Source organism: Sneathiella chinensis (genome assembly GCF_012720115.1).
Classification (GTDB): Bacteria; Pseudomonadota; Alphaproteobacteria; order Sneathiellales; family Sneathiellaceae; genus Sneathiella; species Sneathiella chinensis.
In genome coordinates this window covers 1-56473 of sequence record NZ_VNWN01000010.1, presented here as the reverse complement: position 1 = coordinate 56473, position 56473 = coordinate 1, and the positions used below count along the sequence as shown (strand labels likewise).

56 protein-coding genes and 1 riboswitch (1 of these 57 cut by a window edge) are annotated in these 56473 nt (G+C 56.9%); of the genes, 38 read left to right on the top strand and 18 right to left on the bottom strand.

Annotation, left to right across the window (positions count from 1 at the left end; all coding sequences use genetic code 11):
• The 4 genes in view from FQB27_RS16270 to FQB27_RS16255 are tightly spaced (at most 51 nt apart) and all read left to right on the top strand, a layout consistent with a single transcriptional unit that may run on beyond the window.
• Positions 1-1162, top strand: partial view of an AMP-binding protein gene (locus FQB27_RS16270; RefSeq protein ID WP_169562135.1) — the 3' portion only. 407 nt of this gene lie to the left of the window's left edge; 1162 of the gene's 1569 nt are visible here — the last part of the coding sequence; the start codon falls outside the window, past its left edge; it ends in the stop codon at positions 1160-1162.
• A 51-nt stretch (positions 1163-1213) separates the two neighbouring features.
• Positions 1214-2221 (top strand): TRAP transporter substrate-binding protein, encoded by a 1008-nt coding sequence (locus tag FQB27_RS16265; RefSeq protein WP_169562134.1) that lies wholly within the window; start codon positions 1214-1216, stop codon positions 2219-2221.
• 18 nt (positions 2222-2239) lie between these two features.
• Complete coding sequence (locus tag FQB27_RS16260) at positions 2240-2743, top strand: TRAP transporter small permease (protein ID WP_169562133.1); 504 nt, start codon at positions 2240-2242, stop codon at positions 2741-2743.
• Positions 2740-4005 (top strand): TRAP transporter large permease, encoded by a 1266-nt coding sequence (locus tag FQB27_RS16255; RefSeq protein WP_169562132.1) that lies wholly within the window; start codon positions 2740-2742, stop codon positions 4003-4005. The genes FQB27_RS16260 and FQB27_RS16255 overlap by 4 nt, the downstream gene beginning before the upstream one ends.
• Positions 4006-4052: 47 nt before the next feature.
• On the opposite strand, the gene katG is transcribed toward FQB27_RS16255, so the two are convergent.
• Both katG and FQB27_RS16245 read right to left on the bottom strand, forming a co-directional pair.
• Complete coding sequence (katG, locus tag FQB27_RS16250) at positions 4053-6203, bottom strand: catalase/peroxidase HPI (RefSeq protein ID WP_169562131.1); 2151 nt, start codon at positions 6201-6203, stop codon at positions 4053-4055.
• 80 nt (positions 6204-6283) lie between these two features.
• Complete coding sequence (locus FQB27_RS16245; RefSeq protein WP_169562130.1) at positions 6284-6526, bottom strand: DUF2061 domain-containing protein; 243 nt, start codon at positions 6524-6526, stop codon at positions 6284-6286.
• Between the two features lie 125 nt (positions 6527-6651).
• Here FQB27_RS16245 and FQB27_RS16240 point away from each other — a divergent pair, with 125 nt between their 5' ends.
• Complete coding sequence (locus tag FQB27_RS16240; protein ID WP_169562129.1) at positions 6652-7545, top strand: hydrogen peroxide-inducible genes activator; 894 nt, start codon at positions 6652-6654, stop codon at positions 7543-7545.
• A gap of 36 nt (positions 7546-7581) precedes the next feature.
• On the opposite strand, the gene FQB27_RS16235 is transcribed toward FQB27_RS16240, so the two are convergent.
• On the bottom strand, positions 7582-8736 hold the full coding sequence (locus FQB27_RS16235; RefSeq protein ID WP_169562128.1) for an acyl-CoA dehydrogenase family protein: 1155 nt from the start codon (positions 8734-8736) through the stop codon (positions 7582-7584).
• An 84-nt stretch (positions 8737-8820) separates the two neighbouring features.
• On the bottom strand, positions 8821-9963 hold the full coding sequence (locus FQB27_RS16230; protein WP_169562127.1) for an acyl-CoA dehydrogenase family protein: 1143 nt from the start codon (positions 9961-9963) through the stop codon (positions 8821-8823).
• Positions 9964-10161: 198 nt separating this feature from the next.
• On the opposite strand from FQB27_RS16230, the gene FQB27_RS16225 reads away from it, so the two are divergent.
• The 3 genes from FQB27_RS16225 to FQB27_RS16215 all read left to right on the top strand — a co-directional run bounded on the left by FQB27_RS16225 (position 10162) and on the right by FQB27_RS16215 (position 13233).
• Positions 10162-10692 carry a TRAP transporter small permease gene (locus tag FQB27_RS16225; protein ID WP_169562126.1) on the top strand — a complete coding sequence of 177 codons (531 nt, stop codon included), beginning with the start codon at positions 10162-10164 and terminating at the stop codon, positions 10690-10692.
• Positions 10685-11992, top strand: coding sequence for a TRAP transporter large permease (locus FQB27_RS16220; RefSeq protein WP_169562125.1), 1308 nt, complete (start codon positions 10685-10687; stop codon positions 11990-11992). The genes FQB27_RS16225 and FQB27_RS16220 overlap by 8 nt, the downstream gene beginning before the upstream one ends.
• Before the next feature lie 185 nt (positions 11993-12177).
• Entirely contained in the window at positions 12178-13233 is a 1056-nt protein-coding gene (locus FQB27_RS16215) for a type 2 periplasmic-binding domain-containing protein (RefSeq protein WP_169562167.1), read from the top strand.
• 71 nt (positions 13234-13304) lie between these two features.
• On the opposite strand, the gene FQB27_RS16210 is transcribed toward FQB27_RS16215, so the two are convergent.
• Both FQB27_RS16210 and FQB27_RS16205 read right to left on the bottom strand, forming a co-directional pair.
• Entirely contained in the window at positions 13305-14093 is a 789-nt protein-coding gene (locus tag FQB27_RS16210) for an IclR family transcriptional regulator (RefSeq protein ID WP_169562124.1), read from the bottom strand.
• 192 nt (positions 14094-14285) lie between these two features.
• The gene (locus FQB27_RS16205; protein ID WP_169562123.1) at positions 14286-15008 is read right to left on the bottom strand and encodes a DeoR/GlpR family DNA-binding transcription regulator; all 723 of its coding nucleotides are present in this window, start codon (positions 15006-15008) and stop codon (positions 14286-14288) included.
• A gap of 73 nt (positions 15009-15081) precedes the next feature.
• On the opposite strand from FQB27_RS16205, the gene FQB27_RS16200 reads away from it, so the two are divergent.
• From FQB27_RS16200 to FQB27_RS16180, 5 genes are all read left to right on the top strand, one after another.
• Positions 15082-15714 (top strand): TIGR00725 family protein, encoded by a 633-nt coding sequence (locus FQB27_RS16200; RefSeq protein WP_206374758.1) that lies wholly within the window; start codon positions 15082-15084, stop codon positions 15712-15714.
• A gap of 53 nt (positions 15715-15767) precedes the next feature.
• Positions 15768-16859 (top strand): ABC transporter ATP-binding protein, encoded by a 1092-nt coding sequence (locus FQB27_RS16195; protein ID WP_169562122.1) that lies wholly within the window; start codon positions 15768-15770, stop codon positions 16857-16859.
• Positions 16856-17758, top strand: a complete 903-nt coding sequence (locus FQB27_RS16190) for a carbohydrate ABC transporter permease (protein ID WP_169562121.1) — start codon at positions 16856-16858, stop codon at positions 17756-17758. Before FQB27_RS16195 ends, FQB27_RS16190 begins: the two co-directional genes overlap by 4 nt.
• The gene (locus tag FQB27_RS16185) at positions 17755-18582 is read left to right on the top strand and encodes a carbohydrate ABC transporter permease (RefSeq protein WP_169562120.1); all 828 of its coding nucleotides are present in this window, start codon (positions 17755-17757) and stop codon (positions 18580-18582) included. Before FQB27_RS16190 ends, FQB27_RS16185 begins: the two co-directional genes overlap by 4 nt.
• A 67-nt stretch (positions 18583-18649) precedes the next feature.
• Positions 18650-19900 (top strand): extracellular solute-binding protein, encoded by a 1251-nt coding sequence (locus tag FQB27_RS16180; protein ID WP_169562119.1) that lies wholly within the window; start codon positions 18650-18652, stop codon positions 19898-19900.
• A 92-nt stretch (positions 19901-19992) separates the two neighbouring features.
• Here FQB27_RS16180 and FQB27_RS16175 read toward each other — a convergent pair whose 3' ends face one another.
• Complete coding sequence (locus FQB27_RS16175; RefSeq protein WP_169562118.1) at positions 19993-21219, bottom strand: MFS transporter; 1227 nt, start codon at positions 21217-21219, stop codon at positions 19993-19995.
• Positions 21220-21627: 408 nt separating this feature from the next.
• Between FQB27_RS16175 and dctP (FQB27_RS16170) the strand changes: the two genes are divergently transcribed.
• The 3 genes from dctP (FQB27_RS16170) to FQB27_RS16160 all read left to right on the top strand — a co-directional run bounded on the left by dctP (FQB27_RS16170) (position 21628) and on the right by FQB27_RS16160 (position 24547).
• Positions 21628-22644, top strand: coding sequence for a TRAP transporter substrate-binding protein DctP (dctP, locus tag FQB27_RS16170; protein WP_169562117.1), 1017 nt, complete (start codon positions 21628-21630; stop codon positions 22642-22644).
• Positions 22645-22719: 75 nt separating this feature from the next.
• Entirely contained in the window at positions 22720-23244 is a 525-nt protein-coding gene (locus tag FQB27_RS16165; RefSeq protein ID WP_169562116.1) for a TRAP transporter small permease subunit, read from the top strand.
• Positions 23237-24547: a TRAP transporter large permease gene (locus FQB27_RS16160; protein ID WP_169562115.1), complete on the top strand. Its 1311-nt coding sequence runs from the start codon at positions 23237-23239 to the stop codon at positions 24545-24547. Before FQB27_RS16165 ends, FQB27_RS16160 begins: the two co-directional genes overlap by 8 nt.
• Positions 24548-24601: 54 nt before the next feature.
• Here the strand turns inward: FQB27_RS16160 and FQB27_RS16155 are convergent, their stop codons facing one another.
• Entirely contained in the window at positions 24602-25369 is a 768-nt protein-coding gene (locus tag FQB27_RS16155; protein WP_169562114.1) for an IclR family transcriptional regulator, read from the bottom strand.
• A gap of 167 nt (positions 25370-25536) precedes the next feature.
• Here FQB27_RS16155 and FQB27_RS16150 point away from each other — a divergent pair, with 167 nt between their 5' ends.
• The 8 genes from FQB27_RS16150 (at position 25537) to FQB27_RS16115 (ending at position 35180) form a co-directional block, all read left to right on the top strand.
• The gene (locus FQB27_RS16150; protein ID WP_169562113.1) at positions 25537-27597 is read left to right on the top strand and encodes a hydantoinase/oxoprolinase family protein; all 2061 of its coding nucleotides are present in this window, start codon (positions 25537-25539) and stop codon (positions 27595-27597) included.
• A gap of 39 nt (positions 27598-27636) precedes the next feature.
• Positions 27637-29298: a hydantoinase B/oxoprolinase family protein gene (locus FQB27_RS16145; RefSeq protein WP_206374756.1), complete on the top strand. Its 1662-nt coding sequence runs from the start codon at positions 27637-27639 to the stop codon at positions 29296-29298.
• A gap of 22 nt (positions 29299-29320) precedes the next feature.
• Positions 29321-30661, top strand: coding sequence for an aspartate aminotransferase family protein (locus FQB27_RS16140; RefSeq protein WP_169562112.1), 1341 nt, complete (start codon positions 29321-29323; stop codon positions 30659-30661).
• Between the two features lie 13 nt (positions 30662-30674).
• The gene (locus FQB27_RS16135) at positions 30675-31382 is read left to right on the top strand and encodes a 3-oxoacid CoA-transferase subunit A (protein ID WP_169562164.1); all 708 of its coding nucleotides are present in this window, start codon (positions 30675-30677) and stop codon (positions 31380-31382) included.
• Positions 31379-32071 carry a 3-oxoacid CoA-transferase subunit B gene (locus FQB27_RS16130; protein WP_169562111.1) on the top strand — a complete coding sequence of 231 codons (693 nt, stop codon included), beginning with the start codon at positions 31379-31381 and terminating at the stop codon, positions 32069-32071. Before FQB27_RS16135 ends, FQB27_RS16130 begins: the two co-directional genes overlap by 4 nt.
• A gap of 47 nt (positions 32072-32118) precedes the next feature.
• A complete protein-coding gene (locus tag FQB27_RS16125) occupies positions 32119-33432 on the top strand; it encodes an aspartate aminotransferase family protein (protein ID WP_169562110.1) in 1314 nt (437 codons plus the stop codon).
• 247 nt (positions 33433-33679) lie between these two features.
• Positions 33680-34282: a DUF1326 domain-containing protein gene (locus tag FQB27_RS16120; RefSeq protein ID WP_169562109.1), complete on the top strand. Its 603-nt coding sequence runs from the start codon at positions 33680-33682 to the stop codon at positions 34280-34282.
• A gap of 64 nt (positions 34283-34346) precedes the next feature.
• Complete coding sequence (locus tag FQB27_RS16115; RefSeq protein WP_169562108.1) at positions 34347-35180, top strand: DUF2182 domain-containing protein; 834 nt, start codon at positions 34347-34349, stop codon at positions 35178-35180.
• Here the strand turns inward: FQB27_RS16115 and FQB27_RS16110 are convergent.
• The gene (locus FQB27_RS16110; RefSeq protein WP_169562107.1) at positions 35123-36541 is read right to left on the bottom strand and encodes an aminotransferase-like domain-containing protein; all 1419 of its coding nucleotides are present in this window, start codon (positions 36539-36541) and stop codon (positions 35123-35125) included. The genes FQB27_RS16115 and FQB27_RS16110 overlap by 58 nt on opposite strands.
• A gap of 126 nt (positions 36542-36667) precedes the next feature.
• Here FQB27_RS16110 and FQB27_RS16105 point away from each other — a divergent pair, with 126 nt between their 5' ends.
• The 8 genes from FQB27_RS16105 to FQB27_RS16070 are packed head-to-tail and all read left to right on the top strand — an operon-like array spanning position 36668 to position 43171.
• Positions 36668-37972 carry a hydroxymethylglutaryl-CoA reductase, degradative gene (locus tag FQB27_RS16105; protein WP_169562106.1) on the top strand — a complete coding sequence of 435 codons (1305 nt, stop codon included), beginning with the start codon at positions 36668-36670 and terminating at the stop codon, positions 37970-37972.
• A 39-nt stretch (positions 37973-38011) separates the two neighbouring features.
• Positions 38012-39058, top strand: coding sequence for a TRAP transporter substrate-binding protein DctP (gene dctP / locus FQB27_RS16100; RefSeq protein WP_169562105.1), 1047 nt, complete (start codon positions 38012-38014; stop codon positions 39056-39058).
• A gap of 59 nt (positions 39059-39117) precedes the next feature.
• Positions 39118-39609 (top strand): TRAP transporter small permease subunit, encoded by a 492-nt coding sequence (locus FQB27_RS16095; protein ID WP_169562104.1) that lies wholly within the window; start codon positions 39118-39120, stop codon positions 39607-39609.
• On the top strand, positions 39609-40925 hold the full coding sequence (locus FQB27_RS16090; RefSeq protein ID WP_169562103.1) for a TRAP transporter large permease: 1317 nt from the start codon (positions 39609-39611) through the stop codon (positions 40923-40925). Before FQB27_RS16095 ends, FQB27_RS16090 begins: the two co-directional genes overlap by 1 nt.
• 25 nt (positions 40926-40950) lie before the next feature.
• Positions 40951-41292 (top strand): hypothetical protein, encoded by a 342-nt coding sequence (locus FQB27_RS16085; RefSeq protein ID WP_169562102.1) that lies wholly within the window; start codon positions 40951-40953, stop codon positions 41290-41292.
• Positions 41289-41834, top strand: a complete 546-nt coding sequence (locus FQB27_RS16080) for a biotin transporter BioY (protein ID WP_169562101.1) — start codon at positions 41289-41291, stop codon at positions 41832-41834. The genes FQB27_RS16085 and FQB27_RS16080 overlap by 4 nt, the downstream gene beginning before the upstream one ends.
• Positions 41835-41888: 54 nt before the next feature.
• Positions 41889-42569, top strand: coding sequence for an energy-coupling factor ABC transporter ATP-binding protein (locus tag FQB27_RS16075; RefSeq protein ID WP_169562100.1), 681 nt, complete (start codon positions 41889-41891; stop codon positions 42567-42569).
• Entirely contained in the window at positions 42563-43171 is a 609-nt protein-coding gene (locus FQB27_RS16070) for an energy-coupling factor transporter transmembrane component T family protein (RefSeq protein ID WP_169562099.1), read from the top strand. The genes FQB27_RS16075 and FQB27_RS16070 overlap by 7 nt, the downstream gene beginning before the upstream one ends.
• A 33-nt stretch (positions 43172-43204) precedes the next feature.
• On the opposite strand, the gene cutA is transcribed toward FQB27_RS16070, so the two are convergent.
• A complete protein-coding gene (gene cutA, locus FQB27_RS16065) occupies positions 43205-43546 on the bottom strand; it encodes a divalent-cation tolerance protein CutA (protein ID WP_169562098.1) in 342 nt (113 codons plus the stop codon).
• Positions 43547-43715: 169 nt separating this feature from the next.
• On the bottom strand, positions 43716-44195 hold the full coding sequence (locus FQB27_RS16060) for a VOC family protein (protein ID WP_169562097.1): 480 nt from the start codon (positions 44193-44195) through the stop codon (positions 43716-43718).
• A gap of 218 nt (positions 44196-44413) precedes the next feature.
• On the opposite strand from FQB27_RS16060, the gene speD reads away from it, so the two are divergent.
• Both speD and speE read left to right on the top strand, forming a co-directional pair.
• Positions 44414-44839, top strand: coding sequence for an adenosylmethionine decarboxylase (gene speD, locus FQB27_RS16055; protein ID WP_169562096.1), 426 nt, complete (start codon positions 44414-44416; stop codon positions 44837-44839).
• Positions 44836-45687: a polyamine aminopropyltransferase gene (speE, locus tag FQB27_RS16050; protein WP_169562095.1), complete on the top strand. Its 852-nt coding sequence runs from the start codon at positions 44836-44838 to the stop codon at positions 45685-45687. Before speD ends, speE begins: the two co-directional genes overlap by 4 nt.
• A 15-nt stretch (positions 45688-45702) precedes the next feature.
• Here speE and FQB27_RS16045 read toward each other — a convergent pair whose 3' ends face one another.
• Complete coding sequence (locus tag FQB27_RS16045; RefSeq protein ID WP_169562094.1) at positions 45703-47178, bottom strand: L-serine ammonia-lyase; 1476 nt, start codon at positions 47176-47178, stop codon at positions 45703-45705.
• Between the two features lie 136 nt (positions 47179-47314).
• Positions 47315-47400: riboswitch (glycine riboswitch) on the bottom strand.
• Positions 47401-47485: 85 nt separating this feature from the next.
• The gene (locus tag FQB27_RS16040; RefSeq protein WP_277346095.1) at positions 47486-48619 is read right to left on the bottom strand and encodes an alanine racemase; all 1134 of its coding nucleotides are present in this window, start codon (positions 48617-48619) and stop codon (positions 47486-47488) included.
• Positions 48620-48733: 114 nt separating this feature from the next.
• Here FQB27_RS16040 and FQB27_RS16035 point away from each other — a divergent pair, with 114 nt between their 5' ends.
• Positions 48734-49912, top strand: coding sequence for a glycosyltransferase (locus FQB27_RS16035; RefSeq protein WP_169562093.1), 1179 nt, complete (start codon positions 48734-48736; stop codon positions 49910-49912).
• Between the two features lie 18 nt (positions 49913-49930).
• Here FQB27_RS16035 and FQB27_RS16030 read toward each other — a convergent pair whose 3' ends face one another.
• From FQB27_RS16030 to FQB27_RS16020, 3 genes are all read right to left on the bottom strand, one after another.
• On the bottom strand, positions 49931-50281 hold the full coding sequence (locus FQB27_RS16030; RefSeq protein WP_169562092.1) for a hypothetical protein: 351 nt from the start codon (positions 50279-50281) through the stop codon (positions 49931-49933).
• A gap of 871 nt (positions 50282-51152) precedes the next feature.
• Positions 51153-51344, bottom strand: coding sequence for a (2Fe-2S)-binding protein (locus FQB27_RS16025; protein WP_169562091.1), 192 nt, complete (start codon positions 51342-51344; stop codon positions 51153-51155).
• A 212-nt stretch (positions 51345-51556) separates the two neighbouring features.
• Positions 51557-52768, bottom strand: coding sequence for an acyl-CoA dehydrogenase family protein (locus tag FQB27_RS16020; RefSeq protein ID WP_169562090.1), 1212 nt, complete (start codon positions 52766-52768; stop codon positions 51557-51559).
• Between the two features lie 107 nt (positions 52769-52875).
• On the opposite strand from FQB27_RS16020, the gene FQB27_RS16015 reads away from it, so the two are divergent.
• The 3 genes from FQB27_RS16015 to FQB27_RS16005 all read left to right on the top strand — a co-directional run bounded on the left by FQB27_RS16015 (position 52876) and on the right by FQB27_RS16005 (position 55101).
• Complete coding sequence (locus FQB27_RS16015) at positions 52876-53787, top strand: LysR family transcriptional regulator (protein WP_169562089.1); 912 nt, start codon at positions 52876-52878, stop codon at positions 53785-53787.
• Between the two features lie 39 nt (positions 53788-53826).
• A complete protein-coding gene (gene rsmI, locus FQB27_RS16010; protein ID WP_169562088.1) occupies positions 53827-54561 on the top strand; it encodes a 16S rRNA (cytidine(1402)-2'-O)-methyltransferase in 735 nt (244 codons plus the stop codon).
• Between the two features lie 108 nt (positions 54562-54669).
• Positions 54670-55101, top strand: coding sequence for a CBS domain-containing protein (locus FQB27_RS16005; RefSeq protein WP_169562087.1), 432 nt, complete (start codon positions 54670-54672; stop codon positions 55099-55101).
• A 76-nt stretch (positions 55102-55177) separates the two neighbouring features.
• Here FQB27_RS16005 and FQB27_RS16000 read toward each other — a convergent pair whose 3' ends face one another.
• The gene (locus tag FQB27_RS16000; protein ID WP_169562086.1) at positions 55178-56086 is read right to left on the bottom strand and encodes a patatin-like phospholipase family protein; all 909 of its coding nucleotides are present in this window, start codon (positions 56084-56086) and stop codon (positions 55178-55180) included.
• A 37-nt stretch (positions 56087-56123) separates the two neighbouring features.
• Positions 56124-56473: hypothetical protein (locus FQB27_RS16600; RefSeq protein ID WP_206374750.1), on the bottom strand; the 350-nt coding region annotated here is incomplete at its 5' end.

Genomic DNA, 56473 nt, shown 5'->3' with positions numbered 1-56473 from the left:
ACGGGACAATCCGGTTGACTTTGTCCTTGCCCTAAACGGCGGGGATATTGGGCTGGATTTCAAGGCCCTGTGCAGTGCAAAAACGGCCCGCCAACTCAAGGTCGAGGCCAACCCTGAGGATGTGATTGCCATCTTTTTCACCGGCGGCACCACCGGGGAGCCCAAGGGTGTCATGCACACGTCGCGGTCCTTGGTCGCCAATGCCATGATTTCCAGTTGTGAGTGGGAATGGCCCGCCAAGATCGATATCCTGTTGGCGACCCCGGTCAGCCATGCGGCGGGGTATATGGTTCTGCCGGTTCTGCTGCGGGGCGGTACCGTTCATCTTCACGACGGGTTTTCGCCGGAGCGGTTCCTGAAGGCTGTTGCCGCAAAAGAGATTAATACAAGTTTCATGGTGCCAACCATGATTTATACGGTGCTCGACACCCCCGGGGTGGAAGAGGTTGATTTCTCTCACCTTGAAATGGTGGCCTATGGGGCGGCCCCGATCTCGATCCCTCGTTTGCATCAGGCGATCGATCTGTTCGGTCCGGTTCTGATGCAGGGTTATGGCCAGACCGAGGCCCCGAACAGTGTCATGACACTGTATCCTTCCTGTCACGAAGGGGAGCGGTTCCGCTCCTGCGGTATGCCACTGGCCGGTATCACAGTGAAAATTCTGGATGAGTCTCTGCAGGAAGTCCCAGCCGGAGAGGTTGGTGAGATCTGTATCCGGGGACCGCTGGTCATGGAAGGGTATCTGGATAATCCCGAAGAAACTGCCAGGGCCCTACAGGGCGGATGGCTGCATACCGGTGATGTGGGCTATCAGGACGAGGATGGCTTTGTCTATCTGATCGACCGTCTGAAGGACCTGATCATTTCCGGCGGGTTCAATGTGTATCCCAAGGAAATTGAGGACATTGTCGCGGGACATCCTGCGGTGGCAGATGTGGCGGTTGTCGGGGTGCCCGATGACAAGTGGGGCGAGGCCGTTGTGGCCGCCGTGGTGCTCTATGCCGGTCAAAGCGTGCCGGAACAGGTTCTGATTGATGCTGTCCGGGAAGATAAAGGCACGGTATATGCCCCCAAGAAGATTGTGTTCATGGAGGAGGGTCTTCCAAAAACGGCGCTTGGAAAACCCGATAAGAAGGAATTGCGGAGGCTGCTGTCCCAATAGGAAGGGGGCGGGGTTTATACGACCGAAAAAATGTCTAACATGGAGGAATAAATGAAGAAAATAGCAATGCTGTGCGGGTTCGCACTGTCTGCCTTTGCCGGGATGGGAACGGCTGCCGCAGTTGAGATGAAATACGCTGCTGCAGCGGCTGAAACGACACCGTGGGTTGCAGAAATGAAGGATCAGGCCCAGAGAATTGAGGAAAATTCCGGCGGGGCTATCAAGGTTCAGGTTTTCACGGGCGGCGCGCTGGGTGATGAGGTGAAGTTGGTGCAGTCCTTGCGCCGGGGTCGTTTGCAGGCCGCGTATGTTTCAACCGTACCACTTGCCAGCATCGTGCCGGAAATTGGTGTCATGGAAGCCCCCTTCCTCTGGGAGAGTAACGAGGAGCGGGACTTTGTCATGGATAACTATCTTTTCGATATCTACAGCGAATTGGCCGAGGACAAGGGCCTGAAGCTGCTGGCATGGTCGGAACTGGGGTCAACCTCCCTGTCCGGGGACAGGGTGATTGTGAAGCCGGAGGATGTGAAGGGCATGCGCCTGAGAATTCCGGAGGCTAAATCGTCGGTTCACTATATCAACTATCTGGGGGCGACACCCACCACCATTCCGGTTCTTGAAACGGCGTCTGCCTTGCAGACTGGCCTTGTGGATGGCGTCTTCACCACAACCATCGCCAACTTCTTCTTCGATTTCTACAAGAATGTTTCCCACATTTCCATGACCGAGGGGACCTATTACGCAACCATGCATCTGGTGTCCAAGAAATGGTTTGATGGCCTGTCAGAGGAACAGCAGGCGGCCGTGCTGAAAGATGCGCAGCGAACCACGGTTCCTGGACGGACCCGTCTTCGCGCCGTTACGCAAGGCCTGGCCAAGAAAATCGAAGAGGCCGGTGTGACGGTGACCTATCTGACACCGGAACAACGCAATGTCTGGCGTGACCATTTCAAGGCTTCCAATGACGAACTTCTGGACCTGTTGGGCGGAAAATCCCGCGAGGTGTTTGAGACCATCCTGAAGGCAAAGGCCGAGTTCAAAAGCTCGAAAAGCTAATAGAAGGCCTTGTTTGTCATGTTGAAGACGATGACAAAAGGCATCCACTCAACCCTGATCCGGGTTGAGTGGACTGCCGCCGGGTTCGGGCTGTTCTTTATTACGCTGGCGGTGATCGGGGATGTGGTCATGCGTGAAGCGGGGACAGGCGGTATTCAAGGCGCCGTCAGTATCGCCGTTCTTGTGATGATCATGACCGGCTTTTTGGGGGTTCCACTGGCCTTTGACGATAACCGTCATTTGCGCATTACGGTCTTTGATGGTCTCTGGCCGTGGGGGGCGGAACTTTTAAGGCGATTGTCCTGCCTGCTGTCCGCAGGCTTGCTGCTCTGCTTTGCCTGGTACGGAGGGTTGTTTGCCTTGGAGAGCTATGAGCTGGGAGAGCAAACAGTGATGTTCAGCCTTCCCCTTTGGCCCGCCTTTGCCGTGCTGCCTTACGCCTTCTTGTCCGCCGCTGTCAGGATGCTTTTGTATCTGTGCGTTCCTGATCTTCAGCGTAACCGGGAAAAGGATTTTGCATGACCCTCTTTCTGTTGTTTGTTCTGATCTTTCTGCTTTTTATCCTCCGGCAACCGGCGTTTGTCGTGCTCGGGGTGGCGGTCGGGTATGTCTACCTGTTCTATGGCAGCGGGGTTCTGGTGGATATCGCGCAGGATATGTTCACCGCGCTGGATCAGGATATCCTGCTGGCCGTGCCATTGTTCATCTGTGCCGGGTCCCTGATGGGGCAAGGTACCATTGCCGTTCGCCTGATTGATGTGGCGAAGCAACTGACCGGGTTTGTAAATGGTGGTCTCGGGGTTGCGGGAATTTTGTCCTGTGCCCTGTTCGCGGCCATATCCGGATCGTCGGTTGTGACATTGCTGGCCATTGGCTCGGTTCTTTATCCGGCGCTGGTTCGCGAAGGCTATCCCCGGAAAACGGCGCTGGGCATTCTGTCGTCCTCGGGAACGCTTGGGGTTATTGTGCCGCCCAGTATTCCGCTGATCCTGTATGGACTGGTCACGCAAACATCGGTATTGGACCTGTTCCTTGCCGGGGTTCTGCCCGCCCTCCTGATCACGGCGGCGATGGTGGTCTGGGTTCTATATAAATGCAGGAACATGCCCCGCACCCGGTGGAATACATCTGAACTGGTGCTAAGCCTGCGGCGCGGCACCTTTGCCATCCTGATGCCGGTCATCATTCTGGGGGGCATCTATTCAGGCATCTTTACCGCGACCGAAGCCGCCGGGATTGCTGTTCTTTATGCGCTTCTGGTGGAAGGGCTGGTTTACCGGGAACTGTCCTTTGCGCTGTTGCGATCGGTGGTCAAGGAAACGGTTGTCCTGATGGGGGTGGTTTTTCCGATCCTCGCCCTTGCGGTCAGCCTGAACCAGTTTCTGGCCTATGAGAATATCCCGCAAATGTTTGCGGCGGCCCTGATGGACTTTACCGAGACCAAGGCGACCTTCCTTGCGCTGGTGATTGTGATCCTGCTGATTACGGGCTGTGTCATGGATATGACTCCGGCCATTCTTTTGCTGGCTCCGCTGCTGACCCCGATTGCAATGACCATGGGGGTCGATCCCATCCATTTCGGGATCATTATGGTTGTCAGTCTGGAAATCGGTTATCTGACGCCGCCCATGGGGCTCAACCTGTTCGTTGCCAGTTCCTCGTTCAACGAGGATTTCTCGACGGTTGTGAAAGGGTCATTCCCGTTTGTCTGTGTCATGTTCCTGACGTTGGTTTTGATCACTTTCATTCCGGAAATTTCCCTGCTCCTCGTCTCAGGGGGATAGGGACAGGTGCCGTCCGGGCGGGACGGCACCTGTATTTTCATGCGGGATCAGGAAAGATCAAAGCGATCCGCTTCCATTACCTTGGTCCATGCCGCGACAAAATCGCTGACAAACTTCTCCTCTGCGTCATCCTGTGCATAGACTTCCGCATAGGCCCGCAGGATCGAGTTGGAGCCAAAGACCAGATCAACACGGGTGGCTGTCCACCGGGCCTGATCTGTTTTGCGGTCCCGGATTTCATAAAGGTTGTCACTGACCGGTTGCCAGCGATAGGCCATATCCGTCAGGTTGACGAAGAAATCGTTGGTCAGGCTTCCTTCCCGGTCCGTGAGGACGCCGTGGCGGCTGCCGCCATGGTTGGTTCCGAGAACCCGCATGCCGCCAACCAGTGCCGTCATTTCCGGCGCGGTCAGTCCCATTAGCTGGGTGCGATCCAGAAGAAGTTCTTCCGGGGTGACGGCATAGTCCTTCTTCAGCCAGTTCCGGTATCCGTCGGCAACGGGCTCAAGGGGGGCAAAGGACTCTGCGTCCGTTGCTTCCGCTGTGGCATCGCCCCGGCCCGGGGTGAAGGGAATGACGAGGTCATACCCGGCTTTCTTCGCGGCTTCCTCGACCCCGGTATTGCCTGCAAGAACGATCATGTCTGCCACACTGGCGCCAAACTCGGCGGCGATGGGGGACAGAACATCCAGAACGCGGGACAGCCGTGCGGGTTCGTTCCCGGCCCAGTCTTTCTGGGGTGCGAGACGAATACGCGCACCGTTTGCCCCGCCGCGCATGTCGGAACCCCGGAAGGTTCTGGCGCTGTCCCATGCGGTGGCGACCCTGTCGGCGATGGACAGACTGCTTTCCTGAATGCGTGCTTTTGCGGCCTGAATGTCATAACCGGTCGGGCCTGTCGGTACCGGGTCCTGCCAGATCAGGTCCTCTGCGGGGACGTCCGGGCCAATATAGCGGGCCTTTGGTCCCATATCGCGGTGGGTCAGCTTGAACCATGCCCGTGCGAACACATCGGAGAAATAATCCGGGTCCTTATAGAACCGCTCGGAAATGGCCCGGTAGATCGGGTCCTTGATCATGGCCATGTCGGCATCGGTCATGATGGGATTGCAGCGGATTGACGGGTCCTCCACATCCACGGGCTTGTCTTCCTCCCGGATATCGACAGGTTCCCACTGCCAGGCGCCTGCCGGGCTTTTCCGAAGTTCCCATTCATGGTTGAGCAGCATTTCAAAATAGCCGTTGTCCCAGCGGGTCGGATGCGTGGTCCACGCGCCTTCGATCCCGCTTGTGATGGTGTCACGGCCCTTGCCGCTGCCGGATGGATTGGCCCAGCCCAGCCCCTGATTTTCCGGCCCTGCGGTTTCTGGGTCGGGACCAAGTTTGCTGGCATCGCCGTTCCCGTGGGTTTTGCCAAGCGTGTGGCCCCCGGCTGTCAGGGCAACGGTTTCTTCGTCATTCATGGCCATGCGGGCGAAGGTCTCGCGAACTTCCTGCGCGGTCTTGATCGGGTCGGGCTTGCCGCCCACACCTTCCGGGTTGACGTAGATCAGGCCCATCTGAACGGCGGCCAGCGGATTTTCAAGGGATTGCGGGTTCGTATCATTCTCATACCGTCCGCGACCCAGCCACTCTTTTTCTGACCCCCAATAGATATCCTTTTCAGGGTGCCAGATATCCTCGCGGCCAAAGCCAAAACCGAAGGTCTTCAGGCCTGCGGCTTCATAGGCGACGGTGCCTGCCAGAATGATCAGGTCCGCCCATGACAGTTTGTTGCCATACTTTTTCTTGATCGGCCAAAGCAGGCGGCGCGCCTTGTCGAGACTGACATTGTCCGGCCATGAATTGAGCGGTGCAAAGCGCTGATTGCCCGTGCCGCCGCCGCCGCGTCCATCGGCGGTCCGGTAGGAGCCGGCGGAGTGCCATGCCATGCGGATCATCAACCCGTAATAGGTTCCCCAGTCGGCGGGCCACCAGTCCTGACTGTCAGTCATGAGTGCGTGAAGGTCCTTCTTCAGGCCCTCGAAATCTAGTGTTTCCAGCTCTTTCCGATAGTCGAAGTCGGGGCCGAGCGGATTGGTTTTCCGGTCATGCTGATGAAGAATGTCAAGATTGAGCGCGTTGGGCCACCAATCCATATTGGATGAACCGGTTGCCGTGACGGCGCCATGCATGACCGGGCATTTTCCTGTACTCATTTCTTGTCTCCTTGTTTTCTCTCTTGTCATCGGGTCCGTGCAGGCGTTGGCCTGTGGGCCCACTCCCTATTCAGGTGTTCTCAAGCCGCGCCGGAAAATACGCTGCCCCCTGTTGAAACAGATGGTTCAGGCTTTTCCAGTCGTCGACCCCTCGGGTTGTCCCAAAGATATTCGTGAACCGAATAAACGGCGGTTTGAACGATAGGTTCCAGCAATCCGATACCAATCGCCGCCATCAGGTTGCCCGTCAGCAGATAGGCAACCCCGGTTGCGACAACGATATGTGTGGCGCCGTAGCTGATTGTTTTGAGTGCCAGCCTCATGGGGGTCTCCTTGCCTGTCTCTGTTTAAGGGGCCTGTGTGATGACAGTATTCTTTTCTTTGCGTGTAGAAAAATGATATAAACTCTACATTGTGTATTGGTTTTCCGAATAATTGGACATGGACCATGAAGAACCTGCCCAGCCTCAAACAGATCGAATATCTGGTCGCCCTTGACGAGGAACAGCATTTTGGCTTGGCGGCTGAACGCTGCCATGTCACCCCGTCGACGGTCAGTGCGGGCATTCGGGATCTTGAAGACCTGCTGGGGGTGGTCGTGGCAGAGCGGAACAACCGGTCCGTATTGATGACTGTGATTGGCAAGGAAATAGCGGCAGAGGGACGGCAATTGTTGCAGCAGGCAGAAGCGCTGGTCGGGGTGGCCGCACAGGCGCAGAAAAAGCCGCTGACCGGGGAATTGCATCTTGGAGTTATTCCGACCATCGGTCCTTTTTTGTTGCCGAAGGTGTTGCCCGATTTGTGGCGGCGGTATCCTGAATTGCGACTGTTTTTGCATGAGGGGCGGACGGAGCCATTGCTGATGAAGTTGAGGCAGGGGGAGATTGACGCCGCCCTTGTGGCGCTGCCCTATGATCTGGGGGAACTGGCGGTGGAGGTCCTGTTTGAGGATGGGTTTCAGTTTGCCTGTTCCAAGGCGCATCCCCTCAGTGCGAACAAAGTCATTTCCCAACAGGCGCTTCAGGATGAAAATCTGTTGTTGCTGGAGGAAGGGCATTGCCTTCGGGGGCATGCGCTGGAGGCTTGCCGGTTCGACCAACATCGTAACCACCGTGAATTTGCCGCGACCAGTCTGTTCACACTGGTCCAGATGGTGGCGGCCAATCTGGGCGTGACCCTGCTGCCGGACCTTGCGGTCAAGGCCGGTGGGGAACTGGGCGCGGGGCTGGCCCTGATCCCGCTTGAACATCCTTCCTCGCGCCAGATTGGTCTGGTCTGGAGGCGGTCTTCCTACCGGCAGGAGGAATTCAGGCAGTTGGGGTGGGAACTGACACCGTCCTGACATCCCGTCGCGCCCATCCCATCCGTCCATGCCCGATCAGGACTTGGGGAAAATATCCATTTCCTTTGAAATGACCTGAAGCATGACCTCGTTGGCACCGCCCCCGACAGCGGTTTGCCGGGCTTCCCGATAGACACGGGTGATGAAATTGTCATTCATGAAGCCCTGACCGCCCCAGAATTGCGTCAGTTCCATGGGGATTTCCATGGACAGGCGCCCGATCAGGTATTTGGCCATCGAGGCCAGCTTCACCACATTTTCCCCAGCCATATACTGTTCCGTTGCCTGATACAGAAGGGCCCGGACGCTTTCAATCTGGCTTTGGAAGGCGGCGATCTTGAAATGGATATACTGGTTGTCGAGCAACGGTTTGCCAAAGGTCATGCGTTGTCTCAGATAGTCGATGGTTTCTTCAATGGCCAGTTCCAGAAAGCGAATGGAGCGGGCGACGACAAACAGCCGTTCTTCCTGAAACTGTTCCATCTGGTAAATGAAGCCGCGGCCTTCTTCACCAATAAGATGCCGCTGGGGCACACGCACATCGTCAAAGAATAAAAGCGCCGTGTCGGAGGATCGGTAACCGACCTTGTCCAGTTTCTCCCCGACCGTGACGCCGGGGGTGTCCATGGGCACGATGATGAGGGATTTGTTCCTGTGCGGCCCCTTGTCCGGCGAGGTGTTGACCAGCAGGCAGATCCAGTCGCCCTGAACGCCATTTGTGATCCACATCTTGCTGCCATTGATGATGTAGTCGTCCCCGTCCTTGCGGGCCGTGGTCTTCAGGCTGGCCACATCCGAACCCGCCCCCGCCTCGCTGACACCAATACAGCCGACCCGGTCCCCGGCAATGGTCGGGACCAGAAATTCCTGTTTCAGTTCCTCTGAACCATGCTGGGTCAGGGCCGGTGTGCACATGTTGGTCTGCACGCCGATGGCGGAACAGATGCCCATGGTCCGAAGGTTCCCCAGTTCCTCGGCAAAGCAGATTTCATAGGAAAAATCGAGGTTGGAGCCGCCATACGCTTCCGGTTTGCCGATCCCGAGAAGGCCGGCGTTCCCCAGTTCCTTCATGACCTTGTGAGCCGGGAAAATCCCCTCTTCCTCCCATTGGTCGACATAAGGGTTGATATGCTGGTCAATGACCGAACGGGTGGTGTGGCGAAGACTGTCGTGCTCTGTTGTCCATAGCATCGGAAAATACCTTGTTTTGTTGTTCTTTTCTTTTCTGGGGCGGGGTATGACACCGCCGCCCTTGGCGGTCCGTCCTGATCGGGGCTAGCCAGAGACGTTCAGGCTTCTTGCAATGATATTGCGCTGGATTTCGCTGGTGCCTTCGCCAATGACATAGACAAAGGCGTCACGATGGAAGCGCCCCACCGGATATTCCCGCATGATGCCAGCACCGCCATGAATGCGAATGGCCTGTTCCGATGCCTTGAGCGCCACTTCCGAGGAAATCAGTTTGGCGCGAGAGGCCGTGGCCGTGTCCAGTGTCCCCTGATCAACCCGCCACGCGGCGTGATAAACCAGCCAGCGGGCTGCCTCGATCTCGGCGCTCATATCGGCCAGCTTGTGGGCAATCGCCTGAAAATCCCCGACCTTGCGCGAGCCAATGGTCCGCTCCCGCGCATAGAGGAGTGAGGCATCCAAAGCGGCGCGGGCAATCCCGAGGGAGTTGGCCGCAACACCAACCCGGTTTTCCATCAGGGACTCAAGGATGGTGGGGTAGGTGCCGGTTCGTTCCCCAAGCAGGCAGTCGTCCGGGACAAAGGCGTCGCTGATATAGATCAGTCCGGTCTCGGAACTGCGGATGCCTTCTTTCTTCAGTTTCGAGATTTCGAAGCCGTCATTGGGCATTTCCACGATGAAAAGACTAATGGATTCCGGTTTTTGCTCCGGGCTTGTCCGGGCCGCCACCAGAATAAAATCAGCAATGGGGGCGTTGGTGATATACATTTTTGACCCGTTCAGAATCCAGCCCCCGTCGGTCTTCTCCGCCCGGGTCTTGAGCGCCCGGATATTGGATCCCACATCGGGTTCACTCAACCCGAAAGCGGCGACCTTGTCCCCGGTAAGGGCGGGCTTGAAGAAACGCTCCTTTTGTGCGGCGGTTCCCATTTTCCAGATCGGCCAGATACCAAGATGGGAATGGGCGGACATGCTGGAGGCAAAGGCCTGACTGACATAACTGAGTTCCTCGCGGATCAGGCAGTCGGTGATCTTGTCCATGCCCGTGCCGCCATCCTGTTCGGGATAACGGGCGCCCAGAATGCCAAGCTTTCCCCATTTTCTGAACATGTCTCGGGGAAAAGTTTCGGTCTCCTCCGCCTCCATGACAAGGGGTTTGATTTCGGTTTCGCTGAAGCGTTTTACCATCTCACGAATGTGGTCTTGTTCTTCTGTAAACGTGAAATCCATTGTGTTTCCTGCCTTTTCTTCGGTTCTGATGCCGCCTTTTGTCCAGCCTGTCCGGCCAGTACAAGTTTTTGATTGTATTCTTAATAAGAAACCATATTCTGTAAAGAGAATTCTATTTTAGGAATCTCTGTTCCCGGAAAACAAGGCGGAAAAACCGTCAAAACAAACAAGAAAACGGGACAGTACGGGAGGGTTAGAGTGATCAAGACCTTATTGGATCGCATGACGTCCAGCTTCACATGGTTGGCGGGCGCGGCGCTCATTCTGATGTTGCTTCAGATGAGTGTGGACGTCTTGTGCAAGTATCTTTTCAACATGCCGCTGATCTGGACCATGGATGTGGTGGTTTCCTACATGATGGTGGCGATTGTGTTCCTGCCACTTGCCGAGGTGGAGAAACAGAACGGCCATATCTGCGTCGAGCTGTTCACCCAGACACTGGGGCCCATGTGGCGCCGGGGGGTGGAGATCTTTGCGACGGTTGTTGCCACTGTCTATTTCATGGCCCTGACATGGCGGTCGTGGGGGGATGCGGTCAATAAATTTCATGTCGGGGAATATGTGATGGGGGAGGCGCAGGTCACCATCTGGCCCGGACGTTTCTTTGTTCCGTTGGGATGCGGAATGCTGGTTCTTCTGCTGCTGTACAAGATCTATCGATTGCTGACAGACAAGGACGCCCTTGAGACTGAACAGGGTGCTTTGCACGGGGGGCATTTCGATGAGTGATCTTGCGATTGGTGTTGTCGGTCTGGCCGTCATGGTCGCACTGATGTTGCTGCATGTTCCTGTCGGGGTGGCCCTTGGACTTGTCGGCGCGCTGGGAATTTTCTTCATGCTGGGCGCTGGCCCCATGTGGGGCATTATCACGGCAATTCCCTATGATTTTGCGGCGCACTGGACCCTGAGTTCCGTGCCGATGTTCCTGCTGATGGGGTATGTGGCCTATCACGCGAGGCTGACAGATGGGCTGTTCCGTACCGCCCGGCTGTGGCTGAGTGCGCTGCCGGGCGGCCTTGCCATCGCGTCCATCGGGGCCAGCGCCGGTTTCTCCGCTGTGACCGGGTCCAGCCTTGCCTGTGCTGCGGCCATGGGGCGGATCGCAGTGCCCGAGATGCTGCGATACAATTACGACAAGGGGCTGGCATCGGGGGTTGTGGCGGCGGCCGGGACAATCGGTTCCATGATCCCGCCCAGCATCATGCTGCTGATTTTCGGTGTTTTTGCAGAAGTTCCCATTGGAAAGCTGTTCATTGCCGGTGTCATTCCGGGCCTGCTGACGGCATTTATGTTCTCGGCCATGGTTGTCATTCGGGTGAAACGCAATCCTGAACTGGCGCCGGATCATGACCTTCGGCCAACCTGGGGAGAGCGGTTCGTTGCGCTGGCGGAAACATGGCCGCTGATGTTGATTATCGTTGCCGTGGTGGGCGGGTTGTTCCTTGGGGTCTTTACCCCGACCGAGGCCGGGGCCGTGGGGGCGCTGTTATCCTTCATTGTCGCCGGGCTGAAGGGGGCCTTGAGCCTGGACCTGATCCGCAAGTCGGTGTCGGAGACCCTTGTCAGTACGGCCGCCATTTTTGTCATTGCCATCGGCGCGGCTATCCTGACCCGGTTTCTGGCCTTGAGCGGTGTGCCGGATGTTCTGTCCGAAATCGCCGTAGAGGCGGCTGCCAGCCCGATGATGATCCTGATGGGGATTGCCTGTGTCTATCTGATCCTTGGGATGTTTCTGGACCCGATCGGGATCATGCTGCTGACATTGCCGATCTTCCTGCCGGTGGTTGAAGCGGCGGATATCAACCTGATCTGGTTTGGCATTCTGGTCGCAAAATTCCTTGAGATTGCACTGATCACGCCGCCGGTTGGGCTGAACGTTTTCGTGATCAAGGGAATTCTAGGGGATGCTGTCAGTACCGCAACCATTTTCAAGGGCATCCTGTGGTTCCTTGTTGCCGACCTCATCACCATGACGTTGTTGATCCTGTTCCCGGAAATCAGTCTCTGGCTGCCAAACCTGATGGGGTAGGGGCGAAAGTGAGTGCCCGGCCTGTTGTGGGAAAAACCGGCCGGGAGAGTTCCTGAGTAAAAAATAAACAAGAAAACAAATGAAAAGGAGAGGTGCAGTGAAACTAGTGAAGAGGGTTAAACAGCTGGGCGTTCTTGCCGCGCTGGGAGGGCTGATGGCATTGCCGATCAGTCAGGCAAGCGCCGATCAGGGGCGGTTCGCGTCGTTCCTGTCCCCGAAAAAATCCGGTTGTCGAGTTCGGGGCGATCCCCTTTCTGGAGCGCGTCGAGGCCGATTCCAATGGCGAGATGACATACAAGCTGTATTCAGGCGGGGCCATTCTTGGCGGCAAGAATATGGTGGAAGGGCTTCGGAACGGGGTTGCCGATATCGGCCAGATTGTTTTCGGGTATTATCCGGCGGAATTTCCTTACGCCAACCTGATCGCGGATATGGCGATCTATGGTAACTTCCCGCCCGCAGTTTCCGCTGCGATGACCGAGTTCAACTTCATGCATTGCGGTGGCTGCCTTGAGGATTACAAACGGAACGGGCTTGTTGTTCTGGGCACCACCAGCACATCAGCCTATCAGTTGATCGGCAACGAGGATCTCAGTGACGTTGAGACCTTGAAAGGCCTCAAGATCCGGACGCCGGGGGCGCTTTGGGCGCGTTGGGTGCGTCATGTGGGCGGTGTGCCGATCGCTACCTCCGCCAGTGAAATGTACGAGGCCTTTTCGCGCGGGCAGATCGATGCGGTCATGCAGCCCATTGGCGCCATGCGGAGTCACAGCCTTTGGGATATTTCCAACAAGATCACGGAAATCAATCTGGGAACCTACCGGTCATGGGGCGTGTTCTCCGTCAGCCGCTTGCATTGGGCAAAACTGACCGAGGCACAGAGGAAAATCCTGATGAAGAATGCCTCGATTGGCCTGATCGGTACGGCCAGAGGCTATATGAAGGGGGATGATCTTGTTCGGGAGGAAGCGGACAAGAAGAACCTAGAATTCTTTGCACCATCCGAAGGTCTGAAGGCATCGGTCACGGACTTCCTGAAAAGCGACCGGGCGCAGGTGATTGAAATGGCAAAGGACAAGTACAAGATCGCCGACCCGGAACCGTTGATGGATACCCTGATCGACCTGATCGAGAAATGGCATGGCAAGTACGAGCCAATCCAGGGCGATGACATGGCCATGGCCAACATGCTGTGGGACGAGGTTTTGTCCAAGGTCGATGTGATGGCCTTGGGGCAGTGATCATCCTGTTATGAAGAACGGGTCGCAAGGCCATGTTTCGGGAAGGGCCAGTTGTCAGGACTGGCCCTTTCTTATTGGGGCGGGATGGGGGCGCCCTGAATGGTGGCGCTGATCTGTTTGCCAGCCTCCCGGATGGAGACGGCAATATCCTGCAGTTTTTGGTCCGTAATCTGGGCGGTGACGGTAACGGCGCTGATGGCCATACCGGGACGGTTATCCAGATTGAAGATGGGGGCTGATACGGTCGTGAAGCCCTTGTTGAAATGCTCTTTGTCGATAGCAAAATAGTTCCGCCGCACATCCTCCAGACTAGCAAGCCAGTCCTCGAAAGGTAGGGGCGTTTCAAACCGGAGTTTGGAATATTCCTTTTTAAGCTCCGCTTTCGAGAGGTCGGAAAAAGCGGCAAAGCAGCGCCCCAAGGCACCGATAAACAGGGGCAGGCGCTGACCGATGGCCATATGGATGCGGATGTAGGAGGCGGTTTCCGCATTGGCAATCATCATCACCCGGTCGTCTTCCATTTTCTGGCACAGGGTGACCGTTATCTGGTGGCGGGCTGAAATGTCATCGATAATCGGCTGGATCATGCGCACAAGGCTGGCGCTGTTGAGTGCGGACTGGGCAATCTCCACCAGCCCCAAACCAATTTGATAGGTCTTGGTTTCCGTATTGAAGGTCACCAGTTTCTCGTGGGCCAGCGTCCGGAGAAGGTTGAAGCATGTGCTGGGGTTCAGGGACAGGTCCCGCGCCACCTGCGTGACACCTGCGGGCGCGTTCCGGGTGCTGAGATATCGCAGGATGCTGATGCCGCTATGCAGGGCACCGACAAGTTTGATTGCTGGCTGGTCCGGTTTGTCCATGTTTATCCCAACTGACCCTGACGGGACATGTTTGCCCCCACTGATTGACTGTCTCTGGTGAGGCGTGCTGGCAGGCTGGTGTTAGTCGTTGTATCAAGCGAAGAGCATCCTCAATATTCTTTATAGAGAATAATATTCTTCCACAGAAATTAAGGCAAGCGCTTTATGTGTAAACCTTTTTCTGTCCGGGGGTCAGGTTGAAGGGGGCCTTCCATCGATGACATGGTCAAAATCCTGCAGGGGGGCGATGGTGGCAAGGGCGGCGCGGCCAAACTTGTCCGGTGTGGCAAGCAGCATGGTGCGCGTGGCCGAGGCCATGGCCGCCCGTTTCACGGCGATCTTGGACAGGTCGAAATCCATAACCCGCTCTTTGTCGTCAATGCAGGAACAGGCAATCAGCGCAAAATCCAGTTGCAGTCCGCTCAAGGTCAGGGGCAGATCCTCACTGACAAGGGAGCCGTCTTTCCCCGCGACCCTGCCGCCCAGAACGTGAATGGTGTGGCGGGAGATATCAAGGGCAAGGGCAACCCGCATGCTGTTGGTGAAGATGTTCAGGCCTTGATGGGCGTTCAGGGCCTTCGCCGTCATTTCCATGGTGGTGCCCACATCAAGATACAGGCTGGTTCCGTCTGGAATGAGCGCCGCGGCTTGGCGGGCAACGGCCGTTTTCCCGGATACAGACAGGTTTTCCTTGTGGCTGTAATCCAGTCGCAGGGTTTCATGGGTTTCAATGGCGCCGGCGCCGCCGTGAAAGCGTTGCAGGCGCCCCGCTTCTGACAGGGTGATTATGTCCCGGCGAACCGTTTGGGCGGACACGCTGAAAATCTCGGCGAGACGTTCAATGGTTACAAAGCCATCCCGTTCCGTGAAGTCCAGGATCTGCTTTTGACGGTCGGTCAGGGGCGGCGTTGTCATGGCTGTTGTCATGGTTCTGTAAGAAAAAGACTATAGTTGGAAGATAGTTTACATTTAAATCTGGAAGAAACCAATGGCAATGGACCAATATTTTTTGTCGGGCGGTGTGATTTACACGAAGCAGGGGCGGCTGGACCCGTGGGAGTGGCGCTGGGTGAAAGCCGATATCCCGCAGCCGGCCGAAGCGGTCACCCCGCGTGAGGCGCTGACAGCCCTTGCGGGGAGCCCCCGTGCCCGGCGCATTCCTGTTGGTGTGATCGGGCCGCGTGAGGCAACGCCTGAACAACTTGTGGCCGCAGAGGCTGTTGGTGCTGCGCTGGGGCAGATGGGGATGACCGTAATCTGCGGCGGCAAGGGAGGCGTCATGGAGGCGGTTTCCAAGGGATGCCATGAAGCGGGAGGTCTGACGGTGGGGATGATCCCTGATCATGACTGGCGGACGGCCAATCCCTTTGTCGCCTTGCCGATCGCTACAGGTTTGAGTGAGGCGCGGAACATGATTATCGCAAAATCCTCCGCCGCCCTGATCGCGGTGGGCGGGTCTTACGGAACCCTGTCAGAAGTGGCCTATGGCCTGCATTTTTCCAAGCCTGTGATCGGTATTGCCGGGGCGCCCGCTGTGGAAGGGGTTGAGCATGTCGCGGGGCCGGAGGAGGCCGCTACGCGATTGGCGGAGCATTTTCTGCAGTCTGCCGGAATGTCATAAAAGATACATCGTCTGCTGTCAGTTTGTAAGAAAGTTTACGTTTAGGGGTTGAGATGACATCAGAAACTGTTCTGGAATTGCGGGGGGTGAGCCGATGCTTTGGCGCCAATACCGTACTGGATCACGTCGATATTTCTGTAAAGGCGGGCAGTTTTACCGCATTGCTGGGGGCGTCCGGGTGCGGCAAGTCCACAACCCTGCGGATCATGGCGGGGTTGGAGCAGCCCAGCGCCGGACAGGTGCTCCTGAACGGTGAGAATGTCAGCGACAAAACTGCCCATGAACGGAATGTGGCCATGGTGTTCCAGTCCTATGCGCTGTACCCGCATTTGACGGTTGCGCAGAATATGGCTTTGCCCTTGGCCATGCGCCATCTGTCCGTGTTCGGCCGCTTGCCGGGGGTGGGGCGGTTGTCTCCCGGCAGCGGTGGGGTGCGTAAAATGATCCATGAAAAGGTCGGGCACGCCGCCGAAATTCTGGGGTTGGAGCCTTATCTGGACCGGAAGCCGGGCACCCTGTCCGGTGGGCAGAAGCAACGGGTCGCGCTGGGGCGGGCACTGGTCCGCGATCCGGTTCTGTTCCTGCTGGACGAGCCGCTTTCCAATCTGGATGCGCGGTTGCGTATCCGCATGCGGGCCGAGCTGTCAGCCCTTCACAAGGAAACGGGGCGGCCCTTTGTCTATGTGACCCATGATCAGGCGGAGGCCATGGCCATGGCCGATCAGGTGGTGGTCATGATCGGTGGGCAGGTGGCACAGGCGGGCAGCCCGCGCAGCCTGTATGAGAAACCGGCCTCGAAAGAGGTGGCGGCCTTTATTGGAACAAATGCCATCAACCTGTTCCGCCCGGAAGATGGGGTAATGGGACTGCATCCGGCGGCGGACCGCCATGTGATCGGATTGCGCCCGGAGCATGTGTCTCCGGCTGAAGACGGAACGCTGGAAGCATGGCTTGAAACAGCGGAGTTCCTCGGGTCGGAAATACTGCTTGGGCTGCGGACGACAACCGGGAAATTTGTTCGGGCCATTGCGGCGGATGATTATTGCACGCCGCCGCCGGGCAGTCTGATCCGTCTCGGTTTCACGCCGGATCGGCTGCATGCCTTTAGCGGCGAAAGTGGCTTGCGGGTGGAGTTGGGGGCATGATCCGACTTTCCCGGAATGTCAGGGACGGCTTGACGGATTTCTGGCTGGCAGGCCCGGCAACCCTTGCCATGATTGTTTTCATTTTTGTGCCTGTTCTGGTCGTTGCGGTCCTGTCCTTCACCGACTACCAGTTCGGGGCCCGTGATTTCGTGTGGATCGGTCTGGGCAATTACAGCAAGTTGTTTGGCTCGGCCCTGGGGCAAAAGGCGATTACCAATACCCTTCTGTATGTAGCGCTGGTCATCCCGGCCTCTGTTGGTCTTGGCCTGTTCGTGGCGATTGGCCTGCACCGAATGCTGGACTGGGCGCCGCGCCTGTCGCATCTGCTGCGGACGGTTTATTTTTTGCCTGTTGCGGCAACGCTGGTTGCCATGTCTGTGGCGTGGCAGATGGTCCTGCATCCGTCTTTGGGGGTGGTGAACCAGTTCCTGACCCTGCTGGGCGGAGAGCCGAAAAGCTGGCTGAGTGACCGGGGTCTTGTCCTGTATACCCTTGCGGTCATCGGGGTGTGGCAGACGGTCGGCTATAACATGATCCTGTTTCTTGCAGGCCTGACCTCCATTCCCCCGGAGTTGTATGACGCTGCGGATGTGGATGGGGCCGGGGGTGGTTGGTCACGGTTCTGGACGGTGACATGGCCCCTGCTGGGGCCTACCACCCTGTTTGTTCTGGTGGTCACCGCAACCAATGCCTTTCGGGTTTTCGAAACGGTTGCCACCCTCACAAAAGGTGGGCCGGCCTTCGCCTCGGATACGCTTGTCTATGCGCTGTACCGCGAGGGGTTCGTGTATTTCAAGGCAGGGTATTCGAGTGCCATCACCATGGTGTTCTTCGCCTTCCTGCTGGTGCTGACAATCGCCCAGTTCCGCATTGTCGAACGAAGGGTCCACTACAAATGATACGGCGTTCCTTGTCCCGAGGGGTCTCCCTGTTTCTGCTGATTGTTGGCGCAATGGGGATTTTGTTGCCCTTCATCTGGATGGTGTCCTTGGCGTTCAAGCCCCGTGATGAAATCTTCAGTGCCGATATTGACCTGCTGCCGACACGGCTGGAATGGAACAATTTTGTCGTCGCAATGACGCAAACGGATGTCCCCCTTTACCTGATGAACGGTCTTGTGGTGGTGCTGGGCATTCTGGTCTTCCAGATCCTGTTTACGGTGCCTTGTGCCTATGCGCTGGTTCAGCGGCGGACCCGTTGGCGGACGGTTGTTTTTGCCTGCGTTCTGGCGGCCTTGCTGGTGCCGTTCCATGTCACGGCCATTCCCATTTTTCTGGGTTTTGCCGAGATGGGTATCCTGAATACCTATTGGGCGCTGATCTTGCCCTTTATCCCGACCGCGTTTGGCATTTTCCTGTTCCGGCAGTTTTTCTCCCAGATGCCAAAGGACCTGTTTGACGCCGCCCGCGTGGATGGGATGGGAGAGATGGAAATTGTCTGGCGTGTGGCTTTTCCGCTGGCCTTGCCCGCTGCTACAGCTTTCGCAATTTTCTCCGTCACCGCCCATTGGAATGACCTGTTCTGGCCGCTGATTGCGATCACAGACCCGGAACTGGCGACACCGCCGCGCGGTATCCTGTATTTCCGGGATCAGGAATCGGGAGACGATGTCGGCCCGCTGATGGCGGCGGCCCTGATCATTACCGCGCCGCTGGTTCTGGCGTTCCTGTTGGCGCAGCGAAAATTTACCCAGGGCCTTTCCGCAGGAGGGCTGAAGGGATGATCCAACATAACCGTGATGCGCGGACCCAACCGTGTGCTTCCAGTTTTACTTTTTGGAGTTAACAAAGATGAAGTCGTTATTCTTTGCCGCTGCACTTGCCGTGGCGGCCACCAGTGCGAGTGCCCAGGAAACCGAAATCCGGGTTCATTATGCGATCCCGACCATCTGGGCCGATACCCAGGAGGCCCTTGCCGATGCGTTCATGGAAAAGAACCCGGATATCAAGGTACGGATTGACGGCCCGGCGGAAAATTATGCCGAGGGGGTCCAGCGGCTCTTGCGGGAATCCGTGGCGGGGACAACACCGGATGTGGCCTATGTGGGGCTGAACCGGTGGCGTATTCTTGAAAGCCGCGGGATGACCCAACCGCTTGATGGCTTCCTTGGCGACAAGGCAGAAGAACTGGGCTACACCCGGGCGCTGTTGTCTTTGGGCGAATATAAGGGCAAGCAGCATGCCCTCGGGACTTCTGCTTCGACATTGGTCATGTATGTCAACCCGGATCTGGTGAAACGGGCCGGCGGTTCCATGGAAAATTTCCCCAAGACGTTTGATGGTGTGATTGAACTGGCAGCCAAGATCAATGCGCTTGGGGACAATATCGACGGGATCTGGATCGATCGGCATGACTGGCGTTTCCAGTCCCTGCTGGGCGCCCATGGGGGACGTCCGCTGTCCGGGGATGAAAGCGACATCGCCTTCGATAGCGAGGCGGGTATTCGTGCCGCCGGTCTTTATCAGCGGTTTGTTACGGAAGGCGGTATGAAATCCTATGGTGACAACGAGGCCCGTCAGGCCATGCCCGCCGGAACCCTTGGCATCATGTTTGAAAGTTCCTCCCTGCAAAAGCGGTTTGAGCAGGGCGCAGGGGATGCTTTTGAGCTGACTGTGCTGCCGACACCGCTTGCGGCGACGGACAAGAACAGCGTGTATTTCCCGACCGGTGGTTCCGCCATTGTCCTGTTGACGGACGACAAGGCGCGGCAGGAAGCTGCGTGGAAATATATGTCCTTTGTGACCGGCCCGGAAGGTCAGAAAATCATTGTGGAAAATACCGGCTATGCCCCGGCGAACGCGCTGGTGATCGAAGATGACGCCTATCTGGGTGAGTTTTACAAGAACAACCGGAACGCCCGTGTGGCACACAGTCAGGTCGCCAATTATGCGGGCCCCTGGTATTCCTATCCCGGCCCTGAAGGGGTTGCGGTGACCGACCTGATCGCAGCGGCGATGGTGGATATTGCCGAAGGGGCGGACCCGGAAGCACGGGTCAGGGAACTGGCGGAAACCCTGCGGATCCAGCTTGGCATGAAATAAGTTCTTTCCCCGTTCAGGAAAGCGGGCGCCACGGCCGGAAAGTCGGTCGTGGCGCCTTTTTTATGGCGTCCTCAATGCGGGCAGATCAAGGGTCAGCTTTGGCGGACCCGGCCGACCGGACGATAGAGCGCGAAGGCAATTTGCGACAGCCCGGCAAACAGGCCCATGCCGATGCCGATCTGCAGGGCCAGATCGTAGGAGCCCAGCCTGTCAAACAGCCAGCCGCCGCCAAAGGCGCCAAGGAAGCTGCCGAACTGGTGACTGAAGAAGGCCACACCCTGCAACATGGCCTGCCAGCGCAGACCAAACATCTCGATCACCGACCCGGCAACAAGGGGCGAGACCCCCAGCCAGAGAAAACCCATGAGTGCGGCAAAGAGGAGGGTGCTTTCCGGGGTCGGCTGCAGGGTAAAATACCACGCCAGCACAAGCGAGCGGGCGCAATAGATCATGCCCAGCAGAACCTGCTTGGACCAGCGGCCACCGGCCCAGCCAAAGAACAGGCTTCCCAGAATGTTGAAGCCTCCGATCATCCCGATGGCTGTGGCCCCCAGCATGGGATCCATCCCGCAGATTTGCAGATAGGATGGCAGGTGGGTTGTCAGAAAGACAAGCTGCATGCCGCACACGAGATAGGCCATGCTCATGACCACGAAGGATGGATTTTTGATGGCTGTCTGAAGGGCGGCGCTGGCCGACAGCTTGTCCGTATTGTCCGAGGACAGTTCAAGTGGCGCTTCCTTGTCGACCCGGCCCGCCACCCAGGCGGCAGGGATGATCAGGAAGGCCAGAATGGCCAGCCCCAGCAGGGCAATGCGCCAGTCAAAGGCCGTTTCAAGGAATTGGCCGTAGGGGGCGGTGATCATGGCCCCGATGGAACCGGCGGCAGACACAACCCCAAGGGCGGTACTGCGGATCGAGACCGGCACCAACCGGGAGGTCACAGCCAATGTCATGGCGAAGGAGGCGCAGGCCATCCCCACACCAACGCAAATACCCGCCCCCAGCATGACCAGCAAGACACCATCCGCTGCTGCCAGACTGAGCATGCCGAGAAGATAGGCAAGGCCGCCGAACACCATGACCGGGCGATAGCCCCAACGGTCGGCAGCGATGCCGGCAAAAGGCTGGCACAGACCCCAGACCAGATTCTGCAGCGCAATGGCCGCCGTGAAATCGGTGATGGTGACCGCAATGTCACTGGTGATGGACGGCATGAACAGACCCAGACTTTGGCGCAGGCCAAAACTGATGGTCAACATGAGGGCGGCGGAAATCAGGATGGGTAAGACAGGCCGGATGGCCTTGTAGCTGGACATTGAGCTGATCCTATTCTTATTTTCGCGGGTATCATACGCAAGACTTGCTAATAGTAAACGGCATTGTGCCATGGTTCTGCTGTCTTTTTGATGCGGGCTGCGCGGGGGGCAGGGTAAGCGCTTGTCTGGTGGGGCCAGCCATTGGCCCCAAGAGATATAATCATATTTATGCAATGAGATGGCTGCCTCGCCGTGTTAAGAGGGGAGCGCAAAGGTCGTTGCGCTGTTTCCGGGGTAAGGATTTTGCGCCGAATTCCTGCGTACCGCTTGCTGTGCCGGGCTGTTCGCAATCTTCTTATGCACCCCTTGACAGTTTCTTGCTGATTGTGTCAGTATTTCGAAAATAGATACAAAGTTTTGAAAAACGAAACAAAATCAAAAACTGGCTCGGAGAAAAGCATGTTTGGAGTGAAAACATTTAAAAAGCTGGCGGTTGGTGTCGTTGGTTTGCTGGGTATGGCGTCCATGGCGCAGGCTGATGATGCCATTGTATGGCGTATTCAAAGCAACCTGAACGCAGGGGAGCCGGGTTATGTGGCCTTGCAGGAGAAGTTTGCAAACCTGTCCAAGGAGCTGTCTGGCGGTCGTATCTCGTTTGAGGTCTATCCGGTTGGCGCCCTGTTCCCGATCAAGGATGGTCTTGAGGCTGTCAGTGTCGGCCTGACGGAAATGGCCGTTCTCACAGGCGGCTATTACGCCGGCAAGATGGGGCCGATCGCCAATCTGGAAAGCGGCGTGCCGGGGTCCTTGCGGACACCGATCGAGCGTTACAACTTTTTCTATAACGAAGGCTTTCTGGAGCTGGCCCGCAAAGCCTATGAGGCTCATGGCGTTTTCTATCTGGGCCCGCAACTGTCCTCTTCCTGGGATATCATGTCCAAGAAGCCGATTACGTCCATGGCCGATTTTCAGGGTCTGAAAATCCGTTCCTTTGGTCTTGAGGCCAAATGGTACGAAAGCATGGGGGCCACACCGGTCTTCATGGGCGGCGGTGAAATCTACACGGCGCTGGCGACAGGCGTTCTGGATGCGGCCCGCTGGGCCAGTGCTTCCGGGAACCAGAACAACTCTTTCCATGAAGTGGCTAAATACTACGTTCAGCCTTCCCCGATGCCGGTTCCGAACAACTTTTTTGCGGTGAACCAGACAGCATGGAATGCCTTGCCGGAGGATATCAAGGCGATCCTGAACCAGGCGGTTGTGGCGTCATCTTTTGACTACATTGCCCGGGCGGATATGCTGGATTCGAAGGCGCTTCGCGAAATGCAGGAATCTGGTGTCCAGATTTCCGTCATTCCTGACGCCGAATGGGCACAGATGGAAGAAGAGGCCGCCAAGCTCTGGAAAGGCTATGCCGCCCAGGGTGGCCTTGCACAGAAAGGCGTGGAAATGCTTGAGAAGTTCCTCGCAAAACTCGGTCGCTGATTTTAATTCGTTACCGGCCCGCTTTCGCAAGGAGGCGGGCCGGTTGTGCTTTCTGATAACAAGATGTAGGGCTCGATGCTGGAGAGACTAAGTGGCTATATAGATCAGGGGCTGGCGGTGATTGGTAAAATCGTCGCCTTCCTGATCTTTGCGATGATCGGGGTCATCGTTTTTGAAATGATATCGCGTGGTTTGTTTGACATGCCTTCGTCATGGGCGCATGAACTGAGCGCATGGATGCTGACACTCTTTATCCTTCTTGGTGGTCCTTGGGCGCTGGCAAAGGGGCAGTTTGTCCGGGTGGATGTTTTCCACGCCGCCATGAGCCCCAAAATGAAAGCCCTGATTGATACGTTCGTCTCCACAATTCTGTTTGCCTGTTTCGCTGCGGTTCTTGTTTGGTTGGGCGGCAAGTTTGCCTATGGCTCCTTCCTGATCGGGGAGCGGTCTGCTACCGGGGGCTGGGGCGGACCGGTCTGGATTGCAAAAGCCGCCATTCCGGTTGGGGGTGCCCTTCTTTGTCTGGCATGGGTCTCGCATCTGATCCGTTTGTGGGCCGCCGTCAAGGCCGAGGCCGCGGGAGGGGAAGACAATGCCTGATCCGTTACTGGTAACGCCGCTGCTGTTTGGCAGCATGCTGTTCTTTTTGGCGTTGGGGGTCCCGATCGCCATTGCCCTTGGGGGCCTCAGTGCCGCCATGATCTATTTCTTCTGGAGCCCGATGGCCTTGAACATGATGCCCCTGCGGGCGTTCCAGAACACATCCAGTTTTGAATATATCGCCATTCCCCTGTTCATTTTCATGGCGACCATGTTGCAAAAGTCCCGAATTGCCGAAGACCTGTATGACACCATGCAGAAATTCTTTGGCGGGCTGCGCGGTGGGCTGGCCATCGGCACCATTATCATCTGTACGGTGTTTGCGGCCATGGCCGGTATCAGTGGGGCCGCGACGATCTCCATGGGGGTTCTCGCCATTCCGGCCATGTTGAGCCGCGGTTATGGCAAGGATATGGCTCTCGGGTCCGTGGCGGCAGGTGGGTCGCTGGGTATCCTGATTCCGCCAAGCGTGACCATGATCGTGTATGGGCTGGTGGCCAATACCTCAATCGGTAAGCTCTATGCGGGCGGTGTGTTGCCCGGATTGCTGATTGCGGTGTTGTTTAGCGTCTATTTGCTGCTGCGGGGTCAGCTTCAACCTTCCATCGCGGGCGGCGCCACCATGACCCGATACAGTCTTGGTGAAAAGCTGGTCAGCCTGAAAGGTCTGGTTCTGCCGCTGGGACTGGTTGCATCTGTACTTGGGTCCATTCTGCTGGGGGTGGCCAGTGTGTCCGAGGCGGCGGCCATCGGTGCCGGCGGTGCCATCGTTGCCGCAGCGGTTCGGCGTCAGCTCAACTGGCAGAGCATGCAGGAATCCGCGTTCGAGACCCTGTTGCTGAGCTGCATGATCTTCTGGATTATTATCGGGGCGTCTGCCCTGTCCACATTCTATACAGCCATGGGGGCCTCTCGTCTGATTGAGGGCATGGTTCTCGGGCTTGACCTGAACCCCTATGTCATCCTGATCGGAATGCAGGTCATCCTGTTGGCGCTGGGGATGGTTCTGGACACGGTCGGTATTATCCTGATTACGGCTCCGATTTTTGTGCCGATCATCATTCAGTTGGGATTTGATCCGGTGTGGTTCGGGATTCTGTATATCATCAATATGGAAATCGGCTTTCTGACGCCGCCTTTCGGGTACAACCTCTTTTACCTGCGAGGGGTCGCGCCGGATTCCGTCAGTATGATGGATATCTACAAGTCGGTGATCCCGTTCATCCTGCTGATGCTGCTGGCAGTGGCGATCTGTATCATCTTCCCGGAGATCATTCTGTATCTGCCAAACGCGATCTTTTAAAGAATGAAAGCGGGCCGGCCCGGGCGTTCCAAACGTCCCGCCGGCCCGTTTTTTTTATTGGTCGAGAGTGGTGAGCATTTCCGCGAAATGCTGTGCCGCCTTTTGCAGTTCCTCAATCCAGTAGGCTTCTGGATGTTTGGCCATCCGGCTGCTGGGTCCGGTCACGCCAACGGCATAAAGCACCCCCGCCTTTTCCAGATGGACAGGGCAGGCATAGGCAAGAATGGTGTCATCAATTTCACGGTCACAAACGGCATACCCCCGCTCGCGGACCTGTTCCCACTCCGCCTCGATGTCCGGCAGGGATGTTTTGGTGCGGGCTGTCAGTTGCTCAAACGGTTCCTTCATCAATCGCCGGACTGTGCGCTCGTCCTGAAAGGCGAGAATGGCTTTGGCGGAAGCCGCTGCATGGAACGGCAGTTCGGAGCCGGGAAGAACGTGAAGCCGGTGTCCCTGATCCGGGGCCGAACGGGCAACGGATCGGATCTGGTTGCGATCCAGCCTGACAATATAGCTGGTTTCCTGAATGCGGGCCGACAACTCGTCACAGGCGAGTTGGGCGTAGGAGGCCAGTGTATTGTCATCCAGTCCCAATTGCAGGATGCGCCACATGCGCCGCCCGATACGGAACGTCTTTTGCCGCTTGTCTTCAGCGGTTAGGGCCTCGGCTTCAACCAGACTTTTTGTCAGGCGGTGAACGGTCGGTTTGGGAAATCCGGTCAAGGTCGCGATATCTGTCAGGCTTAACCCGTCATGGGATGCCGCCACAATTTCCAAAACCGTCAGATACCGTTCCAGGGGGCCGTTCTTTTCCTCACTCACTTAGGTTCTTCTTTCATTTTATCTTTTGCCGAGAGCCGTTTTCTATCCTGCCATCATCGATGGTGCAAGGGAACAGTGATTTCGCCATTGACAATCCCCCGTCCAGATTAATAGTATCATTAATCAGAACAAAGTTTCATTTATCGAAATTAACGGATTTAGGGATTATGCAGAAGGACAACCAGTCAGGGACAATTAATGTTGGCGTGGATGTGGGGGGAACATTCACCGATTTTCTGATGGTCGATACGACCACGGGAGAGTTTCGGACAGCAAAGGTTCCCACGACTGTGGATGACCGCGCCCGTGGCTTTCTTGAGGGAATTGAGGAACTGAAGGTTGGGCCTGAGGAAATCGATTGGCTGGTGCACGGCACTACAGCCGGGACCAACGCCGTTCTGGAACGAAAAGGCGCTCGCTGTGCCCTGATCACGACCCGTGGTTTCCGTGATATTCTGGAGCTGGGCCGCCGGACACGTCCCTATGCCTATGGCCTGTCCGGGACGTTTGAGGCGCTGATTGAGCGGAATGATCGCTATGAGGTGACGGAACGTCTGGATGCAAAGGGCCGGGTTCTGATTGACCTGGACGAGGATGAGGTGCGCGAGACCGTCCGTCAGATCATGGAAACAGATGTTGAATCCGTGGTCATTCACCTGCTGCATTCCTACGTCAATCCGGAGCATGAAAAGCGCTGCGCTGAAATTGTTCGGGAACTCTGGCCGAACGGGAACGTCGTTGCCGGTAGCGAAATCGTTCGTGAAATGCGGGAATTTGAGCGGGGAACAACAGCGGCCATTCACGCGTCCATCCGGCCCATTGTGACCCGCTATATCGAGCGGGTGCAGGCCGCGCTTGAGGATGAGGGGTTCAAGAACGAGCTGCTGGTCATGCAGGCCAATGGGGGGATGATGTCTTCGTCTCTGGTAGGTGAACATGCGGCCCATACAGTGATGTCTGGTCCTGCGGCCGGGGTTCTGGCGGCAGCGGAAATTGCCAAGGCCTCCGGTTTTCCGAACGTTATTACCGGCGACATGGGGGGCACCAGCTATGACGTTGCCCTGATCGTGGATGGAGAGCCGGTTATCGCGGCGGAAAAGGACCTCGCCTATGGTGTCCCGATCCGAATTCCCATGATCGATATTCACACCATTGGTGCGGGGGGCGGTAGTATCGCCCATATCGACAAGGCAGGAATGTTGCGGGTCGGGCCGGAAAGTGCCGGGTCTTTCCCGGGGCCGATCGGATATGGCCGCGGCGGCGAGTTGCCGACCATTACGGACGCAAACTTCCTGCTGGGTCGGATCAACGCAGAATCTGTCACCGGTTCCGAGGGCAAGGCGCCGCTGGAGAAAATCGCAACCGCCATGGAAGAGCAACTGGGCAAGACGTTGAATATGTCCGCACAGGAAGTTGCCGCCGCGATTGTTGATGTGGCTGTGAATGAGCTTGCCGGTGCCATCCGCCTGATTTCGATTGAAAAAGGAAACGATCCGCGGGACTTCTCCCTGATGCCTTACGGCGGGGCGGGGCCCCTGCACGCGGTCGCGATCGCGCGGGAGCTGGGTATTCCGTCGGTTGTCGCGCCTCGCTTCCCCGGCCTTACCTCGGCGCTGGGATGTGTGCTTGCAGATGTGCGCCATGACTTTGTCCAGACCGTGAACAAGCCGTTCACCGATTTGTCAGGGGAAGAAGTGGATGCGGTTATGGCGGCTCAGGCGGAAGAGGGGCGGGACCTGCTGGTGCGGGAGAATGTCTCCACTGAGACCACCGAAGTTCGCCACGAGGTCGATCTTCTATACCGCGGACAGTCCCATGTTCTGAGAATTCCGGTCAAGAGCGGTAACTTTGATATCGAAGGGGTTCTGGCCGATTTGACGAAGGCCTATATCGACCGGTTTAACCTGTCCTTGCCGGAAATGGTGCCGGTTCTGGTCAATATTCGGACAACGGTGATCGGGGCGCGCAAACCTATTGATATGTCCCTGTTCAAGCCGGGAGCAGACACGACGCTGGAACAGGCGCAGGTGGGAACCCGCCAGGCCTATTTTGACGGCCAGTGGCACGAAACTGTCATCTATAACAGGGAAGCCTTGCCAGCAGGGGCGGAATTTGACGGCCCGGCCATCATTGAGCAATTCGACTCGACCTTCGTTATTGATCCCGGTGCCCGCGCCTGGGTCGATGAAATCGGCAATATCGTCGTTGACGTGCAGGCCACTGCCTAACGGTGCCAGAAACGTTCGAGAAGACTTGAGGAATTTCAAATGACAAATACTGATAAGGCAGGCGTTGAGAAAATGAGCATCGATCCGGTTACATTGACGGTTATTGAAAAAGGGTTGCAGCAGGTTTGCAGTGAAATGGATCTGGTGCATGAGAAAACCTCCTTCTCTCCGGTGATTTCCGAATCCTTTGACCGCTCCAACGGCATTTATGGCGTCGGGGACGGCCGGGTTATCTCGCAAGGGGCGTTGGGTCTGCCGATCTTTATCGGCGTGATGCAGGAAACAACCCGTTCCGTGATCGAGTATCGGGACGATCTGGAAGATGGCGATGTTATCCTTGTGAATGACCCCTATCTTGGCGGTACCCACCTGATGGACGTCAAGATGGTCAAGCCTTTCTACTACAAGGGAAAACTGTGGTGTTACCTGTCAAACACCGGTCACTGGCCGGACACGGGCGGCATGGTGCCCGGCGGCTTCAACAGTACGGCCACGGAAATTCATCAGGAAGGGTTGCGCATTCCGCCGGTCAAGCTGGTCCGCAAAGGCGCCATGGACGAAGACATGGTGCGGATCGTGCTGGCCAATATCCGGGTGGCGGATGAACGGATTGGGGATATCAAGGCCCAGATCGCCGCACTGGATGCCGGGGCCAAGCGCCTGACCGGCCTGATTGACCGGTATACGCAGGAAACGGTCGAAGCGGCCATTCTGGATTTGGAGCAGCGGTCCGAACAGATGATGCGTGCCCATATCGAAACCATCCCTGACGGGGTTTATACGGGCACGGCCCATATGGACAGCGATGGCGTGGTCAACGAGCCGCTGGAAATCAATGTCCGGATCACCGTTGAAGGGTCGGATATTGCCTTTGATTTCTCGGAATCCAGCCCGCCCTGCATGGGACCGCTCAACTCTGTCTGGGCAACGACGCTGTCTTCCGTTTATGTGGCGATCAAGCATATCTTCCCGGATGTGCCGGTGAATGCGGGCTGCTTCAAGCCGGTCAAGGTGGACAAGCCGAAGGGCACCTTCATTTATGCGGAATATCCGCGTCCGGTGGCCGGCTGTGCTGCGGAAGTCTCGCAGCGGATCATGGAATCGGTCTTTCTGGCGCTGGCCAATGCCATTCCTGAAAAACTGTTTGCGGCACCGGCAGGGACCAGCGGCAATATCAGCCTTGGTGGTTTCGACCCGGAAGAGGATCGCAGCTATATCATGTATTACTTCTCCGGCGGGGGATATGGCGGCTGGTGGAATGGCGACGGGATCACCAACGGGTGTTCCACCATTGGTATTTCGAAAAGCCAGCCGGTTGAAATTCTGGAACAGCGTTATCCGGTCATCTTTGATCACTACCGTATCCGCGAACATTCCGGGGGCGCCGGTAAATATCGCGGTGGCTTCGGTGTGGGCTACAAGGTTCGGATGCTGCGCGGTACCGGTACGGCCTCCTTCCTGATGGAACACGGAAAGTTCGGCCCTCCGGGCATTCTGGGCGGTGAAGAAGGCGCCAAGAACCAGATCCGTGTCTGCCGGAATGGCGAAGTGATCGAGCCGGAACATATCTCCAAAGGTGAAGGTTTCGCACTTGGCCCGGGAGACTGGGTGGAAGTGGAGACGCCGGGCGGCGGCGGGTATGGTATCGCGGACGAACGGGATGCCACCCTTGTTGAACGCGACAAGCGTCGCAGCTACTAAGCGCTAGGGCAGGAGACCGAAAATGACCTGTGTTCTTCATCGCAACGTTTCCGTAACCCCTCCCTCCATCGTTTCGGCGAAGGGGGTGTGGGTAACGGATCGAGACGGAAAAACCTATCTGGATGCTGTGTCCGGGGGGGCCGCTGTTTCCTGTATTGGTCATCAAGACCCCCGGGTGACCGACGCCATCCGGGAACAGTTGGACAAAGTCTCATACGTGCATTCCTCGTTCTTCACCACCAACCCGGCAGAAGAACTGGCAGAACAGCTGATCCGGCAGGCCCCCAAGGGGTTGTCTCGCGTGCTGTTCTGTTCAGGAGGATCAGAAGCGGTGGAAGCGGCCCTCAAACTCGTTCGCCAGACCTGGGTGGAACGGGGAGAGCCGCAAAGAACACGGATCATCTCCCGGCGGCAGAGTTACCATGGGGCAACCCTTGGGGCGCTGTCCGTCGGGGGTAACCTGGCACGGAGCGAGATTTACAAGCCCATGCTGTTTGAAGGGCACTGGATTGAGCCATGTTACTCTTACCGTTTGCAGCAAGACGGGGAAAGCCTTGAAGAATATGGCCTGAGGGCCGCGAACCTTCTGGAAGAGGCACTGTTGGAGCTGGGGCCTGAAACGGTCGGGGCCTTTATCATGGAACCGGTCGTCGGAGCGACGCTTGGCTGTGCGCCCGCCGCGCCGGGATATCTCAGGCGCATTCGCGAGATTTGTGATCAGTATGGTGTTTTGCTGGTTTTTGACGAAATCATGTGCGGAATGGGCCGGACCGGAACCCTGTATGCCTGTGAGGAGGACGGGGTCGTCCCTGATCTGTTGACAACGGCCAAGGGGCTGGGCGGTGGCTTCCAGCCGATCGGCGCAGTTCTGGTCGGGGATCGCATCCTGCAGGACCTCTATGCGGGGTCCGGTGCGCTGAAACATGGCTTTACCTATATGGCGCATCCGGTGGCGTGCGCCGGGGCGCTGGCCGTTCAAAAGGTCATTCACGAAGACCGGCTGCTGGAAAAGGTGCAAGCCCGAGGCGCACAATTCATACAGTCATTGCGAGAAGAGTTTGCAGAACATCCCCATGTAGGGGATATTCGGGGCAAGGGACTGTTTGTCGGTATTGAACTGGTCGCCGATCGCTCCGCAAAGACCCCGTTCGATCCGGGTCTGAACCTGAATGCAACCGTCAAGAGGCTCACGCTTGAGGAAGGTTTGATGACCTACCCGGGCGGCGGCACGATTGACGGTCGCCGTGGGGATCATGTGGTGTTTTCTCCGGCCTATACCGTTACGGAACCTGAAATAACGGAGATAGTGAGCCGGTTCTCGAAAGGCTTGAACCGGGCACTCGAAACAATCAACCAAATCTGAGGAAACTGGTATGATTAATAAAATCTGCCCCTCTGTCGAGGCGGCGGTTGCCGATATCAAGGACGGTGCAACCGTCATGATCGGCGGCTTCGGGGAGGCTGGAAGCCCCATTGAACTGATCCATGCTCTGATTGATCAGGGCGCACGGGATCTGACGGTCATCAACAATAATACAGGCAACGGACAGGTTGGTCTGGCCGCGCTGATCGGCGCCGGGCGGGTCCGCAAGATGATCTGCAGCTATCCGCGGTCGTCCCAATCCAAGGTTTTCCCGGAACTGTATCGCCGAGGCGAGATCGAACTGGAACTGGTGCCGCAAGGAACCCTTGCCGAGCGTATTCGCGCTGGCGGTGCCGGTGTGCCGGCCTTCTATACCCCGACCAGCGTGGGCACCCCCCTTGCGGAAGGAAAGGAAGTCCGCGAGATCGAAGGTCGTTCCTATGTTCTGGAATATGGCCTCAAGGCTGATTTCGCCTTGATCCGCGCCGAAAAAGCCGATCCGCTTGGCAACCTCACCTATTACAAGGCAGCTCGGAACTTCGGGCCGATCATGGCGATGGCGGCGAAGACCACCATTGTTCAGGCACGGCAGGTTGTCGAGGCTTCGGGCATCGATCCCGAAGTGGTCGTAACCCCCGGTATTTTTGTAAACAAGGTGGTCGAAGTGGCCGACCCCGCGATCGAATCCGTGTTGATTGAGCAAGGAGTATCCTACCCATGAGCAATGCAGACACAAAAGCCGGTCTGAGCCGGCCGCAAATGGCATGGCGTGCCGCGCAGGATCTTGTGGATGGTGCCTTTGTCAATCTGGGGATCGGTATTCCCGAGATGGTCGCCGATTTTGTTCCCGGCGACCGGCAGATCATCTATCACACGGAAAACGGCATTCTGGGCTTTGGTCCCCGGCCAGCGGAGGGCGAGGAAGACCCTGACCTGATCAACGCGGGTAAAAAGCCGGTTACCTTGCTGCCTGGCGCCTCCTTCTTTCATCATGCGGACAGTTTCGCCATGATCCGGGGCGGCCACATCGACTACTGTATCCTTGGGGCCATGCAGGTTTCCGCCAGCGGCGACCTTGCCAACTGGTCAACCGGGGCCCCCGATGCCATTCCCGCGGTTGGCGGGGCGATGGATCTGGTGGCTGGTGTGCCGAACGTGTTCATCATTACGGATCATGTTACCCGGACCGGAGAGCCGAAATTGCTGGAAACCTGCACCTATCCGCTGACAGCGACCGGTGTGGTCAAGCGCGTGTTCACCGATTTCGGTGTGTTTGATGTCACGGCGTCCGGCTTTGTCCTGAAGGAAATTGCCCCCGGCGTTACCGTGGACATGATCGTTGAAAAGACAGGTGCTGCGGTGGAAATCCCTGCGGACCTGAAAGTGATTGAGGTCCCGGACACCGTCTAGGACCTGTTTCTTCCATACTGTTTCACTTGCCATTCCGGGAAGATCCCATGAAGCCGAATATGTCCGCCCTTGATCGTGTTATCGACGATCTGAAAGAAGAATACAGCCAGCGCAACCCTCGCAGTCAGGCCATGATGGCCATGGCTGAAAACTGGATGCCGGGGGGGAATACCCGCTCGGTCCTGCATTTCGATCCCTTTCCGCTGGTGATCGAAAGAGGAGAGGGGGCGTATCTTCATGACGTGGACGGGCATGTTCTTCTGGATTGTGTGGGGGAATTCTCGGCCGGCCTTTACGGGCATTCCGACCCTCAAATTCTGGGGGCGGTGTCCACGGCCATGGCAAGTGGAATTGTATTGGGGGCGCCCAATTTGTATGAGGCCCGGCTTGCAGAACTGGTTTGTGAACGGTTCCCGTCCGTTGACCTTGTCCGGTTCTGCAACTCAGGGACAGAAGCCAACGTGCTGGCGGCGGTGACGGCCCGGCATGTGACAGGTCGCTCGGCGATTGTTGTGTTCGACGGGGCCTACCACGGGGGTGTCATGACCTTTGGTGGGGGTGGCAACCCGATGAATGTGCCGTTCGACTGGATTGTTCTGCCCTATAACGATGCGGAGCAGGTTCGGAAAACGTTTGCCGAGGAAGGGCGCCGGATCGCGGCGGCCTTTGTCGAACCGGTCCTTGGGGCGGCAGGTAATATCGCAGGACAGCGGGAATTCCTGCAGGCGCTTCGGGACGAGACAGAGAAAAGCGGCTCCGTCCTGATTTTTGACGAGGTCAAGACCTCCCGCCTTGGCAGTGGTGGTGTTCAGAAACAGTTGGGCATCACTCCCGATTTGACGACTCTCGGAAAATATCTTGGCGGCGGGTTTCCGCTGGGGGCCTTCGGCGGCAGCGAACGTATCATGAGCCGGTTCAATCCCCGGATTGCCGGGAATCTCAGCCATGCGGGGACGTTCAATAACAATGTCTGTTCCATGGCTGCTGGCAGCATGGGACTGTCCGAGGTGTTCTCTGAAGAGATTGCCGACGCCTTCCTTGAGAAGACAGAGACATTTCGCCAGCAACTGGACCGTGACCTGAAGGCCCTGTCCCCCCGGTTCCATGTGTCCGGGATGGGGTCCCTGATCAGCATTCATTTGAGGGAAACCGCCCCGGAGCGGGCCGCTGATACCACACCGGCCAGCCTTGCGTTTCGGCGGGTGTTGAACCTGACCGGATTGCTGTCTGGCGTGGCCTTTACCGGGCGCGGCGATATTTTCCTGTCCCTTCCCATGACGGATCAGGATCTGGCAACCATTCGGGCGGCGATCCTGAAAACCGCCGGGGAGTATGGGGCGCTTTGTCTGGAACAGGCGTAACATAAAGATAACGGGGGCCGGTGCCCCGGTCTGGTGGTATTCCCTGTTAGGGGAAACAGAATAGGCGGGCTTTCTCCGATGGGGGAAGGCCCGTTTCGGTTTTTCGGGGCAGTAATGGCCATGTTTTCCCTTGTTTTTCTGGCTGTTTTCAGGGCTTTCAGGTATACTTACCGGCATTCGTCGCTTTACCATAAAAAGTAGAAAAATACGCGTACCCTTTCAATCGATTCCGTTAAAGGAGGAAAGGATGGGATACCATCTTGAGGGTAGATTGCTTGAAGTGTGTAATTGCGAAGTTCTGTGCCCCTGCTGGATTGGGGAAGATCCGGATAACGACACCTGTGACAGTGTGATGGCCTGGCATTTTGACAAGGGCCAGATCGAGGGGGTTGATGTGTCCGGCCTGACGCTGGCCATGATTGTCCATATTCCCGGAAATGTATTGGATGGCAACTGGAAGGCCGCGGCCTATGTGGATGATGCCGCGTCACCGGAGCAGGAAGCCGCCCTGTTGAAGGTCTATACCGGTGAGGCCGGTGGGCCGGTTGCCGAACTGGTGCAACTGGTTGGCGAGGTGGTCTCTGTCGAGCGGGCGCCCATCGAGTTCAAGGTCTCGGGCGGAGCGGGAACCGTGCGGGTCGGGGATGTTGCCTTTGCTGAGATGGAGAATTACCTGAGCGGGGCCGGAGAGCCGACCACCCTGTCGGATACCATCTTCTCTACTGTGCCGGGCGCGCCGGTCTTTGTGGCCAAGGCGAAATCATTCAGGGCCGAGAATGCCAAGGTTGGTGTTTCCCAGAACCTGAGTGATCACAACGCCCTGCAAAGCGTTTTCATGTTTGACAACTAGGGGCAAGGGGCAGCGCCTTGCGGTGTAAGGTCGTTCAGAAGCTGCCCTTTTCCTGTTTTCATTTATGACACGCGCTTCCCATCGCAGTTTGTTCCTGCCGCTGATGGCGGGGCTTGTGCTGCTGTCCTGGGGTCTCCTGTTTCTGTGGGGATCGTCGTCTTACGGGCGATATCTCAATCATGGGACGTGGGATGACAGGGCGCTGATTGCGGCGCTCTGTCAAAGCCTGCCCGCCGGGGAACTGGTTCTGCCATTGGTTCTCTATGTGGGGGGATGGGTGTTGATGCTGGTGGTCATGATGCTGCCGACAACCCTGCCCCTGCTGGAGATTTTCCGTCGTCTGACCCGAAAAAGGCCGGATGCGGGACGATTGATGCTTTTTCTTATTGCCGGGTATTTGGGGATTTGGACGGCGTTTGGCGTCGTCGCCCACGCGCTGGACTGGGGCCTGTTCCAGATTGTCAGTCAGTCTTCGTGGCTGCAACTGAACGGGTGGGTTATGGGGGCTGTCATCCTTTTTACGGCCGGTTTGTTTCAGTTCAGCCCGTTGAAATACCGATGTCTTGAAAAATGCCGCACCCCACTCAGTTTTGTGGTTGAGCGGTGGCGGGGCCGCCAGCATGGTCGTCAGGCCTTTCTGCTGGGGGTTCATCATGGGCTTTTCTGTGTCGGGTGTTGCTGGGCCTTGATGATGCTGATGTTTGTGGTGGGGACCGGCAATCTTGGCTGGATGCTGGTGTTGGCTGTCCTTATGGGGATTGAGAAAAATACCGCATGGGGGCAGCGGATCAGCGTTCCGCTTGGGCTCGGGCTTCTGTTTTGGGCAGGGCTTCTGGTTTATCAGAACCTGCTGTCGGGGCCGTTCGTGTTGGCGCTGGTGGGCTGGTCCGCCCCCTGACCGTCTCGCAGGGCCGACAGAAACCGGAAAAAGCGGGCATCGGCGGCGCGGGCCACATTGATGCGAAGGCCCGCGGGTTGGGCCAGCATGTTTGACGAGAAAAGAGAGCCAGGAGCGATGAAGATGCCTTCTGCCGCCCCCCTCTTGGCAACCTCCAGATCGTTCATACCGTCCGGCAAGGTCAGATAGGTGTAATAGCCGCCGGTCGGGGGGCAGAATAATTCATACCCTGCTTTTTCCGTGCCGCTGATGACGGCGCGGGCCGCCTCGTTGATCCGGTTCTGAAGGCGTTTCAGATGCCGGTGATACTCCCCCCGCTCAAGGAAGTTATAGATCAGCATCTCGGAATGGCGGGACGAGTTGACCGAGGTGATCATCTTGAGCTCGGTCAGCGGGGCGATGATATCCTCGCGGGCCATGATATAGCCGGCGCGGAGGCTGGCCGACAGGGTTTTGGCAAAGGTGCCGATGCAGATGGTGTTGCGAAACTGGTCAAGCAGGGATAGCGGCGTTCCGTCCACATCCGGCAGGTGCAGGAAGGGATCGTCATCCACGACCAGCATGCTGTGCCTGTCGGCAAGGCGCAGGACTTCATGGGCGGTTGGCAGGTCCATGGAACTGCCGGTCGGGTTTTGTCCCCGCGACTGGGTAAAAAACATGACCGGCTTCAGGTCTCTTGCTTTTTGCTCCAGTTCGTTCAGATCCGGCCCTTGCGGCGTGCGCCGGACCCCCTCAATATTCACCCGGGCCAGTTTCAGCTTGGCAAACAGCGGATAATAGCCCGGTTCATCCACCAGAACGGTACAGCCCGGCGTCAGGAAATAGCGGGTGATCAGGTCAAGGGCATGGTTGGCCCCGAAGGTCATGAGGATTTGTGACGAGGTTACCTTCAGGCCCTGTGTCTGGTGCAGGGAGGCCAGGCGTTCCCGCAACCGGGTGTATCCCAGGGCGGAACCGTACCCGGATTGCTCGTCCGCATCGCCGACCGGGGATTTCATGTGTCGGCGGAAAATCTGCTCACCCATCCAACTGGAAGGGGGGCGTCCGTCCCCCACCCGCAAGGTGAAACTTTTGTCCAACTGCGCCTGCAGCAGGGAAACCGCATCCCGCGCTTCCTCGAAATGGGGGCGATGGGCCGTCGCCGGGGCCGTGGTGTGCGCATTGATGTAAAAGCCGGAACCGGGGCGCGGAATAATCCACCCGGCGGCCACCAGTCGCTCATAAGCCTCAATCACCGTATTTTTCGAGACCCCGTATTCTTCTGCAGCCCGGCGGATGGACGGCAGGCGTTCCCCCGGCTTCAGGGTTCCGGCTTCGATCTGTTCCTGAAAAAGAGCGACGAGTTTCTCGGTGCGGGTCACAGCAGCCTCTTGATAACTGTACTGTATGTTTTATGGGTACGGTTTTCGATTAATTTGCACAATTGTACCTATTCGGAACTATGGCGCCCTGCTAGTGAATATGCAAGTAACTTCACGGAGAAATCTATGCAGAACCAAGTGTCTGAAAGCCGTAAAACCATTTCATCACGGATTTCAAACCTGCGCAATATTGAGCCGAAAGACCGCAAGGACCTGATTGTTCAGGCAGCACAGCTTTCGCAGGAACAGTCGGTCGCCCTTGATGGGGAAGGGGCGCTTCCGCTCGAACTGGCCAATGGCATGATCGAGAATGTGATCGGGAAATTTGAAATTCCGCTGGGTGTGGCAACGAATTTTGTGGTCAACGGCCGGGACTATCTTGTGCCCATGGCGGTTGAGGAGCCTTCTGTTGTTGCCGCGGCGTCCTACATGGCGAAGATCGCCCGTGATCATGGCGGTTTCCATGCCCACGCAACGCGGCCCATCATGCGGGCGCAGGTACAGGTTGTCGGGATCAATGATCCCCATGCGGCCCGTTTCAAGATTCTGGAGCGTAAAGACGATCTGATCACGTTGGCCAATTCCCGGGACAAGGTGCTGATCGGTCTTGGTGGCGGGTGTCAGGATATTGAGGTTCACGTGTTCGAGGACACACCGATTGGTGCCATGATCGTCATGCACCTGCTGGTGGATGTGCGCGATGCCATGGGGGCGAATACGGTCAATACAATGGCGGAAATGGTCGCACCGAAGGTGGAGGAAATCACAGGCGGTTCGGTTCGTCTGCGCATTCTGTCCAACCTTGCGGACCAGCGGATTGTCCGGGCCCGGGTCACCATCCCGGTTGAGGCGCTGGACACCGAGACACTGGTTGGCAAGGACGTTGCCGAGGGTATTGTCGAAGCCTATGTCATGGCGGCGCTGGACCCCTATCGGGCGGCAACCCATAACAAGGGGATCATGAACGGGATCGATCCGGTGATCGTTGCCACAGGAAATGACTGGCGCGCCATCGAGGCGGGTGCCCATGCCTTCGCGGTACAGGACGGCCACTACGGGTCCCTTACCACCTGGGAACTGGACAACAGCGGAAATCTGACGGGAACAATCGAACTGCCGATGGCGGTGGGGCTGGTCGGCGGCGCCACCAAGACGCATCCGGCGGCGCGGGCGGCTCTTGCCATGATGGATGTAACATCCGCCAATGAACTGGCGGAAGTGATCGCGGCGGTCGGACTGGCCCAGAATATGGGGGCTCTCCGGGCCTTGGCGACAGAGGGAATTCAGAAGGGCCATATGGCGCTTCATGCGCGGAACATTGCCATCGTGGCCGGGGCCACCGGGGACGACATCAGTCGTATCGCCGAGGCCATTGTCTCCGCCGGAGATGTAAGTGTGGATAAAGCAAAGGAATTGCTTGCCACCTCGTAAGTGTGTGTTGATAACCATGGGTCAGAGGGAGGAACCAGTATGACCAAAGTAGATAGACGTTCAGTTCTGGGCAGTCTTGGCAAGGCGGCGATTGCCGCGCCTGCCATCGTTGCCGTTTCCAGTCTTGAGACAAAAGCCGCCGGTGTGACCAACTGGCGGATGCAGGCCCTGTGGGGGGGCAGCACGACGCCGTACAAATACGAGGAACGCTTTGCCAAGCGGGTTGAGGAACTGACAGGGGGTTCACTGCAGATCAAGACCTTTGCGGGTGGCACCATCGTTCCCAATGCGCAGGCTTTTGATGCCGTTCGCGGCGGCGCGTTCCAGATGATGAAAACCTTTGACGGGTACACTGCCGGTAAAATCCCGGCGCATGGGTTCTCGTCCACGGTGCCGTTTGGCTTCCCGGAAGCGGACATGTATGAAGCCTGGTTCTATGAGCGGGGCGGTCTGGACATGGTTCGCAAGTCTTATGCTCCGGCCGGGCTGACCTATATTGCGCCGACCGTTTACGGCGAAGAGCCGATCCATTCCCGCGTTGAAATCAAGAGCATCGCAGACCTGAAGGGCCTGAAAGGTCGCTTTGTCGGTCTGGCGTCTTCCATCATGGCGGAGTTCGGTGTGGCCGTATCGCCGCTGCCGACATCCGAAGTCTATTCCGCGCTGGATAAAGGCCTGATTGATATTGCCGACCGTGGTGACATCAAGGCCAACTATGAAGCAGGCCTTCATGAAGTGGCGAAATTCCTGGTTCTGCCGGGCATTCACCAGCCGACAACGGCGACCGGTTATGTGGCCAATACAGCGGCCTATAACAAGCTGGATACCCAGCAGAAAGCAGCCCTTGAAGTGGCCGCCCGCGAAATCTCCGGTGCGCTGCGTCAGGATATCATGGTGTCCAACGCTGAATATATCGCCAAGTTCAAGGAGGCTGGCGTCAAGCTGATCAAGCTGGACACGGACGATATCGCCGCGTCCCGGAAGGTTGCGCAGGGCGCCCTTGAAAAAGCGACAAAGGGCGATAAGCTGGCACAAGAAATGCTGAAGTCACAGGCGACTTTGATGGCCGACTTCGGTTTGCTCTAGTCGTCAAAAACCAGCAAACACCCGGTACTTTTGTACCGGGTGTCTTCGAAAGCATATCCATGATTGCATTTGCCACGGCGGTTACCTCCGTCAACAGCATGTTGTTCACGGCTGTCAAATGGGCGGTTTATGCCGTTGCCGGCCTGATGATCTATGAAGTGATTGCCCGCTATACCCTGACGGCCCCGACATCGTGGGCACCGGAACTGGCAACCCTGATTTTCGGCCCCTATTTCCTGCTGGGGGGGCCTTATCTGCTCCATATCGGGGGGCATGTGGCGGTTGATATTCTCAGCGCCCGTGCGACAGGCAAACTCAAGAATATCCTGATCATTGTCGGAATGCTGCTTGCCTTTCTGTTCGGGGCGATCCTGCTCTGGTTCAGTTTCCCGCAGGCGGTTCAATCCTTTGAATATGGCGAAACAACCTTTTCCGCCTGGAACCCGGTGATCTGGCCGAACAAGGCGGCGCTGCCACTGGCGGCATTTCTGCTGTGCCTTCAGGCCCTCAGTGAAATAATCCTGCATCTTCGCGGGAAGGGAGGGAACTGATGGAATCGTCATTCGTTCTTCTGTTCATGTTCAGTGCCCTGATCCTGTTCATGCTGTCCGGCGCGGCGCTGGCTTTCGTGTTGGGCGCGATTGCCTTCCTGTCGACGATCCTGCTGTGGGGGCCCAGTGCGCTGGTGGTTGCGGTTCTCAACACGTTCGAGACCATGACCTCGGAATCCCTGATGGCGATCCCGCTCTATATCCTGATGGCGGCAATCCTTCAGAAATCCGATATTATCGAGGATCTCTACGGCGCCATGGAAAAATGGTTTTCCGGGCTGCATGGGGGGCTGGCGGTCGGAACCATTGTGATCTGTACCATCATGGCGGCCATGACCGGTGTGGTCGGGGCGGCTGTGGCGGCCATGGGCATTCTGGCCCTTCCTTCCATGCTGGAGCGGAAATACAATCAGCCGCTGGCGCTGGGCGCGATCTGTGCGGGCGGGACGCTGGGTATTCTGATACCGCCGTCCGTGGTGACGATCGTTTATGCCATCACGGCGCAGGTCTCCATTGGCAAGATGTTCATCGCCGGGGTGGTTCCGGGCATCATCCTTGCCGCGACCTATAGCCTTTATATTTATATCCGGGCCCGCCTTAACCCTGAGATTGCCCCGCTGCCTCCGCAGCAGGAGGAAATCCCGCTGTCCGAAAAACTGGCATCCCTGAAAACCCTGATCCTGCCAGCGCTGGTCATCTTCAGTGTGCTCGGTACCATTTACATGGGACTGGCCACCCCCACGGAGGCCGCCGCTGTTGGTGTGTTGGGGGCGCTGTTCTCCGCTGCGGTTTCCGGGCGGTTGAAACGGGTTCACCTGTCAGAAGCGGCAACCGACACCCTTCGGGTAACGGCCATGATCCTGTGGATCACCATCGGGGCACGGGCTTTCATCTCGGTTTTTGTTGCTACGGGCGGTGCCGATTCCATCCTCAATTTTGTCGAGGAAATGGAGGCGTCCCGCTGGATCATTCTGGGGGCCATGTTGTTGGTCCTGATTTTCCTCGGACTGTTTCTGGATGAAATCGGGATTATCCTGCTGTGTGTTCCCGTCTTCCTGCCAATCGTCAAGGTGCTGGATTTCGATCTGATCTGGTTCGGCGTCCTGTTCCTGATTACCGCCCAGATGGCCTATATCACGCCACCCTTTGGGTACACCCTGTTCTACCTGAAAGGGGTGCTGCCCAAGTCTATCGGGATCGGTCAGGTCTATAAGGGGGTCATCCCGTTCTTCGCCTTGCAGGTTCTGGTTCTGATCCTGTTCATGCTGGTTCCCGACATTGTGACCTGGCTGCCGAACAAGGTCAGCGGAAACTGATCAGGCGTAATCGCCTTTCGGTTGGATGCAGATAGAAGGCGGCTTGGAATATTCCAGCCGCCTTTTTGCTGTATGGGCGTTGGAGAACGCGCCCGGTACAGGGAAAGATCCGTTTGTTATTCAGGACTTATTCCGGACGTATTCCGGGCTTATTTTGCGCCTCCCGGCGTTGCCCAGCCTGCTGAAATGGCTGGACAACAGGCGGGAACTGCGACTAAGAAAAGCATATTCCGTCGCGCAGGCGGCACCGTTTGGGAAGGCCGAGAAACCGGTTTTCGGGTGTGCCGATAACAGTAAATTGAGTGCGAGTTGTCCCTTGTCCGGTTGGCAAATGCCGGACTGGTATTCAGGAAGTATAAATTCATGAAGACGAATGATATTGTCTATATCGCCCTGTTCGCCGCCCTGATGGCAGCGTTGGGTGTGTTTCCGCCGATCAGTATTCCGGCCCTTGGCGGGGTCCCGATTACGGCCCAGTCCATGGGGATCATGCTGGCAGGGGGTATTCTGGGGGCACGGCGCGGGGCGCTGTCGATCATCCTGTTCCTTGTTCTTGTCGCTGTAGGTTTGCCGTTGCTGTCCGGTGGCCGGGGGGGACTTGCCGCTTTTGCAGGACCTTCCGCCGGCTTTATCTATGGTTGGGTGATCTGTGCCTTTATCATCGGTCTTGCCATTGAGGCATTCTGGGATCGCCTGAACGTGTTCAATGTGGCCGCGACCCTGACGGTGGCCGGTATTTTCCTGCTCTATGCCATCGGTATTCCGTGGTTGGCGGTTGTGGCAGGTATTCCGTTTGAAAAGGCGTTTTTCGGTTCCGTTGCCTATATTCCGGGGGATGCCGTCAAGATGGTGGTTGCAACGGCGGTTATCCTGACCGTCAAGCGATCCTATCCCCTGATCAACCGATAGGATAGGGAAATCGGCGGCGCCGGACAGGGGCCGCCGTTTGACCGCAGGGGCGTCATGATTGAACTGGAAAATGTATCTGTCCGTTTTGAGGGACGCAGGGTCCTGCAGGACCTGAACCTTGCCCTGACCGAAAAGCGGATCGGGGTGATCGGACTGAACGGATCGGGGAAAAGCACATTTGCCCGGTTGCTGAACGGGTTGCAGCTTCCGACCGAAGGCGCGGTCACGGTTGGCGGGATGGATACCGCAAAGTCCGGTAAGGACGTGCGCCGGCAGGTTGGCTTTGTCTTTCAGAACCCGGAAAACCAGATTGTCTATCCCATTGTTCGCGAAGATCTGGCCTTTGGCCTCAAGAATCTGGGCCTTGCCAAGGCGGATATCCCGGTTCAGGTGGAACGGGCGCTGGAACGCTTTCGGCTTCAGCATCTGATCGACCGCCGTACCCATGAACTGAGCGGCGGCGAAAAGCAGATGATTGCCCTGATCGGTGTTGCCGTCATGAACCCCCGCTTGATCGTGATGGATGAACCGACCACGCTTCTCGACCTTCGAAACAAGCGGCGCCTGATGCAGGCGGTATCAGACATGGAACAGTCCGTGGTGATGATTACCCATGATCTGGACCTGCTGTCCGCCTTTGACCGGGTCTTGTGTTTCCATGAGGGGCGCCTGTTTGACGATGGTGCGCCCGAGGCGGTTATCGCCCGGTATCAGCAGGTGTGCGAAGAATGCTGAGTACCTATCAGGAAACCGGATCGGTCCTGCATGGTATCCGGGCGGGGTGGAAGCTCCTGTTTCTTGTTGTGCTTGGCAGTGCGCTTTTCTGGTTTGAACGTCTGGACCTGATTGTTGTCAGTCTGGCCTGTGTGATGATGCTGTATCGGCTGGCCCGCTTCTCGCTTGCAACCCTTTGGGATCAGGTGAGGCCGGCCCTTTTGTTGCTGGTCATCATTTTTCTGGCCCAGATTTTCCTGACATCACCGGAATATGCTGTTCTGATTGTGGCGCGCTTTGCGGCCCTGATCCTTGCTGCGGCGCTGGTAACCCTGACGACCCCGACCTCCGAAATGGTGGCGGCGATTGAAGCATGTCTGAAACCGGTGCGGCGCTGGGTCCCCATAGAGAAAGTCAGCCTTGCCCTGTCCCTTGCCATCCGGTTTATCCCCGTAATCGTGTCAATTACCCACGAGGTGCGGGAAGCGCAAAGGGTACGCGGGCTGGATCGCAGCCTTTTTGCCGTGGCCATGCCGGTCATCATCCGTACCCTTAAAATGGGCGACCAGATTGCCGAGGCACTGGATGCCCGTTCGTTCGAAAACAGCGGAGACGGGAAGTAGGAACGGGCGAGGGGGCCCGGCCTTCTTTACGGCTTAATGCGGTTTGTAGGAACTGCCGGGGGTGCCGGTTTCCTCAATCACCCAGCGTTTGTAGGCCGGGTTCACATGGCTGACGGGCATTCCCGTGATCCCCGGAACATCATAGGGGTGAAGTCTTTCCACCAGCGTACAGACCTTGTCGAACAGGTCTTCGCGTGTCTTGACCAGCAGGGCAATTTCCGTTTCGGATTCGATATCCCCTTCCCAGTGAAACAGGCTGTCAATCTCGCCGATGATGTTGACGCAGGCGGCAAGCCGTTCCATGAGCAGGGCATTGGCAATCTCGTCGGCGGTTTCCATGTCCGGGCAATTGATCCAAACATCAAGAATTTTCATGGCGGGTTCCTTGCTCACCAAAGCCTCACAAAAGAAAGAGTTGCAGGAACCAGAGGATACAGGAAGAAGAGGGGGCGGGGGAACCCGCTTTCACCTGAATGCGGGGTGCCCTGTCATAAAAAGGATATTCTGGCCTTGTGTGTATCTGGTCGCGGCCGTGCAGGGGCGATCAGGGATGCGCGGCGGTCCATTCTTTCAGGGCTTCACGGGCCTCGCGTTCTGCGACATCCTCGGCCGGTGTCTTTTCGGGGATCTTGGCGCTCAGCTCGATCACATATCCGTTGGGGTCGCGGAAATAAATGGATTTGATGAAGCCATGATCGGAAATGCCACGGGTCTCGATGCCTTGGGCCTTTCCTTTTTCAAACAGGAAGAACAGGTCTTCCATCTCTACCTCCAGGGCGATATGCAGATCAAAGTCATGCTGCTTCTTGAAAGTGAAGGGCATGCCCGGCACCTCGAAGAAGGCAAGGAAGGAACCATCATCCAGCCGATAGAAGGTATGCAGGGCCTCGGTCTCGTTACCGGTTTTGGTTTCAAGGATGGGAAAGGCTTCGGCCAGTGGCAGACCCAGAAAATCTTCATAGAACTGGCGTGTTTCTTCCGAGTTGCGGCATCGGTATGCGTTGTGGTGCAGTCCTTTGATCATTGAAAACCTCCCTGTCTTATGACTGTTTCGGGCTATCCCCCTGCATGATGAAATAGGAGAAAAAATACAAGGTCAACCGTTGGCCCGCTTGCGGGGCCCGCCGGAAGCGGTTTTCAGGGCCGCTGGATGCGTTCTTTTTTACTTGTATTCAGGGGGCAGTTCGGCGATAACGCGCCAACATTTTTTAAGTATTCTCTTGTGAATTTGGCGATAATTCCATGTCTGATCCTTCCAAAATCATTCAGATGAAGTCTTCCTCCGACAGAGAGGACAAGCCGGGCTATTTCGTTCAGAAAGACGGCCTGACCTTCGCCGGTACACATTTGATCGTTGATCTGTGGCAGGCGTCCGGTCTCAATGATGCCCGTTTGATCGAGGATACCTTGCGGGAATGTATCGAGGTTTCCGAAGCGACGCTGCTGCATTTCCATATTCACGCGTTCGAGCCGAACGGCTTGTCCGGTGTGGCCGTTCTGGCAGAAAGCCATATCAGTTTCCATAGCTGGCCGGATGAAGGGTATATGGCCCTTGATATCTTCATGTGCGGCAAGGCCCAGCCTCATAAATCCATTCCTGTCCTGAAGCGGGCCTTTTCACCGGAAAGCATTCAGGTTACGGAACTGAAGCGGGGGATTGTCTCTTGATCGAAGTATTTGATGAAGGTTTGCACAGCGGCGTCAATCTGGCGCTGAAGGTGAACAAGGTTCTGTATCGCAACAAGACCGAGCATCAGGACCTGATGATTTTCGAGAATAACCGTTTTGGCCGTGTCATGGCGTTGGATGGTGCCATCCAAATCACGGAAAATGACGAGTTTATCTATCATGAAATGTTCGCCCATGTGCCTATTCTGGCCCATGGCGCGGTAAAGCGCGTCCTGATCATTGGCGGCGGTGACGGTGCCGCTGCACGGCAGGTTCTGCAACATGACGGGATCGACCTGACACTGGTGGATCTGGACCGGACGGTTATTGATCTGTCCCGCGAGTATTTCCCCACTGTTCATGGCGGGGCGTTTGATGATCCAAGAATGACCATCGTGGTGGCCGACGGATGCATGTTCGTCAAGGAAACCGACGAGACATGGGATGTGATCATCATCGATTCCACCGATCCCGAAGGCCCCGGTGAGGTTCTTTATACCCAGGAATTCTATACGGACTGCAAATCCTGCCTGACCGAAGGCGGGATCATCACCACGCAGAACGGCGTACCGTTCGTGCAGGCGGATGAACTGAAGAACAGCTATGATCGGCTTGGAACCCTGTTCACGGATGTCAGCTTCTTCATGGCGGGTATTCCAAGTTATGTGGGCGGGCCGTTGGCCTTTGGCTGGGCGACCAACAACCCGGCCCTTCGCACCATTGCCGTTGAAACACTGGCCGAACGGTTTGAAGCCGCCGGTATTACAACGGAATATTACACCCCGGAAATCCACAAGGCGGCGTTCGTCCTGCCCGTTTATGTTCAGAAAATCCTGACCGGCGAATAAGCGGAAAAGAACGGCTCAGCATTCGACCACATTCACCGCAAGGCCCCCTTGCGAGGTCTCCTTGTATTTGCTGAGCATGTCTTCGCCGGTCTGGCGCATGGTTTCGATCACCTCGTCGAGGGAGACAACATGGGTCCCATCCCCCGCAAGGGCGAGGCGGGCCGCGTTGATGGCTTTCATGGCCCCCATGGTGTTTCTCTCAATGCAGGGGATTTGCACCAGCCCCCCGATGGGATCGCAGGTCAGGCCAAGATTATGTTCCATGCCGATTTCCGCCGCGTTTTCCACCTGTTCGTTGGTGCCGCCAAGAACCGCGGTGAGCGCCCCCGCCGCCATGGAACAGGCCACCCCGACCTCGCCCTGACAGCCAACCTCGGCCGCAGAGATAGAGGCCCGCTTCTTGTAAATGGAGCCAATCGCCGCTGCGGTCAGCAGGAAATTGCGGGTGCCGTCCATCGTCGCGCCCACGCAGAAACGCTGATAATATTTCAGAACCGCAGGGATAACCCCGGCGGCGCCGTTGGTGGGGGCGGTCACAACCCGGCCCCCGGCGGCATTTTCCTCGTTCACCGCCAGCGCATAAAGATTAACCCAGTCAAGAACGGTGAGCGGATCCCGTGATGCCCGTTCGGGATTGTCCATCAGTTCCCGGTACAGAGACCCTGCCCGTCTTTTGACCTGCAGACCGCCCGGCAAAATGCCGCTGGTTTCGCATCCGCGCTGGATGCAGTTGATCATGGCGGTGCTTACCCGGTCCAGAAAGTCATTGGTTTCGGCGTCGCTGCGCCAGCAGGCCTCGTTGGCGCGCATGATATCGGCAATGGATTTGCCTGTGTCCTGACCGATTGCCAGAAGCTCCGCCGCCGATGTGAACGGATGGGGCAGGCGGATGTTGTGCCCCTTGGTTTCGGCCCGGTCCCCTTCATCATGAGACACCACATAGCCGCCGCCGACAGAAAAGTAATCCTTCTGGACAAGCAGGTCGCCAGCCTTTGAATAGGCGTGAAAGCGCATGCCGTTGGAATGCTCCGGCAGCATCTGGTCCTTTTGAAACACCAGGTTCTGGTCTTCAAAAAACGGAATGTCCCGTATGCCACCAAGGTGCAGGCAATGGGTCTCCCGGATGCGGGACACAAGGGGGGCGATGGCTTCGGGATCAATCAGGGAGGGGCGTTCCCCGGACAGGCCAGCCAGAATGGCGATGTCGGTGCCATGCCCATGACCGGTCAGGGCGAGAGAGCCGAACAACTCCACGATTACCCGGTTTGTTGTTTCAAGAAGGGCGCGGGACGCCAGATAATCGACAAAGCGTTTGGCCGCCCGCATGGGACCAACCGTATGGGAGGAGGAGGGGCCGATCCCGATGGTATAGAGGTCTGTAACGCTGAGATTAAGGTCAAGCTGGCTGGTGGGGACGGGGGTGTGATGGCCTGGTGTCGGCGGAACAACAGGCGTGACGCTTCCCCGACTTTTGCTTTTTTTACTACTCATGAACAGGCACCTCCCTAATGCGGTCAACAGGACCGCGATACAAGACGATGCCCCCTCTGTCCGTGTACCTGAAAGATTACCGGAAAACCGGGTACCTCTTCGGTGGAGTGTCCCTTCACTCTCTCTCCAGAGCCTTCACTGCCTGACGGTACGGGTGCCTGAGAGTTTCCGGGGCGGTTGCTCCTTCGGCGTCGGGTGACCGATCTCTCCCGCCAGGGAGAAAAAAGGATGCTGACTGTATCAGCATTGAAAATAGAGTATGGGCCGGGTCCGGGCAGGTCAAGCCTGCTGGTAAAAGCCGGGGGCTTTACCAACCGTTGCAGCGGGGCCAGACAGCCGTGATGTCATCCCCGCCCTCAACCACATGATACTCGGAATAGGCCGCCGCCGTGATACAGGCATGGTTCGGCAGAATGCGAAGGCGCGTACCAACGGGGAAATCGTCACAGGTAAAGGAACTGCCTTCCAGCGAAATCAGGCCATGTTCCTGATTGCAACTATTGACCCACAGCCCGTCCAGTGGGGCCGTGTCCTCCATGCGGCAGACCTGACCGAAATGTGGTTTGCCTGTGGGGTTGGGTTTGCCGGGATCGGCAGACAGGGCAAGGCTGCCCGCATCGATCAGTAACCGGTTTCGGTCTTTCTTGTGGCTGATGACGGTTGCCAGAACCGAAATGGCGATATCCTTGTGGGTACAGACACCAAGGGCTGTCATGACAAGATCCTGAAAGACATAGACCCCGGCCCGAACTTCCGTAACACCCTGAAGGCTTTTCCCGAAGGTGGCGGTGGGGGTCGATCCCAGACTGACAATGGGACAAGGAAGACCCGCCTCGCGAATCCTGTCAGCGGCCTGGGTGATGGCCAGCCTTTCCTGCTCTGCCATCTGGATGATTCCGTCCACAGACTGGCAGGCGTATGAGCCGCCCGCATGGGTCATGACCCCGGCGAGGTCCGTCCCTTCGCCAGCATGCAACAACCGGGCGACATCAATAAGGGCGGCATCGTCAGGGGTAAGGCCCGCCCGCTTCCCATCACTGTCAATTTCAATAAGGCAGGGGAAAACGGTGCCAAGGGACAGGCCAATACGGCTGACCTCGGCGGCGACTTCCGCCTCATCCAGAAGCAGGGTCATCGTGGCCCCCCGATCCTGCAAGGCTTTCACCTGATCCAGTTTCTGCGGGGCGATGGACACGGCATACAGGATGTCCTGATAGCCCGCTTCCAGAAAATACTCGGCTTCTTTTAAGGTTGAGACGGTGATGCCCCCTTTACCACCTGCGAAAATCTCTCGCGCGACATCGGCGGACTTGCAGGTTTTCAGATGTGGGCGCAGGGTAACAGTTCCGTCCTGAAATTTCCGTCCCATCATTTGTATATTGGAGGACAGCCGGTTTTTATCCAAAATCAGGCTCGGTGTTGGTAACTGGTCAAGTTTCATGGCAATACCCGGCATCACTATACAAGATACAGGGACAATAAGGGCATTGGGCCCGATGTCAAAGGGCGAGGTAAAACTTGCCGCGGTGGTATGGGGCATCCGGGGGGACGCATTGTGGGCAAGATTCTATTTGGCTGGGAGTTCGGGGCAAGTCTGGGGCATGTTTATCCCCTGCTGAGGATTGCCAACCGGCTCAGGGATAACGGGCACGAGATTGTGTTTGTCTGCCGGGACGTGGTGCTGGCCAGTGATCTGGTCCGCGCCGAGGGGTATAAACTGATTCAGGCGCCCTTCTGGAAAAATCCGCCGATCCCCAACTTGCGAGACATTCCCACACCAAGTTATGCGGATGTTCTGGTACGTCAGGGATTCGCATACCGAAAAAATCTTGTGAGCATGATGTCCGTCTGGACGGACCTAGTGGCCCTTTTGAAACCGGATCTGGTTGTGGCGGATCATAGTCCGGGTCTCAGTTTGGCGCTGCGCGGACTGGTGCCGGTTTTCAACGTGGGCAACGGGTTTACCCTGCCCCCATCCGGGGTGGAGGAATATCCGGTGGTCAACCGGGGCGGCAAGCCGTTGATGGCGCAGGAGCGGCTGCTGGCGATTTTCAACGAAGTGAACCGTGAAAGAGGGGCGCCCTTGTTGGACAGGCTGCCGCAGGTTTTCGATACGGAAGGGCAGTTCGTTTGTACGGTTCCCCAGCTTGACCCCTATCATGGGGTGCCGGGCAGGGTGCAGGTCGGGCCTCTCGAAGACAGCATGACCCCGGCGCCTTTGCCAGAAAACCCTCATATCTTTGTCTATATGGCCCATGATATCGCGGGACGGGAGGTGGTGCTGGAGACGGTGGCGAAAAACGGCCTCCCGGCCACAGCCTATATTCGCGGGGCCAGCGCAAGGGACCGGGCGCGATATGCTTCCCACTCCCTGACAATGTTGGACAAGCCCGTCGATTTCAGAAGTATGCTGCCGAAATCCAGTCTGGTTATTCATTCCGGCGGCGGGGGAACGGCAACCGCTTGTCTGATGACCGGTCGTCCCCAAATCATGCTGCCCACCCAGGCCGAAGCGAACCTGAATGCGCGGTTATTGCGTTCTCGCGGATTGGCAGAGGTGGCGCCGCCCACCGTTACCCCATCGCATTTCAAGGCGATTCTGGCGCGGGCTGCCGGAAACCGGGAAATGGCGGAACGATGCCTGCAGAATGCCGAGATCCTTGCCGGGGAGGATTGGGGAAATGCCCTTGGCCGGATCGTGACGGCAGCCGAGGCGATTCTGTCTCCCGCGTGATCGATCTTGGGTCGGGGCTCAATCGCGATTGTATTTCAGAACCCAGAGGGGCAGAAGGGCTGCGACTTCGCGGCTGCTTCCGTCCAGTTCAATGGCAAACTGCTCCTGTTTCAGGTCGATTCGTACAATGCGTCCGCTGAACTGGCACATCTCGGCCGACCCATCCGGCCCAAAGATACCCGTAACGCCATGATCCAGACAGGCCTCGGACGGCAGGCCCTCAAGCAGCAGTCCGTTCAGTGACCAGTTCTTGGTGCGAAAGCTCTGTCCGTTGATTTCCACTTTCAGGACGGGGCTGGACACCCGAAACGAATCTCTCTGTTCAAAGCGGTTCGGGATGGACGTTGTGATTTCTTGGGTGTGGAGCATGTCGACCTCGTGGCAGTAATTAACTCACAGGATTGGTATGCAGTGTTCGTGCCAATTGACGATTTTTGGCAAAGCCTTTGTTTCTCTGCCGTTATGGATGAAGAGGCGAGAACAGGGGTGGGGGCAGTGCAGGTTAAAAATTGCCGGGTGTACAATCCTGCCGGGGTAATAGAATCACACCGCTTCAGGGCCGCTTTCGATTCGTGGATTGTTGTTTTTTGAGGTTTTCTGCCGTTTTTGCGCAGCTTTTAGGGGCAGGGGCTTTTTCGAAATAACCGCGGCGGTAGGGCGTGCGGTGTCGGTCGATCTGAGTCGCGCAAAAATTATGAGAAAAATAATACGAAGATCGTGAAATTAAAACGATGAAAAATATGGGCTTTTGTAATTTTGTTGCAATGCACCATGAAAAAATGACCTTTTGTCAAAAATGACAATTTGTCATCCGGCATTTCCTCTGCTATACATAATCACATGCTAGCGAACTGGGCAACAAGATCCGGGAGTGGCATGAAAGGTAAGAAATACGGCTGGTATCCCCCCGGGGTAGTGGTCGAAACCAACCGAGTAACTGGTGATTGCGTCTTCCCCAATTGGGCGCTGACAACAATAACAATAATCAAGTGTCCAGATTGCCAGATATATCGGATGGGATAAAAATAATAATATAATGAGGTCAGGACCCCAACCTGATTCCGAAAATGCCGAGGCCGAGGCAGAATAATAATAACTAAAAAGGCCAACGAACCTATGGGCCGCTCATCCTTGTGATGGAGCGGTTTCTTATTTTCAGCCCCTCTCCATGCCAGACATCAGACCTGATCGTTGCTTTTTGCAGATCTGCTACTTTGTCGGTGCGATTGCCCGGCTGGCGTTACTTGTTGGTGATGGCGGTAGGCTCGCCAAGGCGTTCCTGATGGATGAGGTCGCGGATATGGGTGGAACATTTTGCGCATTGCGGCGAAGCCCCAAGGCTTTGATAGACCCGGGAAACCGCTTCGGCTCCTGAAGCGATGGCGCTTTTCACATCCCGGTCTGTAAATCCGTTACACAGGCATACATACATTGTCCGTACGTCTCTCACTCTGGAAATCACTATGTATTATTGATTATCTCAATTAAGAATGATTGTCAATATCATTGGCGGATAAAGGAACGCCTTGGGAAAGTGCGCTTGGGAAAAGGCGGTGTGAGGAAGGGGAAGGGGAAGGGGAAGGGGAAGGGGGGGGCCGCGGGCAATAAGCGGGGGCAGGCCTGCCTGCCCCCTTGTCGGTATGGTTATCCTGCATATCGCTGGATAATCTGTTTTCCAAGGGAATTCATGTGAACCTGATCGGGACCATCTGCCAGCCGGACTGTCCGGGCATAGGCAAAGGCTTCCGCGAGGAAGGTGTCCTGGCTGAGGCCCATGGCGCCATGAGCCTGCATGGCACGATCAATGACGGTCTGGGCCATGTTGGGGGCGACAATCTTGATCATGGCAATGATGTCTTTCGCATCCTTGTAGCTGCCCTTGTCCATCTTGTCGGCGGCTTTCAGGGTCAACAGGCGGGCCTGTTCCACCTCGCAAATGGATTTGGCGATATCTTCGCGGATCGAACCCTGCTCGCTCAGCTTCTTGCCAAAGGCGACCCGGCTTTCCACCCGCTGGCACATCAACTCGATTGCCCGCTGGGCGCAGCCGATCAGGCGCATACAGTGGTGAATGCGTCCCGGCCCCAGCCTGCCTTGAGCAATGGCAAACCCTTCGCCTTCCTGACCGATCAGGTTGCTGGTCGGTACGCGGACATTCTCGAACAGAACCTCGGCATGGCCGTGGGGGGCATCATCGGACCCAAATACCTTCATGGGCCGCAGGATGGTCACGCCGGGTGTGTCTTTCGGGACCAAAATCTGGGATTGCTGCTGGTGACGGGGGGCGTCCGGGTTGGTCTTGCCCATGACAATCATGATTTTGCAGCGGGGGTCCGGGGCGCCGCTGATCCACCATTTGCGCCCATTGATGACATAGTCGTCGCCGTCGCGCTTGATTGAGCACTGGATGTTGGTCGCATCAGAGGAGGCCACCGCCGGTTCGGTCATGGCGAAGGCGGAGCGGATTTCTCCCTCCAGAAGGGGAATAAGCCATTTCTGCTTTTGCTCTTCCGTGCCATAGCGGGCCAGAACTTCCATGTTGCCCGTGTCCGGGGCACTGCAATTGAAGGCTTCGGCGCCAATCGGGGACCGGCCCATGATTTCTGCAAGGGGGGCGTATTCAAGGTTACTGAGGCCTGCGCCATAATCATTGAATTCCGCCAGAAACAGATTCCAAAGCCCTTCCGCCTTGGCCTTTGCTTTCAGTTCTTCAATGATGGGTGGAATGGACCATCTGTCATCGGCCGTTTCCGTGTGGGCCTTGTAGGCTTCCTCGGCGGCATAGACATGCTCGTTCATAAAGGCTTCAACCCGCGCCCGAAGTTCTTCCGCCCGGGCCGACACAGAAATACTCATTTCGCTCTCCTTATTGTCCTGTTCGATTGGAAAAAAGGATAGCGGTTGCCAATAAATCAGTGAAATTTATAATAGTGATATAAAGGCATTCATTTTGGTGATGATAATTGAACCTTCGCTCTCTTGATCTCAATCTGCTGCTGACCTTCGAGGTGATTTACGATTCGGGAAACCTGACACAGGCGGCACGGGTTCTGAATGTTACCCAGCCTGCGGTCAGCAATGCCCTGTTGCGTCTGCGCGATCATTTTTCTGATTCGCTGTTTGTCCATTCCGACCGGCGGATGAAACCCACCCCCTTTGCTGAAGAACTGATTCTGCCGGTGCGTCAGGCGCTGGACCTGCTGCGTCAGGGGCTTGGCAAGAAAGACAGCTTTGATCCATCTTCGCTGACACGGGCGGTCCGGCTCAGTATCGGGGATATCGGGGAAACCATTCTCTTGCCGGAATTCGTCAAGCGCTTGCGCCGGGAGGCGCCGGACATCCGCATTCATGTATTCCAGACAGAGCGCCGGAACATGGCCAAAAGCCTCGCAGCCAATGATATCGACTTTGCCGTCGATATCCCCCTGCAAGGCGGAGAGCAGATCAGCACCCTGCCGGTCATATCGGAATGTCAGGTCTGTGCGATCTCTCCGGCCCATCCCTTGGCCAGTCGGAAGGCGCTTGCACTCTCTGACTATCTGGCGCTGGAACATATCCATGTTTCGTCCCGGAAAACCGGCGGCGGTGTGGCGGATGTGGAGCTGGGCCGGCAGGGCCTGACCCGCAAACATGCGGTGCGGCTTCAGCATTACCAATCGGCCTTTGCCCTGCTGGCCGAGACGGAACTGGCCCTGACCGTGCCTGAATCGTTGGCGCGGGTTTATGAATGTGTCTCTTTTCCCCTGCCATTTCCGGTACCGCCCCTTGATCTGCACCTATATTGGCACCGCAACGCAGAGGGGAATGCTTTTCACGGATGGGTTCGGAACATTCTGTTGGAGATTTTTGACGATTTGCAGGAACAGAAGGCTTAAGGCGTTGCGCTTTGTCAGTGAATATGGTTACTCCCAAGCATGAGCAAACAGGAAAATGATACTGACGAACCTACCCTCTATCTGATTCCCACACCCATTGGAAATCTTGAGGATATATCCTATCGGACGATCCGAATTCTGCAGGAGGTGGATGCCCTTGCCTGTGAGGATACCCGGCATACCCGCAAAATCTTTGAGCGGTATGAGCTTGAAAGTCCGTCGATTATCTTTCCCTGTCACGCCCATAATGAAGACCGGGCGGTTGGGCGCATTCTGTCCCTGCTTCGGGATGGGAAGTCTGTGGGCCTGACCTCTGATGCGGGCGCACCGGGGATCAGCGATCCGGGACAGCGCGCCGCCGCAGCCGCGATCGATGCGGGCTATCGGGTGGATGCCCTGCCCGGACCAAGCGCGGTGATCAATGCGCTGATGATGTCGGGTTTGCCTATTCCTGCCTTCAGCTTTCTTGGTTTTTTACCGCGCCGTCCCGGCCGCCAGCGGAAGGCGTTTAATGCGTTTGCGGAAACACCGTCGGCGCTGGTGTTCTTCGAATCTCCCTTCCGGGTCGGCAAGATTTTGAAAGTGGCGCTGGAATGTCTCGGGGATCGGCGGGCTGCTGTCTGCATTGAACTGACCAAGAAATTCCAGAATATCGAGCGCGGTCGCCTCAGCGACCTGGTCGAGGCCTTTGACGGGCGTAAGATCAAGGGAGAGGTCACCATTGTGATTTCCCCGCCGGAACTGCTGGATGCAGAAGACGCCGAAGACGAATAAAAGGCGATCTTTTCTCCGCTATATTTGAGAAAATGAATAAATGGTGATACCTTGGAAGGGATCGAAAGCTACAGGCTTTGCATCGACCCACTAGCCAGGAGAGCCAATATGAACGTCGCGAGTATTCTAAAAAACAAGGGCGTCGATATCATTTCTGCCAGCAAAACCGATTCTATCTCGGCGGTCGCCGGCATATTGAGCGAGCACAGGATCGGTGCGGTTCTGGTGCTGGACGAGAATCGCAAGGTCCTTGGTGTCTTGTCAGAGCGTGACATTGTCCGGGGGTTGGCTGCACGCGGTGATGGCTGCCTGATCATGGAGGCAGGGGAGCTGATGACCGCCAATGTGATTACCTGCACGCCTGCCGATACGGTTGATCAGGTCATGGCCTTGATGACGAAAAAGCGCATTCGCCACTTGCCGGTGATGGACGGCGATAATCTTGCGGGCTTTATCTCCATTGGTGATGTGGTCAAAACCCGCATGGATGAGGTGGAGCGCGAGGCCGCCGCCATGCGGGATTATATTGCAACGGGCTGAGCGCCCTTGCTGAACGCTTAATTGTCTGTTTCCCTGTTGCCCTGTCGTTCACTCCTTCAGGGCTGGAGGCCTTGGGTTATGTCAGAACCTTCAGGGCATGATGCAGAAACGGCAGGGACCGTTCGACAGCATTTTCACCCTCTTCAATCATTTCCTCGGCCTTGTCGAATTCCAAAAGGCCGAATGATGCCAGGCGCGGGGCCACGGTCACATCGGGCGGATCGCCTGCCAGTCGGGACCGGCTGAGGCGGTCCTGCACAATATTGAGCGAGGACATCATCACCCCGAAGATACTGGGGTCTGATCCACTGCGATCAAAGAATCGGTGCTTCATCAGGTTCAGCGGCGACAGGGAATGAAAGCCGTGACTGTTGTTCGCGCTTTCGGTTTCCTCCCGGGTAAGTTCCCCTTCTCCCACATTGGTCATGCCGAAAACATCCGCATTCAGGTTAACGGCAATCACCAGTCGGGCACCAAGGGCGCGGCAGACAGAGACAGGGACCGGATTGGTCAGGGCGCCATCAATCAGCCACCGCTCATCAATTCGTTTGGGGGCGAACAGGCCGGGCAGGGCATAGGATGCGGCAATGGCTTCAGCAAGGGAGCCTTCCCGGATCCAGATTTCGTGGCCTGTCCCAAGTTCGGTTGTAATGGCGGAGAAGGGGGCCGGCAGGTCCTCGATCCGGGTATCCCCAACCGTGTCCGTAATAACGTTGAACAGCTTCTTTCCGGAAATCAGGCTGCCGCCGGAAAGGCGAAGGTCCAGAAATCTGAACATGCTGGTTCGCCCGAAAGATCGTGCGAAGTCCTCTATGCTATCCAGTTGCCCGGCAAGATACAGGCCGCCGACCAGGGCGCCGATCGACGTGCCGCAGACCAAATCCGGTTTGATTCCTTCTTTTTCAAGCCGTCGGAGGACGCCAATATGGGCCCAGCCCCGTGCAACGCCACTTCCAAGGGCCAGTCCAATCTTTGGTGTTGTCATATTTGCCTCTCTGTAAAGGGCGGTTTTCTGCTGTTTTTTACCATTTTATTCCATGTGGAAAATAAAATCTAATGGCACCGTATTTTTTTGTGTTGACTCTGGGGGCCGATTTGGGGATTTTGCGCCTCCCGCCACGGTGGGGACAGAGAAATTTGGCACGCAGGAAATTAGTTTTTTGTTGTGCTGGAAAGTGAAAAACGCTAAATTGAACTTTCCGCTTTTTTGTAAATTTTTCTGTTGACTGAGTTGCCCTCAAGTTTATATAAGATGGCAACGACGCGGTCGGACGGACCTGACGGAAATCAGGAAGAACCCGGCAGCGTCTTTTTTGTCCTGAGAATTCAGGCGGTTTTTGATTGACATTGTTGATTGAGAAGAGATGCGCGG

Excerpts from the sequence above, each read along its gene's own strand:
- FQB27_RS16265 (WP_169562134.1), top strand. The coding sequence starts at position 1,214 with ATGAAGAAAATAGCAATGCTGTGCGGGTTCGCACTGTCTGCCTTTGCC.
- FQB27_RS16260 (WP_169562133.1), top strand. The coding sequence starts at position 2,240 with ATGTTGAAGACGATGACAAAAGGCATCCACTCAACCCTGATCCGGGTT.
- FQB27_RS16255 (WP_169562132.1), top strand. The coding sequence starts at position 2,740 with ATGACCCTCTTTCTGTTGTTTGTTCTGATCTTTCTGCTTTTTATCCTC.
- katG (WP_169562131.1), bottom strand. The coding sequence starts at position 6,203 with ATGAGTACAGGAAAATGCCCGGTCATGCATGGCGCCGTCACGGCAACC.
- FQB27_RS16245 (WP_169562130.1), bottom strand. The coding sequence starts at position 6,526 with ATGAGGCTGGCACTCAAAACAATCAGCTACGGCGCCACACATATCGTT.
- FQB27_RS16240 (WP_169562129.1), top strand. The coding sequence starts at position 6,652 with ATGAAGAACCTGCCCAGCCTCAAACAGATCGAATATCTGGTCGCCCTT.
- FQB27_RS16235 (WP_169562128.1), bottom strand. The coding sequence starts at position 8,736 with ATGCTATGGACAACAGAGCACGACAGTCTTCGCCACACCACCCGTTCG.
- FQB27_RS16230 (WP_169562127.1), bottom strand. The coding sequence starts at position 9,963 with ATGGATTTCACGTTTACAGAAGAACAAGACCACATTCGTGAGATGGTA.
- FQB27_RS16220 (WP_169562125.1), top strand. The coding sequence starts at position 10,685 with ATGAGTGATCTTGCGATTGGTGTTGTCGGTCTGGCCGTCATGGTCGCA.
- FQB27_RS16210 (WP_169562124.1), bottom strand. The coding sequence starts at position 14,093 with ATGGACAAACCGGACCAGCCAGCAATCAAACTTGTCGGTGCCCTGCAT.
- FQB27_RS16205 (WP_169562123.1), bottom strand. The coding sequence starts at position 15,008 with ATGACAACGCCGCCCCTGACCGACCGTCAAAAGCAGATCCTGGACTTC.
- FQB27_RS16200 (WP_206374758.1), top strand. The coding sequence starts at position 15,082 with ATGGCAATGGACCAATATTTTTTGTCGGGCGGTGTGATTTACACGAAG.
- FQB27_RS16195 (WP_169562122.1), top strand. The coding sequence starts at position 15,768 with ATGACATCAGAAACTGTTCTGGAATTGCGGGGGGTGAGCCGATGCTTT.
- FQB27_RS16190 (WP_169562121.1), top strand. The coding sequence starts at position 16,856 with ATGATCCGACTTTCCCGGAATGTCAGGGACGGCTTGACGGATTTCTGG.
- FQB27_RS16185 (WP_169562120.1), top strand. The coding sequence starts at position 17,755 with ATGATACGGCGTTCCTTGTCCCGAGGGGTCTCCCTGTTTCTGCTGATT.
- FQB27_RS16180 (WP_169562119.1), top strand. The coding sequence starts at position 18,650 with ATGAAGTCGTTATTCTTTGCCGCTGCACTTGCCGTGGCGGCCACCAGT.
- FQB27_RS16175 (WP_169562118.1), bottom strand. The coding sequence starts at position 21,219 with ATGTCCAGCTACAAGGCCATCCGGCCTGTCTTACCCATCCTGATTTCC.
- FQB27_RS16165 (WP_169562116.1), top strand. The coding sequence starts at position 22,720 with ATGCTGGAGAGACTAAGTGGCTATATAGATCAGGGGCTGGCGGTGATT.
- FQB27_RS16160 (WP_169562115.1), top strand. The coding sequence starts at position 23,237 with ATGCCTGATCCGTTACTGGTAACGCCGCTGCTGTTTGGCAGCATGCTG.
- FQB27_RS16150 (WP_169562113.1), top strand. The coding sequence starts at position 25,537 with ATGCAGAAGGACAACCAGTCAGGGACAATTAATGTTGGCGTGGATGTG.
- FQB27_RS16145 (WP_206374756.1), top strand. The coding sequence starts at position 27,637 with ATGACAAATACTGATAAGGCAGGCGTTGAGAAAATGAGCATCGATCCG.
- FQB27_RS16140 (WP_169562112.1), top strand. The coding sequence starts at position 29,321 with ATGACCTGTGTTCTTCATCGCAACGTTTCCGTAACCCCTCCCTCCATC.
- FQB27_RS16130 (WP_169562111.1), top strand. The coding sequence starts at position 31,379 with ATGAGCAATGCAGACACAAAAGCCGGTCTGAGCCGGCCGCAAATGGCA.
- FQB27_RS16125 (WP_169562110.1), top strand. The coding sequence starts at position 32,119 with ATGAAGCCGAATATGTCCGCCCTTGATCGTGTTATCGACGATCTGAAA.
- FQB27_RS16120 (WP_169562109.1), top strand. The coding sequence starts at position 33,680 with ATGGGATACCATCTTGAGGGTAGATTGCTTGAAGTGTGTAATTGCGAA.
- FQB27_RS16115 (WP_169562108.1), top strand. The coding sequence starts at position 34,347 with ATGACACGCGCTTCCCATCGCAGTTTGTTCCTGCCGCTGATGGCGGGG.
- FQB27_RS16105 (WP_169562106.1), top strand. The coding sequence starts at position 36,668 with ATGCAGAACCAAGTGTCTGAAAGCCGTAAAACCATTTCATCACGGATT.
- dctP (WP_169562105.1), top strand. The coding sequence starts at position 38,012 with ATGACCAAAGTAGATAGACGTTCAGTTCTGGGCAGTCTTGGCAAGGCG.
- FQB27_RS16095 (WP_169562104.1), top strand. The coding sequence starts at position 39,118 with ATGATTGCATTTGCCACGGCGGTTACCTCCGTCAACAGCATGTTGTTC.
- FQB27_RS16090 (WP_169562103.1), top strand. The coding sequence starts at position 39,609 with ATGGAATCGTCATTCGTTCTTCTGTTCATGTTCAGTGCCCTGATCCTG.
- FQB27_RS16085 (WP_169562102.1), top strand. The coding sequence starts at position 40,951 with ATGCAGATAGAAGGCGGCTTGGAATATTCCAGCCGCCTTTTTGCTGTA.
- FQB27_RS16080 (WP_169562101.1), top strand. The coding sequence starts at position 41,289 with ATGAAGACGAATGATATTGTCTATATCGCCCTGTTCGCCGCCCTGATG.
- FQB27_RS16075 (WP_169562100.1), top strand. The coding sequence starts at position 41,889 with ATGATTGAACTGGAAAATGTATCTGTCCGTTTTGAGGGACGCAGGGTC.
- FQB27_RS16070 (WP_169562099.1), top strand. The coding sequence starts at position 42,563 with ATGCTGAGTACCTATCAGGAAACCGGATCGGTCCTGCATGGTATCCGG.
- cutA (WP_169562098.1), bottom strand. The coding sequence starts at position 43,546 with ATGAAAATTCTTGATGTTTGGATCAATTGCCCGGACATGGAAACCGCC.
- FQB27_RS16060 (WP_169562097.1), bottom strand. The coding sequence starts at position 44,195 with ATGATCAAAGGACTGCACCACAACGCATACCGATGCCGCAACTCGGAA.
- speD (WP_169562096.1), top strand. The coding sequence starts at position 44,414 with ATGTCTGATCCTTCCAAAATCATTCAGATGAAGTCTTCCTCCGACAGA.
- FQB27_RS16045 (WP_169562094.1), bottom strand. The coding sequence starts at position 47,178 with ATGAGTAGTAAAAAAAGCAAAAGTCGGGGAAGCGTCACGCCTGTTGTT.
- FQB27_RS16040 (WP_277346095.1), bottom strand. The coding sequence starts at position 48,619 with ATGAAACTTGACCAGTTACCAACACCGAGCCTGATTTTGGATAAAAAC.
- FQB27_RS16030 (WP_169562092.1), bottom strand. The coding sequence starts at position 50,281 with ATGCTCCACACCCAAGAAATCACAACGTCCATCCCGAACCGCTTTGAA.
- FQB27_RS16025 (WP_169562091.1), bottom strand. The coding sequence starts at position 51,344 with ATGTATGTATGCCTGTGTAACGGATTTACAGACCGGGATGTGAAAAGC.
- FQB27_RS16020 (WP_169562090.1), bottom strand. The coding sequence starts at position 52,768 with ATGAGTATTTCTGTGTCGGCCCGGGCGGAAGAACTTCGGGCGCGGGTT.
- rsmI (WP_169562088.1), top strand. The coding sequence starts at position 53,827 with ATGAGCAAACAGGAAAATGATACTGACGAACCTACCCTCTATCTGATT.
- FQB27_RS16005 (WP_169562087.1), top strand. The coding sequence starts at position 54,670 with ATGAACGTCGCGAGTATTCTAAAAAACAAGGGCGTCGATATCATTTCT.
- FQB27_RS16000 (WP_169562086.1), bottom strand. The coding sequence starts at position 56,086 with ATGACAACACCAAAGATTGGACTGGCCCTTGGAAGTGGCGTTGCACGG.